Here is a 57671-nt window from a genome sequence, read left to right as displayed (position 1 = left end):
ATCGGTGCGCCGGTGCTGATCTTCCTGGTACGACGCAGACGCGGAGGTGGCGCATGATGGCTCCCTCCCGGCGTTTAGTCGCCTGCGTCTCCCTGCTGGTTATCGCCATTCTGCTGCTGGCAACGTTGAGCCTGCGCAGCGGCGCGGTGACGCTTGATTTCACTCAGGTGCTTAACGCCCTTCTCGGCAGCGCGCCGCGTAACATCACTCTGGTTGTCACCGAATGGCGACTGCCGCGCGTGGCGGTGGCCATTCTGGTGGGCGCGGCGCTCGGCGTCAGCGGTGCGATTTTCCAGTCGCTGATGCGCAACCCACTCGGCAGCCCGGACGTGATGGGCCTCAATACCGGGGCCTGGAGCGGCGTGCTGGTGGCGATGGTGCTGTTCGGGCAGCACCTGACGGCCATCACCTTTACGGCGATGGCGGGCGGCATTCTGACGTCCTTACTCATCTGGGCGCTGGCCTGGCGCAACGGCATCGACACTTTCCGGCTGATCATTATCGGTATCGGCATCCGTGCGATGCTGATGGCCTTCAATACCTGGCTGCTGCTGCAGGCCTCTCTGGAAACGGCGCTTTCCGCCGGGCTGTGGTACGCGGGCTCCCTCAACGGCCTGACGTGGGGCAAAACCTGGCCCGCGGCACCGCTGATTGTGCTGATGTTTATCGGCGCGCTGCTGCTGGTACGGCGCATGCGGCTGCTGGAGATGGGCGACGACAGCGCCTGCGCGCTGGGCGTGGGCGTTGAGCGCTCGCGCCTGATGCTGATGCTGGTCGCCGTACTGCTGACCGCCGCCTCCACCGCCATCGCCGGGCCGATATCGTTTATCGCCCTTGTCGCGCCGCATATCGCACGACGTCTAAGCGGGACGGCGCGCTGGGGATTAACTCAGGCGGCGCTGTGCGGCGCGCTGCTGCTGCTGGCCGCCGATCTCTGCGCCCAGCGGCTGTTTATGCCTTACCAGCTTCCAGTGGGCGTGGTGACCGTCAGCCTCGGCGGCATTTACCTTATCGTCTTGCTCGTTCAGGAGTCACGCAAGAAATGACAGATTCAACCACCCGCTTGCGCGGCGAAAATCTCACCCTCGGTTACGGCAAAAAAATTATTGCCCGTGATTTATCCGTCGCCATTCCGGACGGCCACTTCACGGCGATTATCGGCCCGAACGGCTGCGGAAAATCGACCCTGCTGCGCACACTGAGCCGCCTGATGACGCCGGTTGCGGGGAGCGTGCTTCTCGACGGCGAGCAGATCCAGCGCTTCGCCAGCAAAGAGGTGGCCAGGCGCATCGGGCTGCTGGCACAAAACGCTACCACGCCGGGGGACATCACGGTGCAGGAGTTGGTCTCGCGGGGGCGCTATCCGCACCAGCCGCTGTTTACCCGCTGGCGCAAGGAAGATGACGAGGCGGTGAACCGCGCGATGCGGGCGACGGGCATTACCGATCTCGCTCAGCAAAGCGTGGATACCCTTTCCGGCGGCCAGCGTCAGCGGGCGTGGATCGCGATGGTGCTGGCGCAGGAGACCTCCATCATGCTGCTGGACGAGCCGACGACCTGGCTGGATATCAGCCACCAGATTGACCTGCTGGAGCTGCTGAGCGAGCTGAACCGCACGCAGGGGTACACCCTTGCGGCGGTGCTGCACGATTTAAACCAGGCGTGCCGCTATGCCACGCACCTGATTGCCTTGCGAGACGGGGAGATTGTGGCCCAGGGCGCGCCGAAGGAAATTGTTACGCCGGAGCTGATCGCGCGGATCTACGGCCTGCGGTGCATGATAATCGACGATCCGGTAGCGGGAACGCCGCTGGTGTTGCCGTTAGGTCGACGGTAATTGCCGGGTGGCGGCTACGCTTACCCTGCCTACACTCGGCTCCCGTAGCCGCCACCCGGCGCTTTTGACGTTACCCCAAAATATTCTTCAACACCGGCCCTATCTTCTCAAACGCCTGCGGTGAAATGATATCCACGTGGGCGCAATCCTGGCTGTACACCTCAAGCTCCGACACCCACGGCGCCCACGCGGCCTGCGGATCCATGGTTCGCGTGCGCTCGGCGACAAACAGCGTCGCTTTGCCGTCAAAGCGCGCGCTGTGTGCCGTGGTGAGCAACCGCACCGCGTCGGCGTAGTTGCCTTCAATGGCGTTAAACAGCTCGCTGGAGCCCTGCCCCTGCTGGGCGGCGATAAACGCCTGACGTTCCCGCTCGATCTCTGCCAGCACCGCCGGGTCGAGGCCGTTAGCCTCTTTTTCCGCCCAGTTCTGGGTTTCCGGCGGCCAGGTATCCAGCAGGCCGAGGAACGACACCGCTTCACCCTGCTCGCGCAGGCGGGCCGCAATCCCCTGCGCCAGCGTGCCGCCGAGGGAATAACCGAACAGGTAATACGGCCCCTGCGGCTGCTGCTTACGTAACGTAAACAGGTGGCGCTCAATCACCCCATCCAGATCCGCACACTGCTGCATCGGCCCGTCCAGGCGCGGCGACTGGATGCCGACGATTGACCAGCGCGGGCTGAGGTAGCGCGCCAGCACGCTAAACTGCCAGGCGAAGCCGGATGCCGGATGGAAGCAGAACAGCGTCGGGCCGTCGCCCTCACGCAGCGGCAGAAGCGTTTCATACCCCAGGCGCTGCGCCTGCTCGTCGCTCATCTGCGAGTCCAGCAGGGCGCTAAGCTTGCTGACCGTCGAGGCGACCATAATCTGCCCCGGCGTGACCTTGCGGTTGAACGCACGGCTGAGCTGCGCCGCCAGACGCATAGCCAGCAGCGAGTGGCCGCCGAGGGCAAAGAAATCCGCCTCAATGTCGTTGATCTCGCAGCCCAGCAGCGCGGCAAACGCCTGCGCGACGGCGATTTCGGTTTCGCTTTCCGGGGCCCGTCCGGACGTTTTACCGGTCAGTTCCGGCAGCGGCAGCGCCTTGCGATCGAGCTTGCCGTTGGCGCTCAGCGGCAGCGCGCTGATTTGCAGCAGCACCACCGGCACCATATGCGGCGGCAGCTGGGTTTTGAGCGATTCCAGCAGCGCGTCGCGGTCCAGCGGTAAGCCGGATTCAGAAACCACGTACCCCACCAGCTGGCGGGCATCGCCGCCCGTTGCCGCCGCCTGGTTGAAGACGCAGGCGTGCGCCACGGCCTGGGCCACGTCAGGCAGCGAGAGCATCGCCCGGTCGATTTCACCCAGCTCGATGCGCTGGCCGCGAATTTTAAGCTGGTCGTCGCTGCGGCCCAGATATTCCACCGCGCCGTTATCCAGCCAGCGGGCAACGTCTCCGGTGCGGTACATCCGCTCGCCCGGCGCAAACGGGTCGGCGATAAAGCGGCTGGCGGTGAGATCCGGACGGCCAAGATACCCCTGCGCCAGCTGGATGCCGGTGAGGTAGAGATCGCCCGCCACGCCGAACGGTACCGGGCGCATCATCGCATCCAGAATGCGCAGCCCCGTATTCCACACCGGGAAGCCGATCGGCACGCTGTTGCCTTCCACCGCCGCCAGCTCAGGCCCAAACGCCGGATACCAGCTGACGTCTACTGCCGCTTCCGTCGGGCCATAAAGATTGTGCAGCGGCACGCGGGTCAGCTGTTCCCACTCGCGGCAAAGCGCCGTCGGCAGCGCTTCGCCGCTGCAGAACACTTGCTTCAGCGTTTTGCAGCAGGCGACGTTTTCCGGCGTCAGCGAGGCGACAAACGCCGCCAGCATCGACGGCACGAAGTGGGTAGTGGTCACGCCATAGTGGGCGAAGAAACTTTGCATCGCCTGCGGATCGCGGTGCGCGTCCGGCTCGGCCATCACCAGCTTCGCCCCGGCGATAAACGGCCACCAGAACTCCCACACCGACACGTCAAAGCTGCACGGCGTTTTCTGCGCCACTACGTCAAACGACGTCAGTGGATAATGATCCTGCATCCACTTCAGGCGGTTAACGATGGCGGTATGGCCGACCATGACCCCTTTTGGACGCCCGGTCGAGCCGGAGGTAAAGATGATGTACGCCGTCTGCTCCGGCTTCGCCAGCCGCAGCGGCTCAGCACCCGCGGCCGGTAATAGTGTGTTGTAACTAAACGTCTCGACGGAGAGATCGCTAAAGCGCGGAAGCTGTTCGTCAGTGGTAATGAGCAGGGACGGCTTCGCGTCCTCGAGCATCATCCGCAGGCGATCGTCCGGGTAGCCGGTGTCGAGCGGTAGCCACGCGGCGCCCGCCTCCACAATGCCGTGCAAGGCTAACGTCAGGAATACCGAGCGCGGCAGGGCCACCGCCACGCTGTCGCCCGGCTTCACGCCGCGCGCGCGCAGCAGGTTTGCCAGCGCGACGACCTGATCGCGCATCTGGCGATAACTGAGTTCAACGTGCGCATCCGCCAGCGCCGGGGCGTCCGGCGTTTTGCTCGCCTGTTCCGCCACCAGATCCGAGAGCGTGCTGGACGGCAGCGCCAGTCCGGTATCGTTGATGCGCGCGAGCTTAGCGTATTCCTGCTCTGAAACGGTTTCCACCTCGCTGCAGCGCAGGTCCGGATTGACCGCAAATTGCCTCAGCATCGCGTTCAGCCGCGCCACGTGACGCGTCAGCGTCGCCTCGTCGTAGCGCTGTTTATTGGCGAGGATCTCAATGCTCAACCCGCCCTGCTCGTCCGGGAACAGCGCCAGTTCCAGATCGTTCACCGGGCCGGTCGCCAGCGTGTGGGTGATGGCCTCCACGCCGTCGATATCCAGCTGGTAGTCGAACACTTTCACGTTCAGCACCGGGCCGAACAGCGCTTCATCGCCCGCCGCTTTCCCACTGTCGCGCACGATCTGCTCGGCGTCGTAGCGCTGGTGGCGGCGCATTTTTTTCAGCTGGTTCGCCAGGCGCAGCGCCAGCGAGGGCAGGCTCTCCTGCGGATCGATATTGACCGCCAGCGGCAGGACGTTAAGCACCGGCCCGGTCGCGGTCAGGGCTGCGGACCCCATCCTTCGCATAAAGATGAACCCGGCGGCGTATTCCAGCCGTCCGGTGAGGCGCCCCAGCCACAGCGCCACCAGCGCAAGCGCCAGGTCAGTGCGCTGTACCTTTTCTGCCGCCTGCGCAAGCTGGCTAAAAGCACGACCGTCGGCAGCGATTTTCAGGCGCAGGATATCCGTTGTCGCGGCACGACCCGGCAGCGGCGCGGAGGAGAGCGAGACCGGAGAAGGCAGCTGTTTGCGCTGTTCGGCCCAGAACGCGCCGTCGCGCGGGTACGCCTCGCTGTCGCGATAGCGCTGATACTCGTCCACCACCTCTGCGAATGGCGTAAAAGGTGATTCCGGCGTGGGGCCGCCCTTTTTCCACGCGGCATAAATCGCGGCGATCTGGCGGGTTATGGCCGGGAAGCTGAAGCCATCCACCACCAGATGGTGATAGCGCTGATACCAGTACCAGTGGTTGTCACCGACCTGAATCAGCTGGTGAAACGCCAGCGGCTGACCGCTGTCGACGCGCAGGTTCTGGTTAAGATCGGATTCCATCAGCGCCACGGCGGCGGCGTGAGAATCAACGCGAACAATGGACGGTTCCGGCAGAATGAAGGTCTCATCCACCCACTGCCACACCTCACCGTTTTCTTCTGCAAAACGCATGCGCAGGGTATCGGCCTGCAGCATGCCTTCCGCAATGGCTTTAACCAGCAGTGGCGCATCGATATTGCCTTTCAGCTCGGTGTAGTGTGCCACGCTCCAGGCGTTTGGCAGCGTGGACAGCTGTTCCGCCATCCAGATCCCCGGCTGGGCGGCGACGAGAGGAAGGCGGTTCATGCGTTCTCCCCCACAAAGTAAGACGGTTCAAGCGTCCGCCAGCGTTCCGCCAGCCACTGCTGGCACGCCTCCTGCGACTGTGCTTCGCACATCACGCGCCACCCTGCCGGCAGTTCGCACTGCTGCGGCCACAGGCTGTACTGCCCCTGGTCGTTTTGCAAAATGGCGAACTGTCCCTGCGGATTATCGAAAGGATTGCTGAATTCCATACAGACTCCGTTAGTGAATGAGCGGCTGCCAGAGGGTCATCAGCCCCTGCGTCAGCCCACCGCGCCAGCAAAGCGCATCGTGTCCGCCGTCAACCTGACGCCAGATAACCGGTTGGTGTGTGTGCAGTTCGGCGTAAATCGCCTGATTCGCGCGGAAGATGAGCGGCTCGTTGCGCCCGGCTTCAAGAATGATGCGTAGCCCGCGAGGAGATATTTCACCGGCTTTAAGTTGTTCGATTAACAGCCCGTCCTGCTGGCCGCCGCGGTGTGGCCACCAGTAAGAGCCGGACTGGCTAAGCACGCAGCCAAAACGCTGCGGCCAGTGGAGGCCAGCATAAAGCGACGCGAGACCGCCAAAGCTCTGGCCAGCCACCACCGTACGGTCGGCGCGGTCGCTAAACGGCACGCGTTTTTTAACAAGGGGGAGAAGTTCTTCCTGCACCGCCAGCCAGAAATCGGGATTGCACGGCAGCTCGCGGTTCCGATGCTCCATGTCGATAACATCGATTAAGACGTAGACCGCAGGCGGTAATTTGCGCTCGGCGGTGAGCGACGCCAGTGCAGGCCAGACCGGCATGCTTTCGGCCCAGAACTGCCCGTCGAGCAGCACCGCCAGCGGGCGTTCCGGGCTATGATCCCCGGTAGTGAAAATCCAGACGCGACGGCGATTTTTCAGGCGCGCGCTTTCCCACTCAATGCAGACTGGGGGCTGATACGGCGTATCGGGATGATTCCACCCCGGCTGAACGGGCGCGCCCGGCATCTCCAGCGCGGAGACGGCATGGCCGCGCCCGCCGCGCCAGCTCTGCGGATTCAGCGGGTCTGAAACCGCGTGCGGCAGCAGCTTGCGCCACCCTTCGCGCAGCGCCATGCGCTCCGGCTGCTCGCCTTCAAACACGACGCTGGCAAAATCGTTTTCATTCACGGAAGGGATAAAACAGTAGCTTCCGCGCCACTCGGGGCTGAACTCGCCCTGCCACTGCCAGACGTCGGTATCGGGAATGCGTTCGAGAGACTGCGGGCGGGTATTTTGGTGGTGATCGGTCACGCCGGTGATGTAGAGCCAGACGCGTTTGATCGGTGACGTTATTTGCGTTCCTGCCGGATCACGCCACCAGAACGTGACGCGATAGTTTCCCTTTTCCGGCTTCCATTCAGGCCCGTTTTTCGACTGCCACCACGCTTCACTTCCCGTTGTTAACGCCGTCACCCTTATAACCTCATGTTTAACAGTCTTTTTTGTTTCAGAGCAAATTTTATTGATAATATTATTGATAACTATTTGCATTTGCAATAGCGTAGTGCCCGCGCTGTGGGAAGCGCTCATAAAACAACCACAAAAGCAGGACGTACAATGAATAAGAAGATTCACTCTCTGGCCTTGCTGGTCAATTTAGGGATTTACGGCGCCGCGCTGCCCGCTCTGGCAGACGACAACACCGCCTCTGCGCAGCACGAAGACACGATGGTGATCACCGCCGCCGAGCAGAATCTGCAGGCACCGGGGGTATCGACCATCACCGCCGATGAGATACGTAAAAACCCGCCCGCGCGGGACGTGGCGGAAATCATCCGCACCATGCCGGGCGTTAACCTGACCGGTAACTCCACCAGCGGCCAGCGCGGGAATAACCGTCAGATTGATATCCGCGGCATGGGGCCAGAAAACACCCTGATCCTGATCGACGGCAAGCCGGTGACCAGCCGTAACTCTATCCGTCTGGGCTGGCGCGGCGAGCGTGATACGCGCGGCGATACCGGCTGGGTGCCGCCGGAGATGATCGAGCGCATCGAAGTGATCCGCGGTCCGGCCGCCGCGCGCTACGGCAACGGTGCGGCTGGCGGCGTGGTGAACATCATCACCAAAAAATTCGACGACCAGTGGCACGGCTCCTGGAACACCTACCTGAATGCGCCTGAGCACAAGGATGAAGGTTCCACCAAGCGCACCAACTTCAGCCTGAGCGGCCCGCTGGGCGGCGACTTCAGCTTCCGCATGTTCGGCAATCTGGACAAAACCCAGGCCGACGCGTGGGACATCAACCAGGGTCACCAGTCTGACCGTACCGGTGCCTACGCCGACACGCTGCCTGCTGGCCGCGAGGGTGTAGAAAATAAAGACATCAACGGCGTGGTGCGCTGGGACTTTGCGCCGATGCAGTCTCTGGAATTTGAGGCGGGCTACAGCCGCCAGAATAACCTCTACGCCGGTGATACCCAGAACACCAACAATGACAACAGCTCCAGCGGTCTGGTGAAAAAGAACTACGGCAAAGAGACCAACCGTATCTATCGCCAGAACTTCGCGGTGACCTGGAACGGCGGCTGGGATAACGGCATTACCACCAGCAACTGGGCGCAGTACGAGCACACCCGCAACTCCCGTCTGGGCGAAGGGCTGGCGGGCGGTCTGGAAGGCCTGTTCAACAGTAATAAATTCACCGACACCGATCTGGCCGACGTGATGCTGCACAGTGAAATCAACCTGCCGATTGATTTCCTCGTTAACCAGAACCTGACGCTCGGCACCGAGTGGAATCAGCAGCGCATGAAGGACTCAACCTCCTTCACCCAAACCCAGCAGGGCGGCACCATTCCGGGCATGAGCAATGACCGCAGCCCGTACACGTCGGCAGAGATTTTCTCTCTGTTCGCCGAAAACAACATGGAGCTGACCGACAGCACCATGCTGACCCCTGCCCTGCGCTTCGACCATCACACCATCGTCGGCAACAACTGGAGCCCGTCACTTAACCTGTCGCAGGGTCTGGGGGATGACTTCACGCTGAAGATGGGGATCGCCCGCGCCTATAAGGCGCCGAGCCTGTACCAGACCAACCCGAACTACCTGCTCTACAGCAAAGGCCAGGGCTGCTACGCCAGCTCCGACGGCGTGGGCTGTTACATGATGGGTAACGACGACCTGAAGGCCGAAACCAGCATCAACAAAGAGATTGGCCTGGAGTGGAAACACGACGGCTGGCTGGCGGGCGTCACCTGGTTCCGCAACGACTACCGCGACAAGATTGAAGCGGGCTACGCGCCGATTGGTCACACCTCTTCCGGTAAAGTGCAGACGGATATCTACCAGTGGGAAAACGTACCGAAGGCGGTGGTTGAAGGCCTGGAAGGCTCCCTGAACGTGCCGGTCAGCGACACGATTAACTGGACCAACAACATCACCTACATGCTGCAGAGCAAGAACAAGGAGACCGGCGACCGTCTGTCGATCATTCCGGAGTACACGCTGAACTCAACCCTGAGCTGGCAGGTGCATCAGGACGTGTCGCTCCAGTCGACCTTTACCTGGTACGGCAAGCAGCAGCCGAAGAAGTACAACTACAAAGGTCAGCCTGTCACCGGGTCTGAGAAAGACGAAGTCAGCCCGTACAGCATCGTTGGTCTGAGCGCAACCTGGGACATGACCAAAAACGTCAGCCTGACCGGCGGCGTGGATAACGTCTTCGACAAGCGCCAGTGGCGCGCGGGTAATGCCCAGACCACGGGCAACGCCACCACCGGTGCGTATATGTACGGCGCGGGGGCTTATACCTATAATGAGCCAGGCCGCACGTGGTATATGAGCGTGAATACGCGTTTCTGATAAAGGCAACAACGCCTCCCTCTCCCTGTGGGAGAGGGCTGGGGTGAGGACGAGGTGAAAGCAAAACGGCAACCCCGTTGCCGTTTTTAGTGTTTGCTCCCTCTCCCCGTGGGAGAGGGCTGGGGTGAGGACATCAGGCCGCACTATTTGCTGATAGAGGAAAAACCATGCACACAACCCACACCACGTTCATTCTCGCCGGCCACACCGTTCACCACGTCACCTTCGACCCAACCACCTTCACCGACGCCGATCTCCTCTGGCTCCCCCACCACGCCGAGCTTGCAAACGCCGGGCGCAAACGCAAAGCCGAGCATCTGGCAGGCCGCATCGCCGCCGCGCATGCCTTACCTGACCACACCGTGCCCGGCATCGGCCCCAGCGGTGAACCTCTCTGGGCTGACGGCGTTTCGGGGAGCATCACCCACTGCGGCACGCAGGCGATGGCAGTTGCCGTCCGTCATCCAGATGCGCTTGTGGGTATTGATTGCGAAGCCATTCTTCCTGACCGTGAAGCCCGAGAAATCCAGGACGGCATCATTGATGCACAGGAAGCGATGTGCCTGACACGCTCGGGCTACCCCTTTGCGCTGGCGTTGACGCTTGCATTCAGCGCCAAAGAGAGTTTGTTTAAAGCCCTGTTCCCTACGGCAAGGCGCTACATGGGATTCGATTGTGCACGGGTCACGGCGTTGAATCAGCAAACTATCGCGTTGACGCTCAGCCATCCGGCAGGCCGTTATCAGCAGGGAAAATGCTTTAGCCTCGCCTGGCAACGTGTTAATGGAGAGGTATATACCTTGATTGTCGTTCAGGAATAATGCTGCCCTGTTTATTGCTCCAGCCATTTAGTTTTAATTAATACCAGATGAATAATAACAAAACCATCCTCCCCTATAGCCACCAATCAAATAAGCGTACACCCACCGGGAAAAAATGTTAAGCCCCTCCCTACCATTTATAATAGCCACCAAAATTTTCCTTGAGCATTTAAAAGTATGCGAGCAGTTTTTTTCATAACAGAACTCAGCCATAAAACCTCGAGCCAGATCAAAAATGCCAAGATAAAAAAAACAATAAACACAAAATAAATCATTTCAATTTTATAATTTTAGGAACATTATGCTTTCGCTGTTTTACATTAACTCAATATCACTAAGGAAAGTATAATGCGTGAATTAAACCAAAATGAAATGAGCAGTGTCGCTGGTGGAATTGGTGCTGGTAACGGGAACGGTAATCACAGTGGTAACGGCAATGGTAACAGTGGTGGTAACGGTGGTACCTGTAACGGCGGCAATGGTGGTAATGGTGGCCGTGGGGGTAATGGCGGCAACGGCGGTAATGGCGGAAACTGTGGTGGTGGTAATAATGGCGGACGCCGTTAATCACCCTTAACAGCGAATACGACGGCTCACGATAGATTTTTATTGTGGGCCATCGTGAAGGATGTACTTATTTCATCAGGAGATGAAAATGCGAAAATTACTGAATTCTGAGATGCAGCTTATTTCCGGAGGATCACAATGTGACGGCGGTAATGGCGGCAATGGGGGCGCCGGTGGGAACGGAGGTCGTGGAGGAAACGGTGGCACGTGTGGGTCAGGCAATGGCGGCAACGGCGGCAATGGTGGACGTGGAGGTAACGGAGGAGATGGCGGTAACGGTGGCCCAGGCGGGAAAGGGGGCAAAGGCGGAAAAGGAGGTCCCGGAGGACATGACGGACGCAATGGAAAAGATGGCTGAATCTTTACCGGGTCAACATTACTGACTGAGAGCTAATGGCCAGGACAGTCAGTGAACGTTTTGGAACAGGTGGAATAACCAGGCGCCATTCAGCTAAAAATGATCGCCTGGAATCAGGCTAAATCTAAAGACTTGCTTTACAAAAGGAATAGCATGCGTGTATCGCCAACAAGCGGTTGAATACAAAAAAATGCGATGGCAGGGAAAGGCCTTATTACTACCTGGTATTCCAATTTGGCTTGTTGCCGGATTATCTGCTTTTTTTATTGTTGCCTTTATCGTTTTCATTTTGACATTCAGCTATACAAGAAGGATCACAGTGATGGGTGAGATATCCACGTATCCCCGCTCATCAAATGTGTATGCCAGTGTCCAGGGCGTTGTAGTTAAACAGTTTGTCACTGAAGGTCAACTGCTCAAAACAGGCGATGCTATCTACATGATAGATGTTAGTAAAAGCACGCGTAGCGGTGTTGTGAGTGATAACCAGCGAATGGATGTCGATAACCAACTTACACGTATTGCTCAAATCACGGATCTTCTTCAGGAGAATAAAAGAAACACTCTGGAAATGCTAAAAAAACAAAAAGAGCAATACAGTGCGGCCCTCAAAAGATCCTCAGACATTATCGCACAAGCCCAGGAAGGCATTCGCGTCATGAAAACGAACATGGAAAACTATCGGCATTATCAAGCGCGCGGACTTATCACGCAGGATCAGTTGATAAACCAGATAGCCTTATACTACGAGCGACAAAATAATATGCTTAATTTGTCTGCTCAAAGCGATCAGAACGCGTTGCAGGTGACCACTCTCGAAAGCCAGATTCAAACTCAGGCTGCCGAATTTGATAACCAGATCCACCAGATGGAGCTTCAGCGCTACGAGCTGCAAAAAGAGCGTCTAAATATTGATGCCGGGGGCGCAATTATCATACGGGCAATGTCTGACGGGCGGGTAGACTCCCTGAGCGTTACTGTTGGGCAGATGATCAAACCTGGCGACAGCCTCCTGCAAATTATCCCTCTGACTATCGATCATTTTTCTCTTGTCACATGGGTGCCTAATGATGCCGTCCCCTACCTTTCTCCTGGCGACCGGGTGAACATTCGCTATGAGGCGTTTCCGGCACAAAAATTTGGCATGTTTGGGGGCTCCATTTCGGTTATCTCGCGTTCCCCAGCCTCCCCTCAGGAGATGCAAACCTATCAGGGGGCACTTAAAGCAACCTCACCCGGGGCCGCCCCTTACTACAAAATTATTATCAGGCCTGACAGACAAAACATTGCCTATGCGGGCAAACGTCTGAGTTTAGGCAATGGTATGCAGGCTCAAAGCACCTTATTTCTGGAAAAAAGAAAAATCTACCAGTGGATGCTTTCACCCTTCTACGATATGAAAAATAGCGCCGGGGGTCCGGTAAATGAGTAAACGCTCTCTTAAAACCCTCATCGAACAGCTGGATCTCCAGTTGCGCTCCCGGGTTCCGCTGGTCCACCAGACGGAATCGTCAGAGTGCGGCCTGGCCTGCCTCGCGATGATCTGTAGCCACTATGGCAAACAGAGCAACCTCATCGCCCTGCGTCAACAATTTAACCTGTCGGCACGGGGCACCACGCTGGCAGGCATGACGCAAATTGCTGAACAGCTTGGACTCGCAACACGCTGTTTATCCCTCGATCTCAATGAACTCAGCGCGCTTAAGACTCCTTGCATCCTGCACTGGGATTTTAACCATTTTGTGGTACTCGTCAGCGTGAAGCAGAATCGAGCCATACTTCACGACCCCGCTCGGGGGAGAAGAAAAGTAGGTATGGAGGAGATGTCGAAATACTTCACCGGCATAGCGCTCGAAGTATGGCCCGGAAGTACATTTGCCGCACAGCCAACAAGCCATCAGTTCAGCCTAAGGTCCCTGGCCGCGAAGGTGCACGGCCTTAAGGGAATGTTAGGCAAAATATTTTTCTATTCGCTCATTATTGAAACCATCAACCTGCTTATACCGATAGGCACTCAACTCGCCCTGGATCATGCTATTCCCGCCGCAGATATGGGCTTGTTAACGGTGATTTGTATCGGCCTGTTTCTCTTTACTTTACTGCGCGTGGCGTTGAGTGCTTTACGTTCATGGTCCTCGCTGATAATGACGACGCTTATCAATGTGCAGTGGCAGTCCGGGCTTTTTACCCATCTCGTGCGGCTGCCTCTAAGCTATTTTGAGCGGCGCAAGCTGGGCGATATTCAGTCGCGCTTTGGATCACTGAACACGCTTCGGGAAACTTTTACCAGTAGCATCATTGGGGCACTTATCGATGGAACCATGATGATGGGTGTCATCGTGATGATGATACTTTATGGCGGCTGGCTGACTGGCGTAGTCATAGGCTTTACTGCGCTGTATGTTCTGACCAGACTAATGACCTACAGTACCTATCGCGAGCTATCGGAAGAAACCCTCATCAGAGATGCCCGCACCCGGTCCTATTTCATGGAAACGTTGTACGGTATCGCGACCGTAAAAATGCAGGGTTTGAGTGAGAGACGCGGCACTCACTGGTTAAATCTGGAAATTGACACGATCAATACAGAGATAAAAATCACCAAAATGGATCTGCTTTTTGGTGGGGTAAACGCTTTTATTATTGCCTGCGAACAAATAACAATGTTATGGCTGGGTTCAAAACTCATCATAGAAAACGCGATGACAATTGGGATGTTCATCGCTTTTGGCGTGTTCAGAGAACAATTTGCCGACAGAATCTGGTCACTGACAAATTTTCTGATGAAGTTGCGCATGATGCATCTTCATAACGAACGCGTATCCGATATTGCGCTTAACGTAAGAGAAATGAAAAAGCCTGACAGAGAAATCATAAATACCATGCAACCTGTTACTCTTGAAACCCATGCGCTGAGCTATCGCTATGACGAGCATTCCGCCGATGTTTTTCGCAATCTCTCATTCAAGGTTTCAGCAGGTGAAAGCGTGGCGATTACAGGACCGTCAGGAGCGGGGAAAACTACGCTTATGAGAGTACTTTGTGGCTTATTTGAACCACTTTCGGGCTCCGTCACAATCGACGGTTATGACATTCAACAGCTGGGTTTAAACAACTATCGTAAAATTATCGGCTGCGTTATGCAGGATGATAAGTTGTTCTCTGGATCAATCAGGGAAAATATTTGTGGCTTTGATGACAAAGGCGATAAGGAGTGGATGGAAGCCTGCGCCCGCGCCAGCTATATCCATGACGTGATTATAAAAATGCCTATGGGATACGAGACCCTAATTGGTGAACTCGGTGAAGGATTATCAGGTGGACAAAAACAGCGACTCTTTATTGCGCGCGCGCTATATCGCAAACCCGGAATATTATTTATGGATGAAGCGACCAGCGCGCTGGATGAAGAGAGTGAGAGCTATGTCAATGCAGCCATCAAAAAGTTAAACATCACACGCATTATCATCGCGCACAGAAAATCAACTATCGCATCCGCTGAACGTGTGATTCAACTAACGCCACTAACAGAACAACATGAGCCCAGCCAGAAATGAAACATTGCCTGATACCGAGAATAAAACCTATCAGCAAGCAGATAATTATTACGATCCTCGCATTTTTCGGCTGTCTCTTTTTCGCTCATGCTAACGAAAATCCCTATGAGGATGGCATGGATCCTTATCATTGGATGGAAACTCACCCCCAACAGACTGCTCGCTGGTTAAATCAACGCTCAAACCAGACGGTTAAGACACTCCACGCCCTTCCATGGAGAAACGCGCTGGCGAAAAGGTTAAGCGAGCTGGAGAATACGGCCCCCACTATTTCTGATATTTATGATGCGGGACAAAATCGTTTTTATCTACGCTCAGCGGTCGAACACCCATACCTGCGGCTGTTTGTAAGACAGAAGGGAAAACCGGAACGGGTGCTCATTGATCCGCCTGTTGGCTATGGGATTAATTTTTTTAGCCCTTCACATGATGGTCGCTATGTGGCTTTTGGGCTCTCAAGAAACGGGACTGAAAACACGAGAATTACCGTTATCCGGGTTGTGGATAATGTCGTATTAGATACGCATATCCCCGACGTTCGCTATCCCAGCGTTGTCTGGGCCGCGGATAATCAGTCCTTTTATTATAGTCTCAACACCATCACTCAGGATTCAGGACGACAAACCTGCGGCAAGGTCTACCTCCATCGTATAGGGCACGACAGAGACGTTATGACGTTTGACTGGCGCACGCTCCCTGAACTCGCACAAAAAGCCTGCGAAAACGTTAATCTGTACACCTCTCCTGATTCTGAATATCTGATTGTTAACATTTCAAAATCCATCAGTGGTTATGGAGGCTACCTTTTTGCCGCTAAAAAAGACGCGGATGACAACAGCACACTCATCTGGAACAAAATTGTTGATACCGATAAAAATGTTTCTGCCTTTGTTTATTCCGGGAAGTGGATTTATCTGGCGAGCTATAACGCCTCCTCAGGCTATGATATTTCACGCATCAATCTGGCGGCTCCTGCCTCCACCAAAGAACCCGTGATGAGCTGGTCGAACGGAGAGTTAACACAATTAAGCCTGAGTAGGGATTCACTTTATGTGGCTTATCATAACGCCGGAATCAGTAAATTCATGCGTATTCCGTTTGCTGATATCCGTAATCACCAGGCAATTCCGGTCCCTGCAGATGAAGACGTGAGTGCGATATTTGCCAGCAGCGATAGTCAGGACATTCTCTTTACCCGTCAGGGCTGGCTTAATCCCCCCGTCATTTATCATTATCAACCTGCGGATAACATTATCCAGAAAACAGAGTTAATACCGCCGTTAAGCCAGCCCATGACAGACTATGTGACGGAAGAAAAATGGGTCACTACAGCAGAGAATGTTCGCGTCCCACTGACTCTCATATACCGTAAAGGCATTGCGCGCGATGGTTCGGTCCCTACCTGGTTGACGGCTTATGGCGCGTACGGTGTGAGTACGTTTCCTTCATTCGATCTGACCCGTCTGCTCTGGCTGGAACAAGGCGGTATTCTCGCTATCGCGCATGTACGCGGAGGCGGTGAAATGGGCCCTGAATGGCACGAAGCAGGAAGAGCGGATAAGAAAGAAAATTCCATTACCGATTTTATCCGTTGCGCGGAATATCTTATCGACAGTCGCTACACCTCACCGTCAAAACTGGCAATCGGGGGTGAAAGCGCGGGGGGAATTATCGTGGGTATGGCGATGACCCGTCGCCCGGAACTGTTTTCCGCAGTGGCCATAGACGCCGGGATGCTGAATACCAGCCGACTGGATAACATTCCGATAGGCGTGATGAACTATGACGAACTGGGATCGCCGCTGACGCCGTCAGGCAGGCTAAACTTATTGAAAATAGATGCTTACCGGCATCTGGTACCTGAAAAACGTTATCCTCCCGTGCTGTTAACCGTGGGCCTGCATGACCAGCGCGTTTCTCCGTGGCAAACAGCAAAATTCGCCGCCCGTTTAGAGGAGATCGGCTCGCCGCGTAGCGTGCTGGTTCTGGCTTACCGTCAGGGAGGACACAGTGCAGCAACCTATGCCGAGGCCGATTCAAAATTAGTCGACACGGTAAGTTTCTTCATCTGGAAAACCGGTCTTCACGTTCAGGACAGGTGAAAGCGGCACCCGTTACGGGTGCCCTGTCATTCATACACGAAATAGATCAAACATCCGGAAACATCACGCTATTCCCCGGCGCTTCCCTGTGCAGATGGATAAAGTTCAGGTGCCGTTCATACTGGTCCAGAATATCCGTAATCACCTGCTCCTTGCTGTAGTCCATCAAATCATTCCCCTGACTTCCTTCCAGCAGGAAGGTCTCAAGCCGGTAGTAGGTCGACTTCCCGCTGCGCGCCCGGTAGGTAAAGCCGGGGACCGAGTACTGCTGCGGCCAGATCTGGTAGACAAAGTTCTGCTCGTCGCCCATGTGCACCAGCAGATCCAGGTGCCCCAGGGTCTCGCCCTCCTCCGGCGGCAGGTTTTTCAGCTCCACGTAGGCGCCACGCAGCTTCAGCTCCTGCGCCACCTCTTCCATCGCCGGGAAGCAGACCGTCTCCATCATCTGTTTGGTGTAGCGCGTGCCCGGGTAGTTCATCAGGCGCGACAGGCGTTTCTTCCAGCTCAGCCTGTCCTGCGCGCCCATCGGGCGCGGCGCGGTGTCGCGGCTGGCGCTGACACGGCGGTAATCTTCCACCTTGAGCGATTTATACAGCCCGGCCATCACGAAGAAGATAACGAAGCTGAACGGCAGCCCCATGATCACCGTGGTGTTCTGCAACGCCGAGATGCCGTTGGTCATCAGCATGCCGAGCGTCAGCAGCCCGATGGCGACGGACCAGAAGATGCGCAGCCAGTTCGGGGCATCGCTGTTGATGTCTTTGAGCTTCGAGGTGAAGTTGCCCAGCACCAGCGCGCCGGAATCCGCTGAGGTGACGTAAAACAGCAGGCCGGTAATGGTCGCTACGGAGGCGCTAAAGGTGAACGCCGGGTACTGCGCCAGCAGGCTGTAGAAGCCGCGCTCCGGGTGCGCCATCGCTTCCTGTGCAAAGGTTGCGTTGCCGTGGATGATCTCATGGAGCGCGCTGTTGCCGAACACCGACAGCCACAGCAGGGTAAAGGTGAACGGGATAATCAGCGTGCCCATCACAAACTGACGGATGGTGCGGCCACGTGAAATACGCGCCAGGAACAGGCCGACAAACGGCGACCACGCGACCCACCACGCCCAGAAGAAGAGCGTCCAGTTGTTCATCCACTCCACCGGGCGGTCGAAGGCGAAGCTGTTCAGCGTCATGCCCATAAAGCGGTTCACGTAGTCGCCCACGTTCAGCACTAAGGCATTGAGCAGGAACGAGGTGTCGCCCATAAACAGCACGAACAGGATCAGGCCCAGCGCCAGCGCCACGTTCAGCTCGGAGAGCACGCGGATGCCCTTGTCGACGCCCGACGTCACCGAAATGGTGGCGATAATGACGGAGAGCGCAATCAGCGCCGCTTTCGCCGCCATCGAATCCGGAATATCAAACAGCACGCTCAGGCCGTAGTTAAGCTGCACCACGCCAATCCCGAGCGTTGTCGCGATGCCGAAGATGGTGCCGATCACCGCCGCAATGTCGACGCTGTGGCCGATCGGACCGTTGATCTTTTTACCGAAAATCGGGTACAGCGCAGAGCGGATGGTGAGGGGCAAATTATAACGATAGCTAAAGTATCCCAGCGCCATCCCCATCAGGGCGTACATTGACCAGCCGGTCAGGCCGTAGTGGAACAGCGTCCAGACCATCGCCTGACGCGCGGCCTCCATTGTCTGCCCTGCCCCTTCCGGGGGCTGCATATACTGCGTGACCGGTTCGGCCACAGAGAAGAACATCAGGTCGATGCCGATGCCCGCGGCAAATAGCATCGCGGCCCAGCTCAGCAGGCTGAACTCGGGCTTGGACTGCTCGGGACCGAGCTTAACGGAGCCGAAGCGCGAGCAGGCAATGCAGACCACAAAGACGATATAGAGCGTCGCCGCCAGCAGGTAGTACCAGCCGAAGGTCTTTGACACCCAGTTCAGGGTGCGCCCAATCCACTCGGCAGAAAAATCGCGAAAGAAGATCGTTGTCAGGGAAAACAACAAAATCAGCCCGGCGGACGTATAAAAAACGACCGGGTTGATTTTGTCTTTTTCTCTGTCCTGTGAAAGGTCTGTCATCCAGTATCCTCACTGTTTTTGTAACTATTAAAATCCAAATCCGCAACAATTAAGACACATTTTATATTGAACGTCCAATCAAAAACCGCTTTAATGGTTAACCAACGCTGATGAATGGAGTGGCAAAAATGCCCAAAGTGGGGATGCAGCCGATCCGGCGCAGGCAGCTTATCGACGCCACGCTGGAAGCAATAAATGAAGTGGGAATGCACGACGCGACGATCGCGCAGATCGCCCGTCGGGCGGGCGTTTCCACGGGGATCATCAGTCACTATTTCAAAGACAAAAATGGTCTGCTGGAAGCGACCATGCGCGACATCACCGGCCAGCTGCGCGATGCGGTATTAAGCCGCCTGCACGCCCTGCCGAACGGCAGCGCGGAGCAGCGTCTGCAGGCGATTGTCGGCGGTAACTTTGATGAAACCCAGGTGAGCAGCGCCGCGATGAAGGCCTGGCTGGCCTTCTGGGCAAGCAGCATGCACCAGCCGATGCTCTACCGCCTGCAGCAGGTGAGCAGCCGCCGCCTGCTGTCGAACCTGGTGTACGAGTTCCGCCGCGAGCTTCCGCGCGAGCAGGCCCAGGAGGCGGGCTACGGGCTGGCGGCACTGATCGACGGGCTGTGGCTGCGCGCCGCGCTGAGCGGCAAGCCGCTGGATAAGACCCTGGCGCAGTCACTGACCAGCCACTTTATCAGCCAGCATTTACCGACCGAATAACCGAGGAGAATTTATGTCCCGAATGGCAGAACAGCAGCTTTATATCAATGGTGGTTATACATCGGCCACCAGCGGTCGCACCTTCGAGACCATAAACCCGGCCAACGGTGAAGTCCTGGCGACCGTTCAGGCCGCCGGGCGCGAAGATGTTGATCGCGCCGTAGAAAGCGCAACGCGCGGGCAAAAAGTCTGGGCGGCGATGACCGCCATGGAGCGCTCTCGCATCCTGCGTCGCGCCGTCGACATCCTGCGCGAGCGCAACGACGATCTGGCAAAGCTGGAAACCCTCGACACCGGTAAAGCGTATTCCGAAACCTCAACCGTGGATATCGTCACCGGTGCGGACGTGCTGGAGTACTACGCGGGTCTGATCCCGGCGCTGGAAGGCAGCCAGATCCCCTTGCGCGAGACCTCATTCGTCTATACCCGCCGCGAGCCGCTGGGCGTAGTAGCGGGCATCGGCGCGTGGAACTACCCGATCCAGATCGCCCTGTGGAAATCCGCCCCGGCGCTGGCGGCGGGCAACGCAGTGATCTTCAAGCCGAGCGAAGTGACGCCGCTTACCGCCCTGAAACTTGCCGAGATCTACACCGAAGCGGGCCTGCCGGACGGCGTGTTTAACGTCCTGCCGGGCGTGGGCGCGGAGACCGGCCAGTACCTGACCGAGCATCCGGGCATCGCCAAAGTCTCCTTTACCGGCGGCGTCGCCAGCGGCAAAAAGGTGATGGCGAACGCTGCGGCCTCCTCCCTGAAAGAGGTGACGATGGAGCTGGGCGGCAAATCGCCGCTGATTATTTTTGACGATGCGGATCTGGATCTCGCGGCGGACATCGCCATGATGGCCAACTTTTTCAGCTCCGGCCAGGTGTGCACCAACGGCACCCGTGTGTTTGTTCCGGCTAAGTTCAAAGCCGCGTTTGAGCAGAAAATCGTTGAGCGCGTGGGCCGCATCCGCGCGGGCGATCTGTTCGATGAAGCTACCAACTTTGGTCCGATGGTCAGCTTCCCGCACCGCGACAGCGTGATGCGCTACATCGCCAAAGGCAAAGAGGAAGGCGCGCGCGTGCTGTGCGGCGGCGACGTGCTGAAGGGCGAAGGCTTCGATAACGGCGCGTGGGTGGCCCCGACCGTGTTCACCGACTGCACTGACGAAATGACCATCGTGCGCGAAGAGATCTTCGGCCCGGTGATGTCCATCCTCACCTATGAGTCCATTGAGGAAGCGATTCGCCGCGCCAACGACACCGACTACGGGCTGGCGGCAGGCATCGTCACGGCCGACCTGAACCGCGCCCACGGCGCCATTCATCAGCTCGAGGCGGGCATCTGCTGGATCAACACCTGGGGTGAATCCGCTGCAGAGATGCCGGTCGGCGGCTACAAGCACTCCGGCATTGGCCGCGAGAATGGCGTGATGACGCTGCAGAGCTACACCCAGGTGAAGTCCATCCAGGTTGAGATGGGTAAATTCCAGTCCATATTTTAACCGGGAGGTTTATTTGCAATTTGACTACATCATTATCGGGGCCGGCTCTGCCGGCAACGTGCTGGCTACACGACTGACTGAAGATCCGAACACCACCGTCCTGCTGCTTGAAGCAGGCGGACCGGATTACCGCTTTGACTTCCGCACCCAGATGCCCGCCGCGCTGGCGTTCCCGCTGCAGGGCAAGCGCTACAACTGGGCGTACGAAACCGAACCAGAGCCGTACATGAACAACCGCCGCATGGAGTGCGGGCGCGGCAAAGGGCTGGGCGGCTCGTCGCTGATCAACGGCATGTGCTACATCCGCGGTAACGCGATGGACCTCGACAACTGGGCAAAAGAGCCGGGTCTGGAGCACTGGAGCTACCTCAACTGCCTGCCCTACTACCGCAAGGCAGAGACGCGCGACGTGGGGCCGAACGACTATCACGGCGGCGACGGTCCGGTGAGCGTCACCACTTCGAAACCGGGCGTGAACCCGCTGTTTGAGGCGATGGTGGAGGCGGGCGTGCAGGCGGGCTATCCGCGCACCGACGATCTCAACGGCTATCAGCAGGAAGGCTTCGGCCCGATGGACCGCACGGTCACGCCGCAGGGCCGACGCGCCAGCACCGCGCGCGGCTATCTGGATCAGGCGAAACCGCGCCCAAACCTGACCATCCGCACCCACGCCATGACCGATCGCATCCTCTTTGAGGGCAAGCGCGCGGTGGGCGTCGAGTGGCTGGAGGGTGAAAGCACCATCCCATCCAAAGCGACGGCAAAAAAAGAAGTGCTGCTGAGTGCCGGGGCGATTGCCTCCCCGCAGATCCTCCAGCGCTCCGGCGTGGGCAACGCTGACCTGCTGAAACAGTTCGATATCCCGCTGGTACACGATCTGCCCGGCGTGGGCGAAAACCTGCAGGATCACCTGGAGATGTACCTCCAGTACGAATGCAAAGAGCCGGTCTCCCTCTACCCTGCTCTGCAGTGGTGGAACCAGCCGAAGATTGGCGCCGAGTGGCTGTTTGGCGGCACCGGCGTGGGCGCGAGCAACCACTTCGAAGCGGGCGGGTTTATCCGCAGCCGCGAGGAGTTTGAGTGGCCGAACATTCAGTACCACTTCCTGCCGGTGGCGATTAACTACAACGGCTCGAACGCGGTGAAAGAACATGGCTTCCAGTGCCACGTCGGCTCCATGCGCTCCCCGAGCCGTGGACACGTGCGCATCCAGTCGCGCGATCCACACCAGCATCCGGCGATCCTGTTCAACTATATGTCCCACGAGCAGGACTGGCAGGAGTTCCGCGACGCGATCCGCATTACCCGCGAGATCATGCACCAGCCCGCTCTGGACAAGTACCGCGGCCGTGAAATCAGTCCGGGTATAGACTGCCAGACCGACGAGCAGTTGGACGAGTTCGTGCGCAACCACGCGGAAACCGCCTTCCACCCGTGCGGCACCTGCAAGATGGGTTACGACGAGATGGCGGTGGTCGACGGCGAAGGCCGCGTTCACGGGTTGGAAGGGCTGCGCGTGGTGGATGCGTCGATTATGCCGCAGATCATCACCGGCAACCTGAACGCCACCACCATTATGATCGGCGAGAAGATTGCCGACGCCATTCGTGGACGCGAGCCGCTGGCGAAGAGCACGGCGGCGTATTATGTGGCGAACGGGGCACCGGTGAGGCGCTGAGGATATTTCCCCTCACCCTGCCTCTCCCCATAGGCTGAGGGATCCCCAGTAATTTTAAGCAGCATCAATAACGTTGTTTAAGAACGACTGAAGCCTTTCAGCGATGCCCTGGTCCGGCTGTAAATCGCTGAGGCGTTTCCTGCAGGCCGGGGCGAGGCGCATGGATGCGCCGAGAGGGCGGGCTTTACAGGGACGTTACCTCCGCCCGTCCCCGATAAGCCGGAAGGAATAAGCCGAGGGCACCGCGTAGCGGCGATTTACCGCCGGGAGCCCGGGTCGCCAGGGTGGTGGCGACTGAGCCACCCTGGCACGTTCACAGGTTATGGGGTTACAGAGTAGCAAGGAACATAAAGTGAACGGAATGACCACAACAGCTGTATGTTCCCCTCACCCTAACCCTCTCCCCGGAGGGGCGAGGGGACTGTTCCGTGCTGGCATTACTTTGTGGGGCCCCCTCAGCTCCATAGGGGAGAGGGGATTAACCTCCCCCTTCAAAAATTTATTTTTATTTTCCTGCATCCAGTTTCCACCCTCCCCTCGTATATGCATATGTGAGCAACCCCTTTGCTCCCCAATCCGAGGAAAGATGATGAAAAAGCTAACCCGTGTTGCATTCGTAACCAGCGCTTTACTCTTCTGTGCAGGCGCATCAGCCGCCATGACGTCAGGCTCCGTGATGGTGGGCGGAGCGGAAATGTTCCCGAGCAAAAATATTGTTGAAAACGCCATAAACTCGAAAGATCACACCACGCTGGTAGCCGCCGTCAAAGCGGCAGGACTGGTGGACACGCTTCAGAGCAAAGGGCCGTTCACCGTGTTTGCGCCGACCAATGCGGCGTTTGCGAAATTGCCTGCCGGCACGGTCGAGAACCTGGTCAAACCCGAAAACAAAGCAACACTCACCAGCATCCTGACCTATCACGTGGTCGCCGGTAATTACGATATGAAAGCGCTGGAGCAGAAAATTAAACAGGGCGGCGGCCACGCGGAGCTGAAGACCGTTAACGGTCAGCCACTGTGGATCATGAGCAACGGCCCGCACAATATTCAGCTTAAGGACGGTAAAGGCAATGTGGCGAACATTAGCACCTATGACGTTCATCAAAAAAACGGCGTGATCGATGTGATTGATACCGTCCTGATGCCTAAGTAGTTGTCTATACTTCGGAAGTGTGACGTTGCCTTCCGGGAAAAACATGGATAACGCGCTGGCTGAACAGCAACTGAAATTAATGCAGGCGGTCGCAAACGGCGATCGCCGTGCATTTGAACAACTTTATCGACTCACGTCGCCACACCTGTTTGCCGTCGCGCTGCGCATGCTGCGTGACCGCGCGTGGGCAGAAGAGATCCTTCACGACTGTTTTATCACCGTCTGGAGTAAAGCCGAAACCTACAACGCAGCACTGAGCTCCCCGATGACCTGGCTTACGCACATTGTGCGCAACCGCTGTATTGACTGGCTGCGCAGCGGGCAAACCCGCGCTGCCGACCGCGAGACGGCGTATAACGACGCGATTCTGCCTTGCGAGAACGATGAGCAGAATAACTGGCACGACGATGTGCAGGCAGAACGGCTCAGGCAGTGTCTCGAACATTTGAGCAGCGAACAGCGCCAGAGCATTACGCTCGCCTACTATCAGGGAATGTCTCACAGCGACATTGCCGACTGGCTCCAGCAGCCTCTGGGCTCGGTGAAAAGCTGGATACGTCGGGCAATGGACCATCTTCGGGAGTGTGTCGGGCTATGAATGACGCAGAAAAACGTGACGACATGCTGGCAGCAGAGTATGCCCTCGGCACGCTGCGGGGAGGAGCGCGGCTTCAGTTCCAGAAAAGGGTCCTCCATGAACCCGCTCTGGCCGCCCGCGTGGCGTACTGGCAGGAGATGTTCAGCACGCTGGATAGTCATCTTGTGCCCGTCCCTCCACCCGAGACGGTGTGGAAGAGAATCGCCCTCGATCTGCCGCCCAAAAAGCCTTTACGCAAAAGTCGGCCTTATGTCGGCTGGATGGCTGCGGCCTCCCTCGCCGCCCTGTCGGTCGTTGCCTGGTATGCCATCCGTACCCCGGAACTCGCTCCGCTGATGGTACTCAACGATACCCAACAGCACGGACAGTGGGTCGTCAGCGCGGACGCCAGCCGTCAGCACCTGAGCATTGCCCCTCTTCGACCAACGGTCGTCGCGGCGCAACACAGCCTGCAGCTTTGGCTGATCCCAGGCGGGCAGGCGCCGGTATCCATGGGACTGCTGCATAACGACATCCCCACACGCGTCACCCTCAGGAACACAACGCTCCCTCCTGACGCCACGATTGCCATAAGCCTTGAACCAGAGGGCGGATCGCCCACTGGACTCCCCACAGGCCCGGTGCTTTACAGTGGCAAATTATAATCCTCAGGCCCTGTTCGCAGGGCCGCTATCGTGACCCGATTTCATTTATATACTATTCTCGGTTACCTATAAGAATTAAATATTAGGTCTGCAATTAATTTAATTATTAAAAAACGACATTGACAGACTCTTCCGTACTCCATTAAGTTTTAAACGAACATCATTTTATTCCCGATACACAATATATCCAAAACCGCGTTAATGAATTTGTCATTATTCATTAACGCTTCTCTGCCTTTTATTTTTTGCATCACTCAATAGCGAGATAAGATCATGAATAATAGTGCAAACAAGGTTGTTGTCATTACCGGTGCCAGCAGCGGTATTGGTCAGGCGATTGCCCTCCATTTAGCGAATAACGCGTTTTCGCTGGTGCTGGTGGCGCGCCGTCTGGACAGAATTAATGCCCTGGTGGATCAGATTATTCAGCAAGGCGGCAAGGCTATTGCCGTCAAGGCCGATGTCACCCGTCAGGAAGAGGTTCAGCACGCCATTGACGCTGCCGTTGCCGCCTACCAGCGCGTGGATGTGCTGATCAACAACGCGGGCTTTATGGCTATCGCCCCGCTTAGCGAGCTGAAAACCGACGAATGGGACAAGATGATTGATACCAATCTGAAAGGGGTACTGTACGGCATCGCTGCCGCTTTCCCGGTGTTCCAGCGTCAGGGCAGCGGGCATTTTATTAACGTTGCCTCCGTCGCGGGCATCAAGGTGCTGGCGCCTGGCGGCGTGGTGTACAGCGCCACGAAATTCGCCGTCCGCGCGCTGAGTGAAGGCTTACGTCAGGAGGCGGGTAAAACCCTCCGCACGACGCTTATTTCGCCCGGCGCCGTCGAGAGCGAACTGCAATTCGGCAGTTCTGACGAAGAGAGCAAAAAATTTCTCCATGAGTTTTATAAGCAGGCTATTCCGGCTGACGCGATTGCCCGCGCGGTTTTATTTTCCATAGAACAGCCTGGCGACGTTGATATTAATGAAATTGTTGTTCGTCCAACGCAGGAAGAATTTTAGCCTGGGTTAAATAATACTGAATGAGGTGTCAGTATGATTAAATCATTAACGTCCTTATCAGATCTCAATATGCGAACGGGTGCCGATATTCTCCTTGAAGTGCTGGAGAGTGAAGGCGTGGAATATATTTTTGGCAACCCCGGTACCACCGAGCTTCCGCTCATTGATGCCCTGCTTCGCCATGAAAATATTCATTATATTCTGGCGCTACAGGAGAGCACCGTGGTGGCAATTGCTGACGGCTATGCGAAAGCCTCAGGCAAGACCGGTTTTATCAATTTGCATACCGCCAGCGGTCTGGGGCACGGCATGGGGAATCTCATTAATTCGCGGATCATGAAAACCCCGCTGGTGGTCACCGTTGGACAGCAGGATACGCGGCACTACGTCCGCGATCCGCTGCTGTATGATGATATTGTTTCCATTGGCTCCCCGGTCATGAAATGGGCGCAGGAGGTCACCAGCGCCGACCAGCTCCCGGTGCTGGTGCGCCGCGCGTTTCACGCTGCCAGCTATCCTCCGGCTGGTCCGGTGCTGCTCTCTCTGCCAATGAACGTGATGGAAGAGCTGAGCGACGCCGGGATACAAACGGCCTCTAAAGTGAACTACCACACCGTGGCGGGCTCGCTGGACGAACTGGCCGAAGAACTGAGCCAGGTTACGCCCGGCAGGATCATGATTGTGGCGGGCGATGAGGTGCACTCCAGCGGCTCGACGCATGAGATTGTCGAGCTGGCGGAAGCGCTCAGCGCCCACGTCTACGGCTCCTCCTGGCCGCTGAATTTACCTTTTCCCACTCAGCACGCCCTCTGGCGGGGCAATATGCCCACCACCGCCAGCGAAATCGCCAGCATCATCAACGCCTACGATGCCGTATTCATCATCGGCGGCAGAAGCCTGATCACTATTTTGTACAGCGAGGGGGAGGCCATTCCGGCGACCTGCGCGGTGTATCAGCTCTCGGCGGATATGCACGAACTTGGCCGCACCTATGCCACTCGCCTTTCGGTGATGGGAGATATCAAATTGTCCCTGCACGAACTGTTGCCAAAGCTTAAGCAGCGCCTGATCGCCAGCAGGCTGGTCCACCAGCGGCTGCTGGTTGCGGCCCGCGATGAACGGGAGAAGGAGTGGCAGCAACAGGAGGAACGTCTGGCCGCCGAGCGGCTACGCCCGGCGATCTCCCCGATGGTCGCAGCCTGGGAAGTCATCCGATCCATTCCGGCGGGTACCACCATCGTTGATGAGGCGATAGCGACCGCCAGGCATGTCCGCCGGTTCATCTCTGACCAGCAGCACCAGCGCTACTACTTTATGCGCGGCGGCGGACTGGGCTGGGGGATGCCTGCCTCAGTAGGGCACTCGCTGGGACGCGGACGGGAGCCGGTGGTCTGCCTGATAGGTGACGGAGCCTCCCTGTACTCGCCGCAGGCGCTCTGGACGGCGGCACACGAAAATCTGCCGGTCACCTTTATCGTCATGAATAACAGGGAGTACAACATCCTGAAAAACTTTATGAAGAGCCAGGCTGACTACAGCTCAACGCGGCTGGGGCGTTTTATCGGGATGGACCTGGTGAACCCGCATATCGATTTTCAGTCGCTGGCCACCGCCATGGGCGTCCACTGCTGCCGGGTAACCGAAGCTGCCGATATCGCCGAAGCGGTAGCGCGCGGGCTACAGTCAGGAAAAACCAACCTGATTGAAATCGCGATTTCCGCGGATTAGCCGCGCGTTTACGCTGTACCCTACATAAAAAACTTATAACCGAAACGCCTCAAGACGCTTTATCTGACGCCCGTCGTCGTCAAAATTCTCCGCCGCCAGCCAGGCGCGCAGCTCCGCATCTCTTTGCGGCCATTCGCCGTCAATAATAGAAAGCATATCGCTGTCGCGGTTGCGCCCTTTGCGCACCAGCTTCTGGCGCAGACGCCCTTCCCAGACAAACCCCAGCCGCTCCGCCGCCCTGCGTGAGGCAACGTTCATCGAATCGCACTTCCACTCCAGCCGCCGGTAGCCGTGCTCAAACGCATTTTTCAGCAGCAGCCACACCGTTTCAGTGCCGATGCGGGAACCTTTCATTTTACGCGACCAGGTGACGTGTCCTATCTCCACCGACCCCAGCAGCCGCTCATTGGCCATATAGCTCACCAGCCCCACCGCCCGTTCGGTGCGTAAGTCAATGACGGCAAACGGCACTAGCTCATCATCCATGACCTTCGCCATGATCCAGTGCGCGGTGGCTTCCACGCTCGTGGGCTGCGTGCTGGCAAGCCACGTCCAGTCGCTGTCGTCGCCCAGCGCGTAGGCCTCATAGAGATCGGCCGCGTGGCGATCGGCGTCCAGCGGCTCCAGGCAGCAATACTGGCCGAACAGCGGCGTGCGGGTTAACGCGCGCGCGCCTTTCCAGTTGGGAACGATATCGTTAACGGTTTGACCATGTTGATTGATTTCGGGCACGGCGGTGACTCCCTGAAAGGTAAGGCATTTGTTATAGCAGGTTAAAAAGCGCGCGAAAAGCAGCGTGTTTTAATAGCCCGAGCGCATGCGATATTCCCGGAAGGCATAAGTAAAGCTGAATTTCGACTTTGTGGAATGTCACAGTCGCCCTAACGTAGCGGAGCATAAAACAATCACAATATATTCTTCTCAGGGATCGCTATGACAAAAAAACTGTTGCCGTTACTGGTGCTGGCTGCGCTCTCAGGCGCAGCCCACGCCGCTACTCCGCCCAACACGCTGGTGGTTGCCCAGGGGCTTGATGATATCGTGAGCCTCGACCCGGCAGAAGCCAACGAGCTCTCCAGCATCCAGACCGTGCCGAGCCTGTACCAGCGTCTGGTACAGCCGGACCGCGATAATCCGGAAAAAATCACGCCGATTCTGGCAGAAAGCTGGGAAGCGGACGCGGCAGCAAAAACCCTGACCATCAAGCTTAAACCCGATGCGAAATTCGCCTCCGGCAACCCGCTGCGCCCGGAAGACGTGATCTTCTCTTATACCCGCGCCGTGACGCTGAACAAATCCCCGGCCTTTATCCTCAACGTGCTGGGCTGGGAGGCGAGCAACATCGCCAGCCAGCTGAAAAAGGTGGACGATCATACCCTCCAGCTTCACTGGACGGCGGACGTCAGCCCGTCGGTGGCGCTGAATATTCTCTCCACGCCGATTGCCTCTATCGTCGATGAAAAAGAGGTCGCCGCGAACGTGAAGGATAATGACTTCGGTAACGCGTGGCTGAAAATGCACTCGGCTGGCAGCGGCGCATTCAAAATGCGCGTCTATCAGCCGCATCAGGCCATCGTGCTGGAAGCTAACGACTCCGCGCCCGGCGGCGCGCCGAAGCTCAAAAGCATCATCATTAAAAACGTCCCCGATCCGGCTTCACGCCGCCTGCTGATCCAGCAGGGGGATGCGGACGTGGCGCGCGATCTGGGTGCAGACCAGATTAGCGCCCTGGACGGCAAGCCGGGCGTGAAGGTGCTGAGCATTCCGTCCGCCGAGCAGAATTACCTGGTGTTTAACACCGGCAACAGCGCCAATCCGCTGCTGAATAACCCGGCCTTCTGGGAAGCGTCGCGCTGGCTGGTCGATTATGACGGCATCACGAAGAACCTGCTGAAAGGCCAGTATTTTGTTCATCAGAGCTTCCTGCCGGTCGGCCTGCCGGGCGCGCTGGAAGATAATCCGTTTAAATTTGACCCGGCAAAAGCGAAAGCCATTCTCGCCAAAGCGGGCATTAAGGACGCACACTTCACGCTGGACGTGGAGAACAAGCCGCCGTTTATCACCATCGCCCAGTCGATGCAGGCGAGCTTCGCTCAGGATGGCGTGAAGGTGGATCTGCTGCCTGCCGCCGGGAGCCAGGTCTATGCCCGCGTGCGCGCTAAGCAGCATCAGGCGGCGATCCGTCTGTGGATCCCGGACTACTTCGATGCGCACTCTAACGCCAGCGCCTTCGCGTGGAACGACGGGAAGTCCAGCACCGTGGCCGGCCTGAACGGCTGGAAAATCCCGGAACTGAACAAGGCCACGCTGGCGGCGGTTGCCGAACCGGATCCGGCGAAGCGTCTGGATCTGTACAAGAAAATGCAGGAACAGCTGCAGCAGAGCTCGCCGTACGTGTTCGTCGATCAGGGCAAAACCCAGATCGTGGTGCGCGATAACGTGAAGGGGTATCAGCAGGGGCTGAACGCGGATATGGTCTGGTACGATCGCGTCACGAAGTAGCCCTTGTTGCCGGGTGGCGCTGCGCTTACCCGGCCTGTGTTCTCTGTTTTTGTAGGCCGGGTAAGGCGAAGCCGCACCCGGCATGAAGAGATTTCCCATGCCACATCTTTCCACCCGCGTGCTTCAGGGTCTGCTGACCCTGCTGCTCACGCTCTTCGGGCTGCTGCTCGTCACGTTTGCGCTCTCGGCGTTTTCACCGGTCGATCGCGTGCTGCAGATCGTCGGGGATCACGCCAGCCAGTCGACGTACGATCAGGTTCGCCACCAGCTTGGGCTGGATCGTCCCCTGCCCGTGCAGTTCTGGCACTACCTGCAAAACCTTGCCCATGGTGATTTGGGCACCGCCAGCGCCACCGGGCAGCCGGTGCTGCAGGATCTGCTGCACGCCTTCCCCGCCACGCTGGAGCTGGCAACGCTGGCGCTAATTATCGGCACGGTACTCGGCGTGATTGCGGGTGTGCTGTGCGCCCGCTACGCCGGTTCGCCACTGGACTTAGCGATCAGAACGCTCACCCTGCTCGGCAACTCGGTGCCGATTTTCTGGCTTGGCCTGCTGATGCTGGCCCTGTTCTACGCCAGGCTGCAGTGGAGCGCAGGCCCCGGCAGGCTGGACGATATTTGGCAGTTCACCGTCGAGCCACGCACCGGCTTTGCGCTGATAGATACCTGGCTTTCCGGCGATCGCGAGGCATTCCGCAACGCCCTCAGCCACCTGGTGCTGCCGGTGTTGTTGCTGGCCTATTACTCGCTGGCAAGCATTACCCGCCTGACCCGCTCCGCCTGCCTCGGCGAAATGAACAAGGAGTACATCCTCCTTGCCCGCGCCAAGGGCGCCGGGGAGATGACCATTCTGCTGCGCCACGTGCTGCCAAACATTCGCAGTACCCTGCTGACGGTGATTGCCCTGGCCTACACCAGCATGCTGGAAGGTGCGGTATTAACAGAGACCGTGTTCTCGTGGCCGGGCATCGGACGCTATCTCACCACCGCCCTGTTCGCCGGAGACACCACCGCGGTCATGGGCGGCACGCTGCTGATTGGCGTCTGCTTTGTGCTGATCAATAACCTTACCGACCTGCTTGTGCGGGCGACCGATCCCAGGGTGCGCTGATGCCGTTTTATCTCTTCTTACGCCGCCTGCGCCGCTCCCCTGCCGCCGTTTGCGGACTGATTGCCATCGTGCTGCTGGTGTTTATTGCCCTGTTCGCCCCGTGGCTGGCACCGGTTGATCCGAACTGGCAGGACGCCGCCGCGCGCCTGCAGGCACCGACCGGCCAGCACTGGCTGGGCACCGACGGCTACGGGCGGGATCTGCTCTCGCGCCTGATTTACGGCACGCGTCCGGCGCTCGGGCTGGTGGCCCTGGTGACGGTTATTACCCTGCCCGCCGGGCTGCTGGTGGGCATTTTGTCCGGCTACTACGGCGGCTGGATGGAGCGTATCCTGATGCGCTTCACCGACGTGGTGATGTCAATGCCGCGCCTGATCCTCGCCTTCGCATTTGTCGCGATGCTCGGTCCGGGGCTGGTCAACGGCGCGCTGGCGCTGGCCTTAACCACCTGGCCTGCCTACGCGCGGCAGGCGCGGAGCGAGATTCAGCGTCTGCGCCACAGCGATTATCTGGCCGCCGCCGAGATGATGGGGATCCGCGGCCTGCGCCTGCTGGTCGGCCATATTCTACCCCTGTGCCTGCCCTCCGCGATTGTGCGGCTGGCGCTGGATCTGGCGGGGATTATTCTGGCAGCCGCCGGTCTCGGCTTCCTCGGCCTTGGCGCACGTCCGCCCATGGCCGAATGGGGGGCGATGATTGCGGACGGCATGCAGGTCATTTTCGACCAGTGGTGGATTGCCGCCATTCCGGGCGGAGCCATCCTGTTTGCCAGTCTGGCGTTTAACCTGTTAGGCGATGGCCTGCGCGACGTACTGGAGCCACAGCATGACTGAACACCGCGTCATCGTCGATGCGCTGAATATCGACTACCCTGCCGCACGCGTGGTCAACAACCTGAGCTTTACGCTTGGCAACGAGCGGCTGGCGCTGGTGGGGGAATCCGGCTCCGGCAAGTCCATGTCCGCCCGCGCCCTGATGGGTCTGGTGCGTAAACCCGGTATCGTGAGCGCCAACCGGCTTAACGTACTGGGCAACGACCTGCTGACCCTGAACGCCCGCCGCTGGCAGGCGCTGCGCGGCAACGGCATTGCGATGGTCCTGCAGGATCCGCGTTACGCCCTTAACCCCGTCAAAAGCGTCGTCGCCCAGCTTGATGAGGCGCTCACGCTGCATCAGCGCCTGCCGCGCCCGGAGCGTGCGGCGCGTATTCACGACATCCTCCGCGCCGTCGGGCTGAGCGAGAACGTGCTGTCACGCTACCCCGGTGAGCTTTCCGGGGGCATGGGCCAGCGGGTGATGATTGCGATTGCGCTGATCAACAACCCGCAGGTGCTGATTGCCGACGAACCGACCTCCGCGCTGGACGCGCGCCTGCGCAACCAGATCCTCGAGCTGCTGGTGCAGCAGTGCGAAGAACGCCAGATGGCGATGCTGTTAATCAGCCACGATCTGCCGCTGGTGGCGGAGCACTGCGACCGCGTGCTGGTGATGTATCAGGGCGAAAAGGTGGATGAGATGACAGCGAGCCAGCTCCCGCAGGCGACGCATCCGTACACGCGAACCCTGTGGACCTGTCGTCCAGACGCCCATACTTATGGACAGATGCTGCCGACGCTCGATCGTTCACAGCCGTGGAAGGAGGCCAGCGATGGCGCTCGTTGAGGTTAACCAGGTGCAGGTCACCTTCGGGGAAAAAACGGCGGTCTCTGCCGCCAGCTTTAGCATTGAGAGAGGCGAGACGTTCAGCCTGATTGGCGAATCCGGCTGCGGCAAATCGACCCTTCTGCGCGTGCTGGCTGGGCTGCAGCGCGAGTGGCGTGGCAGTATTGCACTGCTGGGAGAAACGTTAACGCCAGGGCGACGTTTTGAAGGCGAGCTTCGCCGCAACGTGCAGATGGTGTTTCAGGATCCGTGGGCGTCGCTGCATCCGAACCACACCATTGCGCGCACGCTGTCGGAGCCGTTAAGCATCCACGGCGAGACGCAGATCGCGGAAAAGGTGGCCAATGCGCTGCACGAGGTGGGGCTCTCCGCCGACGCGGGCAGGCGCTACCCGCACCAGCTTTCCGGCGGCCAGCGTCAGCGCGTTGCCATTGCCCGCGCGCTGCTGCTGCGCCCGCAGCTTCTGCTGCTGGATGAACCGACCTCGGCGCTGGATATGTCGGTACAGGCGGAAATCTTGAACCTGCTTAACCGCCTGAAGGCCGAGCATAAGATGACCTATCTGCTGGTCAGTCACGACGCGGATGTGATTGCCCATATGTCCGACCGGGCGGCCTTGATGGCGCACGGGAAGATCCAGAAGGTGTTTGACCGTGAGGCGATGTTACGGGGCGAGCACAGGATGGGTTAAGTGCGTGCGGCGGTGCCCGGTGGCGCGTTGATGGTTTTTCGTAGGCCGGGTAAGGCATCGCCGCCACCCGGCAAATAATTACTTCAGCAGCTTCACCGTGGCATCAATATCGATCTCATCTTCGGTGAAGATCAGCGTCGTGTTCTGGAAGGTGGTGATCGCCAGCTTCTTCACCGTGCGCATTTCGCCCGGCTTTTTATCAGATTTCGGCTTGATGCTGTTCATCAGCAGCCCCACCGACAGCACCGCATTTTCTTTGTCGATTTTGGTATCCGCGGGCTCTTCTTCGTTGAACACCACGAAGGATTTGATCGAGGTGAGCTTCACGCGCTCGCCTGCGATATAGAGATGTTTGCTTTCGGGGATAACCTTCACCGCGTAGGCGGAAAGGCCTTTGTTGTTGGTGGTTGGCTCGAAGGTCACCGCGGCATCTTTCTTAATCAGATCGGGGTTCGCGACCTTAATCACATGAAAATAGCGGTTGTCGCCGTTTTCATCTTTGATAAATCCAAAGCCTTTATCTTTAAACCACGTTGTGATTGTACCGTTCATCGCTGTTACCGCCTGTCAGATCGTAATGACTAAAGTTTTGCAGCGCGCAGTGTAATGCACAATGGCGGAGGAGACAAAAAAAAGCCCCTGCACGGGTGCAGGGGAAAACTCATGTCAGAGCTTATTAGAATTTAGTTGAACACCATCCCACCATCGATGAGCAGAGACTGGCCGGTCATGTAGTCGGAATCCGGTCCCGCCAGGTATGAAACGCAGGCAGCGACATCTTCCGGTTCGGACAGGCGGCCAAGCGTGATGCGTTTGGCAAAGGTTTCGGTCCCGTAGCCCAGCGGTTTACCCGCCGCCTCGGAGACCTGACGGTCGATCTCTGCCCACATCGGCGTTTTCACGATGCCCGGGCAGTAGGCGTTAACGGTGATCCCCAGCGGCGCAAGATCCCGTGCGGCGGTCTGGGTTAAGCCGCGCACCGCGAACTTACTGGAACTGTAGACGGCCAGCTCCGGGTTGCCGGTGTGGCCCGCCTGGGAGCAGGCGTTGATGATTTTGCCGCCGTGCCCCTCTTTGCGGAACGCGTCAATCGCGGCCTGGATCCCCCAGATCACCCCTTTCACGTTAATGTTGTAGACCTTGTCGACAATCTCCGGCGTGATGGACTCGATCGGCGTGGACGGCGCAACCCCGGCGTTGTTAACGATCACGTCGAAGCCACCCAGCGCGGTGCGGGCTTTCTCCACCGCCGCAAATACCTGCTCGCGGTCAGAGACGTCCACCTTCACGGCGACGGCGTTACCGCCGTTACGGATAATTTCATCGGCGACGGCTCTTGCCGTTTCCACGTTATAGTCGGCGATGGCGACGGCAAATCCATCCTTCACCAGGCGAAGCGCAATTGCTTTACCAATCCCCTGACCTGAGCCTGTTACGAGAGCAACTTTTTGCATTTCTCTGTCCTTATGTTGAGTCACAAAATCTGGCTGAGATGGAGCTGGCCCATCAGCAGCGGGTTATCGCTGTAGTCAACGGGAATGGCCACCACGGCCGGGCCATCCACATCCATTGCCGCACGCAGCGTGGGTTCGAGCGCGTCGGCGCTCTCCACGGCAAAGCCTTTCGCGCCAAAGGCGTCGGCATAGACTTTGAAATCGACCGGGCCGAACTCGACGCCGGAAAGACGCTGGTATTTTTTCTCTTCCTGAATGGCAACCATGTTGTAGCCGTTATCCACCCAGATGATGTGCAGCACGTTAGCGTTGAGGCGCACCGCGGTTTCCAGCTCCATGCTCGACTGCAGGAAGCCGCCATCACCGGAGACCGACACCACCTTGCGGCTCGGGTTGACCAGCCACGCGCCAATGGCCCACGGCAGCGCGACGCCCATGGTCTGCTGACCGTTGGAGATCATCACCTGACGCGCCCGGAAGCTGTAGAGGTAGCGGGCGATCCAGATGTGGAAGCTGCCCATATCCACGGTGAGCGTCACGTCGTTATTGACGATGTCCTGCATGGCCCGCACGATGCGCAGCGGATGCAGGGCAAACTGATTAAGCGAGGCGCCGCGACGATCGAGCAGATCGCGCTGATGCTGGCGGTCGACCAGAATTTCGGAGGCCCGCTGGCTTAGCTCAAGCTTATGGTCGATACGGTTAGCGAGCTGATTCAGGGTTTCGGCGATGTCCCCCACCAGCTCCAGATCCGGCACGTAGTTACGTTCTTCATAGGCTGGCAGCACATCAATGTGCACCAGCGTGGCGTCGCCGCTGTTCCACATGGACGGCTCGTACTCCACCGGGCTGTAGCCGATGCAGATAATCAGATCCGCCAGATGGAGCAGCCGGTCACCCGCCTGGTTATTGAACAGACCGACGCGTCCGGCGAAGCGGGTGAAGTGCTCCTGGTTCACCGCCCCGGCGGCCTGATAGGTGCTGGTGACCGGAATACGGCTTTTCTCCAGCAGCTTGCGCAGCGCGGCGCTGTTGGCGGGCTGGCTCGCCATCAGCCCCAGCAGGATGACCGGGTTTTTGGCCTTTTCGATAAGCTTCGCCACGTCGTTGATGGCGGATTCCGGTGCCGGCCCCATCAGCGCGGGACCGCTGGCGGGTAAAATCGCCCCCGTGGCGGGCTGATCGACAATATCCTGCGGCAGGCTGACGAAGGCGCCCCCCGGCCTGCCGTGCTCGGCGGCGCGAAACGCGTTGGAAACCACCTCAGCAATCGCGTCCGGCGCACTCACCTCCACGGCGTATTTGGTGACCGGGCTGAACATGGCGACGGTGTCCATGCTCTGGTGCACCAGCTTGGCTTTATCCGCCCGCTTCACTGCCCCGCCCAGCGCCACCACCGGGTCGCCTTCGCTGTTGGCGGTGGCAATGCCGGTGATCAGGTTGGAACAGCCGGGCCCGGAGGTCACCAGCGCCACCCCGGCCTTGCCGGTCAGACGCCCTACCGCCGCCGCCATAAACGCCGCGTTGGCTTCGTGACGCACCGGAATGATCTCGATAGAGGAGTCCAGCAGGGAGTCAAAGACTTTGTCGATTTTCGCCCCCGGGATCCCGAACACCTGCTTCACGCCCTGCGCTTCCAGCTGGCCGACAACCAAATCGGCGCCGTGCGCCCACTGACGTGACTGTTTCTCACTGTTCACGGTAGTTCTCCTGTTAGTTTTCGACGGCACGGATCGCCGCATCCAGATTGCTGGGGTGAAGGTTGGCCTGTAAAAACGCGCTGTCGGCGGGCAGGTCGATCATCAACTTGTGAATTTCACCGAAGGTGAGCACGCCGCTCTCCAGCTGGTAGTCGAGCAGATGCCCCCCGCCCTGACGGTCGTCGGTAATGAAATGTTCGTGGTAGCCCGCCACGTTGATGCCCTGCATATGCTGCGGCGTGCGGAACCCGACCAGCACCCCTTCACGCTGGTTAAAGCGGAACACCGGCTGGTCGTCCAGCACGTCGGTCATCGCGCGATACGGCGGCTTCTGGCGCGGTACCGTTCGGGTGTGGGCATGGCGGAAGTTGCCGTCAATGCGCAACGCGCAGAACAGGTTATCGGAGGGGATCTGCTGGTCGATCGCATCGTGGATCTGCTGACGGCTGACCGGCGCATTGAAGGTGATACGGTACTGCGGCTGGAACCAGGTCATCACCGCAAACGGCGTTTTTTGCTCCGGCTTCGCGGCCCGGGCGCTGCCGTCGGCGCGCAGCTGGTACACCTGGCTGCTGAAGGCGATCATTTCGCCGTCCAGCTCGTTGAAGGTGCCCAGACCAAAGTCACCGTGTGCCAGCAGATCGGCGATGGTGGTCTCTCCTTCATACACGCCGCTTAGCAGGGCGCTCATTAGCGATGTCTGATAGATCACGCTGTCAGGATGCTGGGCAGAGAACCCGCGCAGGGTCTCGCACAGACTGGCTTCACAGTCGCAGGCAGATGAATGCACCATCATGCTCGTCCTCTTCAACTTTATTTAGAAAGGTTAAATAAATGTTGACCCGATTCAGCAGAGAGTTCCAATATAGAAACCATGCTGGTTTGAGACGTTTTAGATATGGAACTTCGTTATCTGCGGTATTTTGTCGCGGTAGCACGCGAGCGACACTTCACCAGGGCGGCCGAAGCGCTGGGTATTTCGCAGCCTCCTCTGAGTCAGCAGATCAAACGGCTCGAAGAGGAAGTGGGCACGCCGCTGTTCAGGCGCCTGACGCGGGGCGTGGAGCTGACCGAAGCGGGCGAAGCCTTCTATGAGGACGCCTGCAAGATCCTGGCGCTGAGCGATGCCGCGCTGGAGAAAGCCCGCGGCATCGCGCGCGGGCTGAACGGCAACCTGTCGATTGGCATCACCAGCTCCGACGCTTTTCATCCAAAAATCTTTACCCTGATTCGCCAGTTTCAGGTGCAGAACATGGCGGTGCAGGTTCATCAGGTGGAAGCCAATATGTCGTCGCTGACGACGATGCTGGCAGAGGGCGAACTGGATATAGCCTTCGTGCGCCTACCGTGCGAGAGCAGCAAGGCGTTCGAGTTAAAAATCCTCGACCGGGAGCCGATGGTGGTGGCGCTGCATCGCGATCATCCGCTGGCGGCGTGCGATTCGCTGGCGTTGGAGCAGCTTCGGGATACGCCGGTGGTGCTGTTCCCGCAGGAGGTCGCGCCGGGCCTGTACGACCGGGTTCACGGCTGCTGCGAGCGGGCCGGGATTGACGTGCAGCACGCGCTGCAGTCGTCGCAGCTTTCCTCCTCCCTGAGCATGGTTTCCGCAGGCGGCGGGTTCGCGCTGGTGCCGAAATCCATGGCGGCTATATCTCCGCCGAATGTCACCTATCACACGCTGAGTTCACCGGAGCTTTATACCGACATCGCGCTCTGCTGGCGCCGTTTTGAACGCTCGCGGACGGTGAAGCGGTTTTTGACGATGCTGAGCGAGGGGTGACGGCCGTGCTGCTGTGCCCGGCGGCGCTGCGCTTGCGCGGGCCTACGGTTCGTGTCGCTTTTCTTTTGTAGGCCGGGTAAGGCGTAGCCGCCACCCGGCAATACAAGTCTCCGGTGTTAACTCCAGATATCGTTCTCTGCTATGGCTTAAGAGGACAATTCTGGCGTTCAGGATGGTTTCGCACGTCTGATACCCCTGTTCAGTTCCCCGTTGACTTATTTACGCTGTGTTTTCATCATCCGTTTCCGGGACAACGCGAGTCCGTTCAGTCTGCGAAGATCGAACGTCACTTGACAACAGCAGCGCTAACCTTAAACAGCGGGACTATTTGCTATGAATCCAAGGGAAAATATTGTCAGTACATTCAGTGAGTTGTCTGCGGAATTACAGCGTGCTGCCGAGTTCTCGCTACAGAATACCAATCAACTGGTCGTGCTATCGATGCGTGCCTTCGCCAGTGAAGCCGGTGTAAAACCCGCTACGCTGCTGCGGCTAGCGCAACGATTAGGCTACAACGGCTGGGGTGAACTCAAGGACGCATTCATCGATGAACTCGGGCTGCGCAATGATACATATGTATCCAAAGCCGAGAAGCTGATCGCCAAAGGCACTCAGCCGCAGCTGTATGAAGAGGTGTTTCAGGCGCATCAGGCCAATTTGGCTTTCACACAGCATGAAAACCATCAGGCCATGGAGCAAGCTGTAACGCTGCTGGACGCGGCTGAGAATGTCTATATTTGCGGCTTCCGGGCCAGCTTTCCTATCGCCTGGTCGCTGTTTTATGTCTATCGACTGTTCAATCGGCAGGCGTCGTTAATTGATGGTCTGGCGAGCAATATCGAGGTGTTCACCCGCGAATTAACAGCACAAGATTGCCTGTTACTCACCAGTTTTGCCCCCTATTCCCGTGAGTCGCTCGATGTCCTGCGCGCGGCCCAGCAGGCAGGCGCGACGATCGTTGCCATCACGGATTCTCCCGTCTCGCCATTAGCCCAGGCTGCCGATTGCACGCTGCTGTTCTCTATCGACAGCCCGTCGTTTTTCCCTTCCGTGGTGTCCGGCATGGGGCTGGCCGAGTGTTTACTGGCGATGCTGGTCGCGCGCCATGGTCGAGATGCAGTGAATAAAATCGAAAATGCTGAACGCTATCTTATTAACTCTGGTGCCTATGTGGTGCCCGGGAAACCCTGAAAAATAATTCATTTGCATCCGGCATAAGAAAACAGAATACATTTGAATCAAAATGAAATTGACGTGATACAAATGAATCCTGCATGATGCGCTTCATTAGCACAGCGCATTCAGGAGCAGGACCAGCATGACCCATATCATTCACCGCAGTCTACGCAGCACGCCCGCCGTGGCGGTACGCGCCCAGGGGGCGTACATTTTTGATGCACAGGGAAAACAGTATCTGGATGCCTGCGGTGGCGCCGCCGTTTCCTGTTTAGGCCACGCGCATCCTGACGTGCTGGCTGCGATGCATCGCCAGATCGATCAACTGGCCTATGACCACACCAGTTTTTTTACCAGCGACACCGTTGAGCAGCTTGCTGAACAGCTGACGCGCACGGCGCCTGGCGATCTTAACTATGCCTATTTCGTTTCGGGCGGTTCGGAAGCGGTCGAAACCGCGCTCAAGCTGGCGCGCCAGTATTTTGTTGAGATCGGCCAACCGTCGCGCACCAAATTTATCGCCCGTAAGCAGAGCTATCATGGCAATACCCTTGGGGCGCTCGCGGTGGGAGGCAACGAATGGCGCCGCCGCCAGTTTGCTCCCTTACTGATCGACGTGATCCGCGTTTCGGCCTGCAATGAGTATCGCGACCGCCGCGCTGACGAAACCCAGCAGCAATACACCACGCGTCTGCTCAACGAGCTGGAGCACGCCATTATTGAGGCCGGTCCCGACACCATTATTGGTTTCTGCGCAGAAACCGTGGTGGGGGCCACCACCGGCGCCACCCCGCCTACCCCGGGCTATCTAAAAGGTGTACGCAACCTGTGTGATAAATACGGCATCCTCTACATCGCGGATGAAGTCATGTGTGGCATGGGACGCACCGGCACATTACATGCGTTCGAACAGGATGATGTGGTGCCGGATTTGGTGACCATCGCGAAGGGGCTGGGGGGCGGCTATCAGCCGATTGGCGCAGTATTAGCGAGCGAGAAGATTGTCTCAGCCCTGCAGGCCGGTAGCGGTCTGTTCCAGCACGGGCACACCTACATTTGCCACGCGACCGCCGCGTCCGCAGCCCTGGCCGTGCAGCAGGTGATTGCGCGCGATAATTTGCTGCAGGCGGTCAGGCAACAGGGGGCTTACCTTCACAGCGCATTGCGTGAAGTGCTGGGGGAATTACCGCACGTCGGTGATACGCGTGGACGCGGCTTGTTTGCGGGCGTTGAGCTGGTACGCGATAAAGAGAGCAAAACCCCCTTCGATCCTGCCCTGAAGCTGCATGCAGCCATCAAAGCAAACTGTATGTCACGTGGGCTGATGGTCTATCCAATGGGTGGAACTATTGACGGGCAGTATGGCGACCATATCCTGATCGCACCACCGTTTATTGTCACGCCTGGCCAGCTCGACTTTGTGGTAGACACGCTGAACACCGTGATTCGCGAAGAGACCAGCAAATTATGATCAATCGTTTACCGCCGCTGGCGGAGCATGAGTGGGACGACCAGCAGCGCGCGTTGGCCGAAGAGATAATCAACGGGCCCCGCGGTGCGCTGCTGCCACCTTTCGAGCCGCTGCTGCGCAGCCCAGAGCTTATGGCGCATGCACAACGCATGGGGGAATACCTGCGTTATCGCAGCGCGCTGGGGCAGCGCCTGTCTGAACTGGCGATTTTGATGACCGCGCGGCACTGGTCGCAGCCTGTGGAGTGGGCGATTCATGCGCCGATAGCGCGTGAAAAGGGTATTTCTGCCGCGGCGGTGCAGGCGATTAATGAAAAGCGTCTCCCAGAGGATCTGCAACCGGATGAATGGGCGGTCTATCACTTTTGCAAGGAGTTGCAGGAGCAGCAGAAGGTCAGCGATGCCACCTGGCAGCACGCTATCGCGCTGTGGGGCGAGAAAGGCGTGGTTGACCTGATCGGCATCAATGGCTATTACAGTTTTCTCTCAATGGTAATGAACGGCGCGCAGACGCCGGTACCCGACACCCGGGATGAGATTATTCCCGCATAAGCTTTCGCTTTAAATTTGGCGCATGAAAGTGCGCCCTGCATATCAACATTTTATTTCCCCACCCCGCAGATGTATTTCGCCGGGTGACATTCATGCACGCTACTTCACTGACGCCGAGGGTTATCATGTCTGGATTATTAACTAAATTAAAAGTTACGTTAGCGCTGGTCGCTTGCTCCGCCAGTTTTGTGGCACAAGCGCAGGATAAATTAACGGTTGGCGTTGATACCGCCTTTGTCCCCTTTGAATTTAAACAAGGCGATAAATACGTCGGCTTTGATATTGATTTGTGGAATGCCATCGCAAAAAAAATGGATGTCAGCTACGAATTACGCCCAATGGACTTCGGGGGACTGATTCCGGGTTTGCAATCACGTAATCTGGATGTCGCCATGGCGGGCATTACGATAACCGATGCGCGTAAACAGGTCGTCGATTTCAGCGACGGTTATTATGATGCTGATTTATTAATGGCGGTGAAAAGCAGCGATAATACCATTACTAAATTCAGCGATTTGGCTGGAAAGAAAGTGGGATTAAAGCAGGGAACGGCGGCGGCGAGCTTTATGAAAAGCAAATATAAGGCGAACTATGTTGAATTCCCAAATATCGACAACGCCTATCTTGATTTGCAGGCAGGTAACCTTGATGCCGTGGTGCATGATTCCCCCAATGTGCTCTATTACGTAAAAACGGCGGGTGATGGCAAAGTGAAATCGACCGGCGAGACTGACAGCATTCTGCCGCAGCACTACGGTTTTGCGATGCAGAAGAACAGCAGCCTGACGCCGAAGGTCAACGCTGCACTGCAGGCGTTACGTGCGGACGGAACTTACAACAAGATTTACGTGAAGTGGTTTGCTAAACAGCCAAAATAATCCCGCCAGGTCGGAGCGATCCGACCTCGTTGCATCTTAACGGGTAACATATGAATTTCGACAGTAAATATATTTGGGAGTCCCTGCCGCTGCTGTTGCAAGGACTACAGCTGACGCTGATTATTTCATTATCAGGTTTATTGGGTGGTTTTGTTATTGGCCTGCTGGCGGGAACCTGCCGGGCGCTCGGAGGGAAAATATCAAAAACAGTCTCGTTAGTTTTTGTCGAGTTAATCCGCGGAACGCCTATTATGGTGCAAGTGATGTTTATTTACTTCGCACTCCCCATGGTGTTACCGATTCATATTGACCCGGTAACGGCGGCCATTACGACCATTGTGATTAACTCGGGTGCTTATATTGCAGAAATCACCCGAGGGGCGATCCTCTCGATTAATAAAGGTTTTAGAGAGGCCAGCCTGGCAATGGGATTATCCCAGCGTAGCACGCTATGGCATGTCATTATGCCGCTGGCATTACGCCGTATGATCCCTGCGTTGGGTAATCAGTGGATTATCAGTATTAAAGACACCTCGCTGTTTATTGTGATTGGTGTGGCGGAATTGACTCGTCAGGGGCAAGAAATTATTGCCGGTAATTTCCGCGCGCTGGAAGTCTGGACCGCAGTGGCAATGATCTACCTGCTGGTGACGCTGTGCCTGAGTTTCCTGCTGAAGCAACTGGAGAAGAGGATCCATATTTTATGAGCATGGTTGAATTTAGCGCAGTGTCGAAAAATTTCGGCGCCACTCAGGTACTGCACGACATCAATTTAAAAATTGATGCTGGCGAAGTCGTGGTGATCATCGGCCCTTCCGGTTCGGGCAAATCGACGCTGCTGCGCTGCATTAACAAGCTGGAGGAAATTTCCTCCGGCACGCTGCTGGTAGCGGGAATGCATATTACCGATCCTCACGCTAACGAATGTGATATCCGCCGTGAAGCCGGGATGGTGTTTCAGCAGTTCCATCTGTTCCCCCATCTGACGGCGCTGGAGAATGTGATGTTTGGTCCGGTTCGCGTACGCAAACAGAGCAAAGCCGCCGCGCGGGAACAGGCGCTGGCGCTGCTGGACCGCGTTGGCTTACGCGAACGCGCCAGTCACTACCCATCAGAGCTCTCTGGCGGTCAGCAGCAACGCGTGGCCATCGCCAGAGCCCTGGCGGTGAAACCGAAAATGATGCTGTTCGATGAGCCGACCTCAGCGCTGGACCCCGAATTACGGCATGAGGTGCTGAAAGTCATGCGCTCGCTGGCCGAAGAAGGCATGACCATGGTGATTGTGACCCATGAAATCGGCTTCGCCCGCGATGTGGCATCCCGGCTCATCTTTATTGATGGCGGTACCATTGCCGAAGATGGTCCACCTGATATGCTGCTGAATAGCAGTCGCAATCCCCGCCTGAAAGAATTTTTGCAACACGTATCCTGAACAGAAGTGAATGATAACACTATGAAAAAAATCGACATTCGTGGTTCCGCTTTTGCAGTAGGTCAGGCGCTTGGCGCGTTCGGCCGCGAGGCCTGGCATGCAAAACTGACGCAAACGGCGTTGTGGCAAACCGTTACCGCCATGAAAGACGCAGAACAGACCCGGAGCATGCGTTCGCGGGTCCAGTCTCAGTATCCCCTGATCTGGCAGGAGCTGGAGGGATTGGCCGAGGGCCTCGATGCACCGTTTGATGAGGTGTTTGCCTGGAACTGCCGCGGCGATCTGGTGCGCTCAACCTCTGATGGCTGCACCACGGTAGCGGGAAGCACCGCGGAGGGAGAGCTGATTATCGCGCATAATGAAGACGGTTTCCCGCAGCTTCGCAATGACTGTGCCATCGTCAGCATCACCCCGGATGACGGCCTGGCGTTCACCAGTTTCGCTTATCCGGGATCGATTTGCGGACACACCTTCGCCGTAAACGAAAAGGGCGTGGTGAATACGGTGAATAACATACGCGCTTTGCACCGTCCGGACGGCATGCCGCGCCAGATACTTGCCCGCGCTGCGCTGAATGCCGCCAGCCTTGATGAAGCTATCACTATACTGACCTCATCACCACGCGCCGGAGCCTTTCATCATACGCTGGGACAAATGGGAGACAGCCGGCTGTTTAGCGTGGAGGCGACAGGAACAGGCTGTTCCGTCACGCCGCTGCGGGACGTTTTCGCCCATGCTAATCACCTTATCCACCCTCAGCTTGATGCGGTTGAGCAGGTGATCACGGACAGCTCCCGGTCACGCCAGCAGCGGCTAAACGCCTGGCTGGATACGCAATCTCACCTTGATGGTGCAGCGGCTCTGGGTATTCTTTCAGACCAGCATGATCCCGCGCTCCCGATTTATCGTCTCTCGCCACACGACCCGGATGAAGAGAACACGCTGGCCACGGCCATTTTTACCCTGAGTACGTCGCAGATAAAATGGCAGATATTCACACTCGATCGGCAAAAACCCGTTTTACAGCAGGAATGCCCGGCGGCGCTGCGCTAGCGCGGGCCTACAGGGCTGTGATTTTTGTAGGCCGGGTCAGGCGTAGCCGCCACCCGGCAATGCCCTTCTGGAAGCCGCCTCGCAAACCTGCAAGCAACCTTATGTAATTCAGGGGCATCCCCTTTCCTTCCTTTTTTCACCGCCGTAAAGTGCCTGCGTTGCGGCACATCCGTAACCGGGCGTAGGAACCCGTTAGCATAACATGACATTTTTTGGACAAAGAGGATGCTAAATGGCGACTACCCCTGAATTTTCCTACGCGCTTTCTGAGGAAAGCGCTGTTCATCAGCTCATCACCCACCCCATTTCCGATTCTGCGGATCTCTTCGAACTGGCCGATGCCTGCGCCGCTTACGTAAGCGTACTAGTGGAAACTGACGATGCGGTGACGTTTGCCGCGCTTTGTAAGCAATTACTGGCTGCGCTCAAACGACTGCGCGAGTGCTGTGACTCGGAACTTCCGCCGTATCTGGTTGAACAGCTTATTGCGGGGGAAAAGATTGCTTCCTGCGTGCCGGACTGCTGGCAAGAGACGACGTTGCAGGTGGATTATGCCGTAGCGTTAACGCTGGCGGTGATGGGCGGGACGCTCCCTATAAACGTGGCGAAAGAACTGACCGGACTGCTGCATGATATGGTCTGGCTACTGGCGGAGTTTGTGAAGGAGCCTTATATCGCAGCGCACTGAGATGGGTGATGTAAGGCCGGAGTTCTGCGGGGTAAAAAGCAGGACTTTGGCCTTACTAAAAGAATAGCGTTGTTTGTTGAATGTCCGTTAGGAACGAGGAGCGGAAGTTCGCAATTTTTCTCGTTGTCGATGAAGTTTTAACGAGCCAGTATATCGGCCAAATGATAGCTAGTCGGGATGCATAATGAGTAGCTATTGAATGTCTTCTGGTTAGGCCTGACAAAATCCTAAGGGGAAAGTATCAACCTTTCGTCTTTCTGATTACTTAATGAAAGAGGGTTTTAGGCATCTTTTTATGATAATTTCTGGCAAACTCTTTTTTTGTTTATATAAAAACTATAATATTGCATTCAACTCACCCAAAGGGAGTATTTAACATGGCAATAAATCAAAAAGACATCAAATTGTTGTGGGGGCGTTCCGGAAATCGATGTGCAATTTGTAAGACAGAGTTAACACAGGATAAGAACTCCGTTAATTCCGCATTTACATTGGGGGAACAGGCACATATTGTTGGAGAGAAGGAAGATGCGGCCCGAGGAAAATCGCATTTAACTCTGGATGAAAGAAATAGTTATCACAACCTTATTCTCCTTTGCCCAAATCATCATACGGAAATTGATAGAAATGTAGAAGATTGGCCAGTCGAAAAACTCTATAACGTTAAGTCGACACATGAGTTATGGGTTTCAGAGACTCTTAGTAGAGTTGAAGATAAATTTTTTCTAGCTAAGCAACTTTCAGTAACTTCAATAATTGACTCCGCAGTAAAATATTGTCGTTTAGAAAACTGGCAGAATTGGACTAGCTTTGCATTAGCACCAGAACCGACATGGCCTAAAAATTTACCCGATGATATATTTGAATTTCGGCAAAAAGTCATTTCTGCTATATGGCCCGAAGAATTTGATGAACTACGGAGAGCCACTGAAACATTTTCCATAACACTTAACATAGCCGCTCAAATTTTCATGAGACATTCTTATCTTTATGAAGACACTTACTATCCAGAAAAATTTTATAAAACTGGTGGCTGGAATGATAATTATGAAGAAGACGTTGAAATATATAAGCAATGGATTCAAGAATGTCATGATTGGTTAGTGGAAGCTACAAAATCAGCTAATTGGTTTGCTGATGTTGTTCGTAGAGATATTAATCCCATGTTCTTTGCAGAAAAAGGTCGATTCTTAACAATGGAGGGAGATTTCCTAGGTTTTAAGAGTAAATTACATGTTTATACCAAAGAACAAAGAGATTCACTGCCTGACTCACTTGATCTCTAGTTTTAATTTATTATCAGTTTCATACGAAGTGATGATGCCTACTACTGGCTCAGAGCGGAAAGGCTGGGATATGTCAGGTCTGCTTTGAGCGAGGTGCGGAACTTGGCAATTATTTTCATAGCTGATAAAGGTATTACTAAAATTACATATGTATTAATCAACGGGGAGCAGGCCAGAGGTGAAGAACAGTAAAAATATGTAAAACCCTTATTTTTCTTAGTGGAAAGATGAAAGCATAGGGTCCAAAATACGGAGAGATATATGAACGTATCAATGCCTTGGAGTTTAGCTGGACGCCTTTTAAAGTGGATATGGGGCAAAATTACTCGGTTATGGTTACTAAAGACCTATCAAAAATCTCATGAGTACAAAGCTAGTCGCCTTCGGTTAGGAGCGCGTTGGGAACCACTTGGTGAGCACCTAGAGTACTCGTTGCGGCTTTCTAGTCCTGCCGATCATGAAACGGTAAAATCCTGTATAGCGTTTCGGGCAAAAGAAATTCTAGTAGAGAATGTTAAGCTTTACTTTGAAGCGTCTGGACACGGTATTCGTTACCAGCAAAGAATTGAGTTGGTAAATTTGGACCAATCTGTCCTGATTGTTTACTTAGATCAAATTCCTCGGCAGGAGCTTGTGGAGGCTTCTGAGCGCGGTATATTCTTTTCAATTACCGAAACGCAGTTCCTTCAATGCATCATTACGTTAGCCGGGGGTCAACAACAGCAACCCTTTGATTCAATAAGGTCCCACCTAACATATAACTGGTTGCTTAATGACAAATGGGTACGACGTTGGGGAGAGTTATGGAACTGTAATGCTATTGAGCATGCGAAAACCGAAATGAAGTCTTACTGGCGTTGGCGATTGGGAGAATTTAAACATTTTTCCCTATACTGTGCTGGGCTCGGGCCTTATCCCTGGAATGGAATATTACGCAAAATCCTGTGCAAGCTTTTGATCAACAACCATATTATTACAGTACAGTTCTGGCTGGCGGTACATTCTGGGCGGTATGTTCTTGGAGATGGAAAACTGAAGCTTAATCAGCGACGAATTAGAAAAGTAAAGTCCAGCAAAGCTTCGAACCTTTGAACTGAGTTGCGTTGTTCATTCCAAATCCTAGGCGCTGGGGGACTGACAAAGATATTACCGTTGATCTGCTCCCCTTAAACGAATGCAGCATGATGTTAGGAACTTCCGCTTCTGGCACAATGCGGACTCATCTTTCACACACTTCCATAAGATATTGTTAGTAAAACTAGCCTCCACCAGACTCCTTTTCAGCAAACAATTTCTGAATACGCTACGCAAATCAATCAAATTTCCCTGGTCGAGCGATACCTCCCCCTTTAATCTCAAGCCACCCCAACTTAACGTGCTCGAACGCTCTACATGAGCATAATTATCAAGAACATGTAGGAGCTTCATTTCCCCCGCAGTTTCCACATTGTCAACTCACCAATCACCACCTATAATGTTTCCATCCTGGAAACAATGGGCATGGATGCACGTAGTCTCAAGAGCGCCTTTCGATACGGCGACCAGACATTTTCCCAATCAAGCACTCGCCCTGGACGATCTTTACCGGGTACTAAAGAAGGAACACTACTCGTCACCAGGCGACATGCGAAAGCGCTTTCCCAGCCTAGACCGGATGAAATACCGGGAAAAATGATGGGTCATCGATGTGGGCGCGGACATTTAAGAGTAATGTTTTTTCCTGATTTTGAGCGGGGAAAGATCTTCATCAAACACATCAGCACGCAGAGTATGACAAGCTCACGGACTACCACCGGGGAACGAAAGAATGAATTATGCAGCAGCCATCAAAGCGGCAAACGAGCTGACTAACGAGCTTCCCTTCCTGGGCTCAAGCCCGTCGCGACAAGATTACGAGGATGCTCTGGCGATGGTGGAACATCTTATTGAGCACGACCCCTATAGCCCGCTGGTAGAGATGCTTACCGCGAAAATCGATAAATACGAAAACGAGTCTCCGGAGTTTGCAGAATTTAACGCGCGTGTTGCCCGCATTCCGTCAGGCGTTGCGTTATTACGAACGTTGATGGATCAGTACCAACTCACTCAGAGCGATTTCGAGAATGAGATTGGTAAGAAGTCTCTGGTGAGTCGGATCCTTAATGGACAGCGCACATTGACCCTGGATCATATGCGGGCGCTGGCGAAGCGTTTCGGTTTGCCTGTGAGTGCGTTTGTGGGGAAGTGATCGTAAGCAGACTCTATGCACACATTCTGCGATAAAGAGTGGTTCACATAAAAGAACAAAGGAATGCTGATGAAAACGATAGAAGAACTACGAAACGAGCTTCTAAAAATAGGTGAGCAACTTGGGGGAGGCACAAGACCAAATCATTACTTCTTTATCCCTGACCAACCTGATGGGGTTGCAACTCCCTATCTGGAAATTCATGGGAAAGAATATCATTTTATCATCAGTGAAAGGGGTCTTGAAATACAGCGAAAAGTAACGCTCAGTGACGATGAAATTCTTTATTGGTTTGTGGAGAGTGCCGTGGCGGGGCTGGCCTCAACCTATGCAGCAAAACATTCATCTGAACGGGAATTCAGAGAGGTTTATTTCAGAAAGGAATACAGTTCAATGCTCTCAATCAAGCCCGAATGGGCAACAAGAAAGCGCAAAGAAATCACTCAGCTTCTCCATTCGCAAAGAAGCGAACATCGTTAACCCAACCGGCTCGTTACATTTACTGCCCTATCCCCCTCTCTTTTCCTGGTGATTGCCTGCAGCACGCCATCTGATACTCTGGCTGCACTCAAGGAATGACAAGGAAGAGAAATGCTGAATCCTGGATTCGTAACCCGCAAAGCACTTGCTCAGTGGCAGGATGTCCCCGTTTTTTTACCTCAGTTCCAGTTTCATGAAAAACACCGAACGGTCATTCATACTGCGCACCCTGAACATATTCTGCCGTTGATTGCCAACTTTGACGTCCGGCAAGATGCTGTGATTCGTCGGTTGATGGCTTTGCGGCAATTACCGCAAAAACTTCTGCGCGATCAGCAGGCTGGCTCAATTAGCAACTTTGGTCTGCACAGTTTCACCCTTTTGAAAGATTCAGCATCGGAGCTTTGCTATGGCTTAAGAGGGCAATTCTGGCGTGCAGATTTCGGTCTGGAAAACGTGCCGGATGCCAGCGCGTTTCAGACGCCTACCGTGCCGGGCAGCGCGACACTGTTGCTGCGCTACCAGGTAAAGGAACTGGCGCCAGGCCAGCATGAACTCAGTACGGAAACGTTCGTCTTTTGCCCGGACAGAAGCACCCGGCTCAGGATGGCGGCTTACTGGCTGGTAATACGGGCGGGCAGCGGCTGGATCCGCAGGAGAACGCTGAAAGCGGTTAGGATGAATATCGAGAAGCTGGACTGAAGTGCAACAGAGAACTTTATGGTGTTCAGTGTTAGCACTTTACTTTAAATATTCGTTTCCGGTCGGGAACTGTCGGAAAGAAATGTTTGAAGAACCGTTATTAGCAAAGAGCGGTCCCTGGTAGGGACTTAGAATGAATATCTGTGCTGCGGGAATCTCCCCTTAACGCAAATTTACTCAAAAAAGTTAGCTGCACAGCATACTTATTTATCAGTCAGTTGCGTTTGTAATAGACTTCGTTTAATCTATTGTAAATCATTAAATACTTCAAAGGTCCATATATGGAATGGGGATGCATAAAGTGTGGGGTCGAAATACCTCAGGACAGAGAGTTTTGCGACAGTTGCGAAGATAAAAACTTCAGGAAAATTGGAGGCTTTCTTTTTCTCCCTCTTATAGGATTAGTGGTTACTGCTGCTTCCTATCTTTTTGCAATGACAGATGCGTTTAAATTTACGATAGAAAATTATTCGCACCTGAATGCAAATGCAAAAATTTTCTTCATAGCTTCACTGGTTATTTATATTGGCGAATTTCTTTTTACAGTCACCGTTCTTTCATTTTTCCTAAGAAAGAAGAAATCGCTACCAAAGCTTTATATTTTGTTTTTAATATCAATCGTGACGACAATGTCATTTAATACCTATTTGCTTTACATATTAATTCCTGGCGCTGAAATTGGCTATAATGAACTTGTACCTATTTTTAGAAACGTGATTTCGGCTTTAATTTGGATTCCCTATTTCATAACCTCTGTTCGTGTAAAAAGAACGTTTATCCGATAAAAAACACGAGTGGCTTCATCATTTTGATGACAGAAGATGCATGGCTATACTAATGCACATACAGTCATCAACACTGAGCGGACGCTATCACCGTCCGCTCATTATACGGAAAGGGCAGAAAAGTGGGTAAGGTCCGCACTGAGTTAAGAACGGACACTCTTGTATAAAGCATGGCGTCGGATTACAGTGAGAGCATTGATTGATAAGTGAGTAAAATCAGAACAGTAGCCAATGAAACAAAAACTTCGCAAACGTAACCAGGACTGGATATCAAGGCAATTACAACGTGCGCGCAAAGAGAAAATGCCGTTAAGTTTCTTTATTAATTTTCCTTCAATACGAGCAACTGCGTGTAATGGTCAGCGCCTTAAACGGCGTGGTCGTCTCAAGCCTGACTGGAGTCGCGCATTGTTTCATCCGGGGTGGGGAGAAGTGCCGATTATTGGACCGCAAGGCTCAGTGTATTGGTTTGAGGGGTTTGATAAGGAACAATTACCTGGAGAATTGATGCCGCTATGGGAAGATGTTTGATTGTATTGACTTTGAATTAATAACTTTCAGTGTAACGCTTAGACAGTGAGAAGTAGAGGCCAATTCTACGCAAAGACTAACGTATTCCTGTTAGCCATTAAACGATTTTATCTGGTTAAAGATAATCTACATAGCTGACCGAATCTGCGTATCCCCAAATTCTATAACCGGTTGATACCTCGATTCCAGGGAGATGAATAGCGCGAAGAATAGTACCTACCATGGTATGTTGTTCAACTGAGTTTGTCATAATATCAAGATACTTGATATCCAAATAGCCACCTTCACAGAAATGGTAAAACCACTCGCCATCAACTGCAGATTCATAGCCATTGAGAAAAGTCATTTTCCATAAGGGAGGAGATTCCATGCTAACCATTGCCATGCGGATCTCATTCCATTTTGTATTATTCATGCAGCTATAAAGCATCTGAACCTCCCGGGCTCTGCTCCCGACAGATCAACACGCTACCAGGATAACAACGTAAAATTATGGCACAAAGCTGAAATGCATATTCACTTATCTTCCCCCCTCTCTATCGCCCCACCGCCACTCTCGGGTACGAATCCGTGAATGCGTTTATCACCATGTTCAGAAAAGTGATGGGCAGCACGCCCGCCCATTACTTTGCCGAACGGAAAAACAATAACCGTTAACCCGGCCCCTCGCTCCCCGCCGCCAGCAGCGGCACCACCACGTCGCTGATGGGCACCGCAATGCCGTGTTTACGGCCGTAGCGCTGGATCACGCCGTTGCGGATATCCCACTCCATCGGGCGATCCGCCTGACGGTCAGCGAGAATCGACGTACCCAAATCCACTGGCGCGCGCTGGAAGTTCGCCAGAATCTCTTGCGCCACGTCATCGGCCAGCTTCGCCCCTTCGGCGCGGGCGACAGTAAGCCCCTCGCGCAGGTAGGCCAGCGCAAGCTCGCTGATATCCTCGCGCCTGAACATCCCGGCACGGCGGTTGGCCAGCACCATCAGCCCGGCGACCGCGTTTTGCAGCAGCTTGCGCCAGGCGACGGTAGGGAAATCAGCCGAGAGTTCAACTTCACAGCGCGTACCGCGAAGCGCCTCGACCACCCGCTGCGCCTGAGGCACGTCCGGCAGCGTCAGGCGCGGCTTCGCCCGTAGCCAGACGGAGGCATCCGGCTCGCGCTGCGCCGGGAACCAGACCACCGACGGCAGCACAGTCGCGCCACTGACCAAAGGCTCAAGCTGAGCCTTCTGCTCTACGCCATTTTGCAGGGCACAGACCACCGTATTTTCATCGCACAGCGCGCGCAGCCACCCGGCGCTGTCGGCGTTTTGCGTCGTTTTCACCGCGATAAACACGAGGTCGACGGGGCGCGTGATGACCGCCGGATCGGTTAATACCGGACCGGGCACCACCGTTTCCCCTTCATCGTGACGCAGGCGTAATTCCGGATGCGCGGTGCGTCCGCAGAGTAGCGGCGTGCGGCCAGCGTCATGCAGTACCGCGGCAACGGTGGTGCCAATCGCACCGGGACCAATCAGCGCAATGGTTGGATAGTCAGACATGAGTCACTCCCCTTTTGCTAAGCCTGCTATCAGTTATACCACCCTGAGACGAGCGCGCCACACCCGTTGTCTATACTCAACATTCACAGACAACGGAGTGCGCCATGCCTTTACCCGATTTTAAATCCTCTGAACCGTTCACCCTTGGCATCGAGCTCGAACTGCAGGTGGTTAACCCGCCGGGGTACGATCTCAGCCAGGACTCCTCCGCGCTTATCGCCGCCGTCAAAGACGACATCAAAGGCGGTGAAGTCAAACACGACATCACCGAAAGCATGCTTGAAATCGCCACCGGCGTGTGTCAGACCATCGATCAGGCGGCGGCGCAGTTCTCGGTGATGCAGCAGAGCATCCTGCGCGCGGCGGCGGAGCAGCACATTCAGATCTGCGGCGGCGGGACGCACCCGTTCCAGAAGTGGCAGCGCCAGGAGGTGTGCGACGACGAGCGCTATAACGTCACGCTGGAGCGCTTTGGCTATCTGATTTTGCAGGCGACGGTGTTCGGTCAGCACGTTCACGTCGGCTGCCGGACCGGGGATGACGCCATTTACCTCCTGCACGGCCTGTCGCGCTTTGTACCGCACTTTATTGCCCTGGCGGCCGCCTCGCCGTACATGCAGGGCACCGACACAAAGTTCTCCTCGTCGCGGCTCAATATCTTCTCCGGGTTCCCGGATAACGGACAGATGCCGTGGGTCAATAGCTGGCAGGAGTTTGAAGGGCTGTTCCGCCGCCTGAGCGCCACCAGCATGATCGACAGCATCAAAGATCTGCACTGGGATATTCGCCCCAGCCCGCATTTTGGCACCGTTGAGGTGCGGGTGATGGATACGCCGCTGACGCTCGGCCACGCGATTAACATCGCCGGGCTGATTCAGGCCACGTCACACTGGCTGCTGACCACGCGACCGTATAAGCATCAGGAACGGGATTTTCTGCTCTACCGTTTTAACCGTTTTCAGGCGTGTCGCTACGGACTGGAGGGGATCCTGACGGATGTGCATACCGGCGAGCAACGAACCGTGGCGGAGGACATCGCCTGGCTGCTGGAGCAGGTGGCGCCGTCGGCCGATAAGCTCGGTGCCACAAGCGCAATCAATGAAATTGCCCTGCTGTTAAAGCAGGGCAAGAGCGAGGCGCAGCGCATGCGCGACTTTATCGCCGACGGCGGCTCGCTGATTTCTCTGGTCCAGAAGCACTGCGAGCTGTGGGCGACGAGTCCGTAAGGCCGTGGCCCCACTCCCGCAGGCGCTGGAACAGCACGAACAGCGCGGGGATGAACAGAATCCCCACCACGGTCGCTACCAGCATGCCGCTGAAGACCGTGGTGCCGATGATGCGGCGGCTCTGGGCGCCTGCGCCGGTCGCCAGCATCATCGGCAGAACGCCGATAATGAACGACACAGCGGTCATCATCACCGCGCGGAAGCGGCGCGAGGCCCCTTCTCGCGCGGCATCGACAATCGCCATTCCGTCCATACGCCGCGCGCGGGCGAACTCGACGATAAGAATCGCGTTCTTGGCCGCTAACGCGATCAGCAATACCAGACCAATCTGCACGTACACGTCGTTGGCGTATCCGGCCATCCACAGCCAGACCAGCGCCCCGCCAATGGCAAACAGCACCGAGAGCATCACGCTTGCCGGGAGCGTCCAGCTCTCGTACTGGGCGACGAGGAACAGCCACGCCATCACCACCGCCGCCAGCACGATCCAGATCGCCTGATTGCCGGTCTGCTGCTCCTGGTACGACATACCGCTCCAGGCGTAGTCGTAGCCGGCCGGCAGGCTTGCCGCCAGGATCTCGCCCATCGCCGCCATCGCGGTGCTGCTGCTCACCCCAGCCGCTGCCGAGCCGCTCACCGACACGGACGGGAACTGGTTGTACTGCTGCAGGAACGGCGCGCCGACGGTTGGCGTGATGGTGACGAGGTTGCTCAGGCGCACCCGCTCGCCGCTGTTGCTGCGCACGAACAGCTCGCTGATCTGCTCTGCGCGCTCGCGCCACTGCATCTCGTTCTGCATCACCACGTGGTAGACGCGGTTGTTGATGCTGAAATCCCCGGCGCGCGTGCCGCCAAAGGCGGTTTGCAGGCTGCTGAAGATGCGCGACACCGGCACGTCAAGACGGGCGGCGCGCTCGCGGTCAACGGTCAGCGTCAGCTGCGGCACGTTGCTGCTCCAGGTGGTGAACACACGGCTCAGCTGCGGGTGCTGGTTGGCTTTCGCCAGCACCTCACGGGTGACGCGCTCCAGCTCCGCCGGGCTCTGCCCCGCCTGGGCCTGGATGCGCAGGTCAAAGCCGGAGGCGTTGCCCAGCCCCGGCAGCGTCGGCGGCGCGAAGGTCATGATGGTCGCTTCCGGCAGGGCCAGCAGCTGGCGCTGCAGGGTGCCCATCACCTCCTCCAGCGGCGGACGCGCGCTCCAGTCCTTCAGCATGATGGAGATAAACCCGCCGTTGGAGGCGCTGGTGCCGTTGAGGATGTTAAATCCGGAGACCTGAATGACGTCCTCCACCGCCGGATTTTGGGCGATCAGCTCCCGCGCGGTGGTCATCACCGCTTCGGTGCGCTCCAGCGAAGCCGCTTCCGGCAACTGAACGCTGGCGAAGAAGTAGCCCTGGTCCTCCTGCGGCAGGAAGCCTTTTGGCATCGACATAAAGCTGAACAGCACGACTGCCGCCGCGCCTGCGGTGGCCAGCAGCGCCAGCCACGGACGCAGGTTTAAGACATGCACGAGGCGGGTGTAGAAACCGCGCGTGGCATCCAGCCCGCGGTTGAAGGCGCGATAAATGGCCGCCGGTTTCTCCGGACGCGGACGCAGCAACATCGCGCACAGCGCGGGCGTCAGGGTCAGCGCCACCAGGCTTGAGAGCGTCACGGCGGTGGAGAGCGTCACCGCGAACTGGCGGTAGAGTTCGCCGACAATCCCCGGCAGCAGCGCCACCGGCACAAATACCGCCAGCAGCACCAGCGTCGTCGCGATCACCGGCCCGGCAATCTGGCGCAGCGCCAGCGCGGTTGCCGCCGTGCGGCTCTGTCCTTCCGCCATCAGCGTTTCGACGCTCTCCACCACCACGATGGCGTCATCCACCACCATGGTCAGCGCCAGAATAATGGCAAACAGGCTGAGCGTGTTGGCGGAGTAGCCGAGCGTGTAGAGCACCGCAAAGGTGCCCACCAGCGACACCGGGATGGCGAGGGCGACAATCAGCGTCGCGCGCCAGCTCTGCAGGAACAGGGAAACGACCACCACTACCGCCAGCATCGTCAGCGCCAGCGAGACGCCGATCTCTTTAATGGTGGCGGCCACAAAAGAGGTGGTGTCGAATTTCACCTCATAAACCAGGTCGTCCGGGAAGCGCGTTGAGAGGCGTTCCAGCTCCGCGCGTACCGCATCGGCCACGCGCAGGGCGTTGGCGGACGGCGTCGGGTAGATGCCCAAATAGGCGGAGTCGTGGCCGTTCAGCTGCGCGCCGGAGCTGTAGCTGCGCGAGCCGAGCTCGATGGTGGCGATCTCCTTCAGGCGCACCAGCTGGCCCATCTCCCCGGCGCGGATGATGATGTCGGCAAACTCTTCGGCCTGGCTTAAGCGCCCCAGCCCGTTGATGGTCAGGGTCTGCTGCTGGCCGTTAAACACCGGCGGCGTGCCCACCTGACCCGCCGCGCCCTGTACGTTCTGCTCACGCAGCGCCTGCGCCACGTCATCGGTGGTGACGTTCAGGGCGTTCATGCGGTCCGGGCGCAGCCAGATGCGCATGCTGTAGTCGCGCGCGCCGAACATCTGCACCTGCCCTACGCCGGGCAGACGCGACAGCGCCTCGCGCACCTGGGTGCTGGCGTAATTGCTGACGAACAACGGCGTGTGGGTGTTGTTCGGTGAGTAAA

52 protein-coding genes and 2 pseudogenes (2 of these 54 only partly in view) are annotated in these 57671 nt (G+C 56.5%); 42 read left to right on the top strand and 12 right to left on the bottom strand.

The features are described 5' to 3' along the window. The 3 genes in view from fepD to fepC are tightly spaced (each overlapping or abutting the next) and all read left to right on the top strand, a layout consistent with a single transcriptional unit that may run on beyond the window. Nucleotides 1-57 carry the final stretch of a Fe(3+)-siderophore ABC transporter permease gene (gene fepD, locus KGP25_RS06235; RefSeq protein ID WP_196345967.1) on the top strand. The gene continues 948 nt to the left of window position 1, outside the view, so only the last 57 of its 1005 coding nucleotides appear in the window; its start codon lies beyond the left edge, outside the window; its stop codon occupies nt 55-57. Then, nucleotides 54-1046: an iron-enterobactin ABC transporter permease gene (fepG, locus tag KGP25_RS06230; RefSeq protein WP_223540129.1), complete on the top strand. Its 993-nt coding sequence runs from the start codon at nt 54-56 to the stop codon at nt 1044-1046. The genes fepD and fepG overlap by 4 nt, the downstream gene beginning before the upstream one ends. After that, complete coding sequence (gene fepC, locus KGP25_RS06225) at nt 1043-1837, top strand: iron-enterobactin ABC transporter ATP-binding protein (protein WP_223540128.1); 795 nt, start codon at nt 1043-1045, stop codon at nt 1835-1837. The genes fepG and fepC overlap by 4 nt, the downstream gene beginning before the upstream one ends. Before the next feature lie 70 nt (nt 1838-1907). Here fepC and entF read toward each other — a convergent pair whose 3' ends face one another. Genes entF through fes form a run of 3 tightly spaced genes read right to left on the bottom strand, consistent with a single transcriptional unit; the run spans nt 1908 to nt 7184 of the window. Further along, the gene (gene entF, locus KGP25_RS06220) at nt 1908-5765 is read right to left on the bottom strand and encodes an enterobactin non-ribosomal peptide synthetase EntF (RefSeq protein WP_223540127.1); all 3858 of its coding nucleotides are present in this window, start codon (nt 5763-5765) and stop codon (nt 1908-1910) included. Then, complete coding sequence (locus KGP25_RS06215) at nt 5762-5974, bottom strand: MbtH family NRPS accessory protein (protein ID WP_223540126.1); 213 nt, start codon at nt 5972-5974, stop codon at nt 5762-5764. The genes entF and KGP25_RS06215 overlap by 4 nt, the downstream gene beginning before the upstream one ends. Nucleotides 5975-5984: 10 nt before the next feature. Continuing rightward, nucleotides 5985-7184 carry an enterochelin esterase gene (gene fes, locus KGP25_RS06210; protein ID WP_223540125.1) on the bottom strand — a complete coding sequence of 400 codons (1200 nt, stop codon included), beginning with the start codon at nt 7182-7184 and terminating at the stop codon, nt 5985-5987. Nucleotides 7185-7328: 144 nt separating this feature from the next. Between fes and KGP25_RS06205 the strand changes: the two genes are divergently transcribed. The 7 genes from KGP25_RS06205 (at nt 7329) to KGP25_RS06175 (ending at nt 16983) form a co-directional block, all read left to right on the top strand. Next, nucleotides 7329-9578, top strand: a complete 2250-nt coding sequence (locus KGP25_RS06205; protein WP_196345963.1) for a TonB-dependent siderophore receptor — start codon at nt 7329-7331, stop codon at nt 9576-9578. Nucleotides 9579-9745: 167 nt separating this feature from the next. After that, nucleotides 9746-10399 (top strand): enterobactin synthase subunit EntD, encoded by a 654-nt coding sequence (gene entD / locus KGP25_RS06200; protein ID WP_223540124.1) that lies wholly within the window; start codon nt 9746-9748, stop codon nt 10397-10399. A gap of 348 nt (nt 10400-10747) precedes the next feature. After that, nucleotides 10748-10966 (top strand): hypothetical protein, encoded by a 219-nt coding sequence (locus KGP25_RS06195; protein WP_045909632.1) that lies wholly within the window; start codon nt 10748-10750, stop codon nt 10964-10966. A 140-nt stretch (nt 10967-11106) separates the two neighbouring features. Then, a complete protein-coding gene (locus tag KGP25_RS06190) occupies nt 11107-11349 on the top strand; it encodes a hypothetical protein (protein WP_052714374.1) in 243 nt (80 codons plus the stop codon). A 132-nt stretch (nt 11350-11481) separates the two neighbouring features. After that, entirely contained in the window at nt 11482-12756 is a 1275-nt protein-coding gene (locus KGP25_RS06185; RefSeq protein WP_167212087.1) for an HlyD family secretion protein, read from the top strand. Next, nucleotides 12749-14881 carry a peptidase domain-containing ABC transporter gene (locus KGP25_RS06180; protein WP_045909634.1) on the top strand — a complete coding sequence of 711 codons (2133 nt, stop codon included), beginning with the start codon at nt 12749-12751 and terminating at the stop codon, nt 14879-14881. Before KGP25_RS06185 ends, KGP25_RS06180 begins: the two co-directional genes overlap by 8 nt. After that, a complete protein-coding gene (locus tag KGP25_RS06175) occupies nt 14878-16983 on the top strand; it encodes a prolyl oligopeptidase family serine peptidase (RefSeq protein WP_223540123.1) in 2106 nt (701 codons plus the stop codon). Before KGP25_RS06180 ends, KGP25_RS06175 begins: the two co-directional genes overlap by 4 nt. Before the next feature lie 46 nt (nt 16984-17029). On the opposite strand, the gene betT is transcribed toward KGP25_RS06175, so the two are convergent. Continuing rightward, nucleotides 17030-19063: a choline BCCT transporter BetT gene (gene betT / locus KGP25_RS06170; RefSeq protein ID WP_024906970.1), complete on the bottom strand. Its 2034-nt coding sequence runs from the start codon at nt 19061-19063 to the stop codon at nt 17030-17032. 128 nt (nt 19064-19191) lie between these two features. Between betT and betI the strand changes: the two genes are divergently transcribed. The 8 genes from betI (at nt 19192) to KGP25_RS06130 (ending at nt 28080) form a co-directional block, all read left to right on the top strand. Next, entirely contained in the window at nt 19192-19779 is a 588-nt protein-coding gene (gene betI, locus KGP25_RS06165; RefSeq protein ID WP_023343550.1) for a transcriptional regulator BetI, read from the top strand. Between the two features lie 13 nt (nt 19780-19792). Next, a complete protein-coding gene (gene betB / locus KGP25_RS06160) occupies nt 19793-21265 on the top strand; it encodes a betaine-aldehyde dehydrogenase (RefSeq protein ID WP_223540122.1) in 1473 nt (490 codons plus the stop codon). Between the two features lie 13 nt (nt 21266-21278). Continuing rightward, entirely contained in the window at nt 21279-22943 is a 1665-nt protein-coding gene (gene betA / locus KGP25_RS06155; protein WP_223540121.1) for a choline dehydrogenase, read from the top strand. Between the two features lie 589 nt (nt 22944-23532). After that, a complete protein-coding gene (locus KGP25_RS06150) occupies nt 23533-24096 on the top strand; it encodes a fasciclin domain-containing protein (RefSeq protein ID WP_024906966.1) in 564 nt (187 codons plus the stop codon). Nucleotides 24097-24139: 43 nt separating this feature from the next. Then, nucleotides 24140-24694, top strand: a complete 555-nt coding sequence (locus KGP25_RS06145) for a sigma-70 family RNA polymerase sigma factor (protein ID WP_032649640.1) — start codon at nt 24140-24142, stop codon at nt 24692-24694. Continuing rightward, a complete protein-coding gene (locus tag KGP25_RS06140) occupies nt 24691-25338 on the top strand; it encodes an anti-sigma factor (protein ID WP_069719628.1) in 648 nt (215 codons plus the stop codon). Before KGP25_RS06145 ends, KGP25_RS06140 begins: the two co-directional genes overlap by 4 nt. Before the next feature lie 273 nt (nt 25339-25611). Next, nucleotides 25612-26352: an SDR family oxidoreductase gene (locus KGP25_RS06135; RefSeq protein ID WP_223540120.1), complete on the top strand. Its 741-nt coding sequence runs from the start codon at nt 25612-25614 to the stop codon at nt 26350-26352. 33 nt (nt 26353-26385) lie between these two features. Further along, complete coding sequence (locus KGP25_RS06130) at nt 26386-28080, top strand: thiamine pyrophosphate-binding protein (protein WP_223540119.1); 1695 nt, start codon at nt 26386-26388, stop codon at nt 28078-28080. A 33-nt stretch (nt 28081-28113) separates the two neighbouring features. On the opposite strand, the gene KGP25_RS06125 is transcribed toward KGP25_RS06130, so the two are convergent. Continuing rightward, nucleotides 28114-28812 (bottom strand): GNAT family protein, encoded by a 699-nt coding sequence (locus KGP25_RS06125; RefSeq protein WP_223540118.1) that lies wholly within the window; start codon nt 28810-28812, stop codon nt 28114-28116. A 201-nt stretch (nt 28813-29013) separates the two neighbouring features. Here KGP25_RS06125 and KGP25_RS06120 point away from each other — a divergent pair, with 201 nt between their 5' ends. The 5 genes from KGP25_RS06120 to KGP25_RS06100 all read left to right on the top strand — a co-directional run bounded on the left by KGP25_RS06120 (nt 29014) and on the right by KGP25_RS06100 (nt 34046). Beyond that, nucleotides 29014-30582 carry an ABC transporter substrate-binding protein gene (locus tag KGP25_RS06120; RefSeq protein WP_223540117.1) on the top strand — a complete coding sequence of 523 codons (1569 nt, stop codon included), beginning with the start codon at nt 29014-29016 and terminating at the stop codon, nt 30580-30582. A 97-nt stretch (nt 30583-30679) separates the two neighbouring features. Further along, entirely contained in the window at nt 30680-31693 is a 1014-nt protein-coding gene (locus tag KGP25_RS06115; RefSeq protein ID WP_048026918.1) for an ABC transporter permease, read from the top strand. Next, nucleotides 31693-32526 (top strand): ABC transporter permease, encoded by an 834-nt coding sequence (locus KGP25_RS06110; protein WP_063621074.1) that lies wholly within the window; start codon nt 31693-31695, stop codon nt 32524-32526. Before KGP25_RS06115 ends, KGP25_RS06110 begins: the two co-directional genes overlap by 1 nt. After that, complete coding sequence (locus KGP25_RS06105) at nt 32519-33355, top strand: ABC transporter ATP-binding protein (RefSeq protein ID WP_223540116.1); 837 nt, start codon at nt 32519-32521, stop codon at nt 33353-33355. Before KGP25_RS06110 ends, KGP25_RS06105 begins: the two co-directional genes overlap by 8 nt. Beyond that, nucleotides 33342-34046 (top strand): ABC transporter ATP-binding protein, encoded by a 705-nt coding sequence (locus KGP25_RS06100; RefSeq protein WP_223540115.1) that lies wholly within the window; start codon nt 33342-33344, stop codon nt 34044-34046. Before KGP25_RS06105 ends, KGP25_RS06100 begins: the two co-directional genes overlap by 14 nt. Nucleotides 34047-34124: 78 nt before the next feature. On the opposite strand, the gene KGP25_RS06095 is transcribed toward KGP25_RS06100, so the two are convergent. The 4 genes from KGP25_RS06095 to budA all read right to left on the bottom strand — a co-directional run bounded on the left by KGP25_RS06095 (nt 34125) and on the right by budA (nt 37993). Further along, nucleotides 34125-34598, bottom strand: coding sequence for a cold shock domain-containing protein (locus KGP25_RS06095; RefSeq protein ID WP_045909648.1), 474 nt, complete (start codon nt 34596-34598; stop codon nt 34125-34127). A 131-nt stretch (nt 34599-34729) separates the two neighbouring features. Next, nucleotides 34730-35500, bottom strand: coding sequence for a (S)-acetoin forming diacetyl reductase (locus KGP25_RS06090; protein ID WP_023334821.1), 771 nt, complete (start codon nt 35498-35500; stop codon nt 34730-34732). A 20-nt stretch (nt 35501-35520) separates the two neighbouring features. After that, nucleotides 35521-37200: an acetolactate synthase AlsS gene (gene alsS / locus KGP25_RS06085; RefSeq protein WP_024906953.1), complete on the bottom strand. Its 1680-nt coding sequence runs from the start codon at nt 37198-37200 to the stop codon at nt 35521-35523. A 13-nt stretch (nt 37201-37213) separates the two neighbouring features. Beyond that, nucleotides 37214-37993, bottom strand: a complete 780-nt coding sequence (gene budA, locus KGP25_RS06080) for an acetolactate decarboxylase (protein WP_086374961.1) — start codon at nt 37991-37993, stop codon at nt 37214-37216. Nucleotides 37994-38098: 105 nt separating this feature from the next. On the opposite strand from budA, the gene KGP25_RS06075 reads away from it, so the two are divergent. The 17 genes and pseudogenes from KGP25_RS06075 (at nt 38099) to KGP25_RS05995 (ending at nt 52240) form a co-directional block, all read left to right on the top strand. Further along, nucleotides 38099-38980, top strand: a complete 882-nt coding sequence (locus KGP25_RS06075; protein ID WP_045909651.1) for a LysR family transcriptional regulator — start codon at nt 38099-38101, stop codon at nt 38978-38980. 333 nt (nt 38981-39313) lie between these two features. Further along, nucleotides 39314-40171 (top strand): MurR/RpiR family transcriptional regulator, encoded by an 858-nt coding sequence (locus KGP25_RS06070; RefSeq protein WP_045909652.1) that lies wholly within the window; start codon nt 39314-39316, stop codon nt 40169-40171. A 127-nt stretch (nt 40172-40298) separates the two neighbouring features. Continuing rightward, on the top strand, nt 40299-41627 hold the full coding sequence (locus KGP25_RS06065) for an aspartate aminotransferase family protein (protein WP_223540114.1): 1329 nt from the start codon (nt 40299-40301) through the stop codon (nt 41625-41627). After that, nucleotides 41624-42178, top strand: a complete 555-nt coding sequence (locus KGP25_RS06060; RefSeq protein WP_175557789.1) for a carboxymuconolactone decarboxylase family protein — start codon at nt 41624-41626, stop codon at nt 42176-42178. Before KGP25_RS06065 ends, KGP25_RS06060 begins: the two co-directional genes overlap by 4 nt. 125 nt (nt 42179-42303) lie before the next feature. Beyond that, entirely contained in the window at nt 42304-43056 is a 753-nt protein-coding gene (gene glnH / locus KGP25_RS06055) for a glutamine ABC transporter substrate-binding protein GlnH (RefSeq protein ID WP_223540113.1), read from the top strand. 50 nt (nt 43057-43106) lie between these two features. After that, a complete protein-coding gene (glnP, locus tag KGP25_RS06050) occupies nt 43107-43763 on the top strand; it encodes a glutamine ABC transporter permease GlnP (RefSeq protein WP_024906945.1) in 657 nt (218 codons plus the stop codon). 2 nt (nt 43764-43765) lie between these two features. After that, a complete protein-coding gene (gene glnQ, locus KGP25_RS06045) occupies nt 43766-44488 on the top strand; it encodes a glutamine ABC transporter ATP-binding protein GlnQ (protein WP_024906944.1) in 723 nt (240 codons plus the stop codon). A 21-nt stretch (nt 44489-44509) separates the two neighbouring features. Then, nucleotides 44510-45541, top strand: a complete 1032-nt coding sequence (locus tag KGP25_RS06040) for a C45 family peptidase (protein WP_223540112.1) — start codon at nt 44510-44512, stop codon at nt 45539-45541. Nucleotides 45542-45773: 232 nt separating this feature from the next. Further along, on the top strand, nt 45774-46229 hold the full coding sequence (locus tag KGP25_RS06035; RefSeq protein WP_223540111.1) for a hypothetical protein: 456 nt from the start codon (nt 45774-45776) through the stop codon (nt 46227-46229). Nucleotides 46230-46606: 377 nt separating this feature from the next. Next, the gene (locus tag KGP25_RS06030) at nt 46607-47515 is read left to right on the top strand and encodes an HNH endonuclease signature motif containing protein (protein ID WP_223540110.1); all 909 of its coding nucleotides are present in this window, start codon (nt 46607-46609) and stop codon (nt 47513-47515) included. Between the two features lie 261 nt (nt 47516-47776). Beyond that, nucleotides 47777-48607, top strand: coding sequence for a hypothetical protein (locus KGP25_RS06025; RefSeq protein WP_223540109.1), 831 nt, complete (start codon nt 47777-47779; stop codon nt 48605-48607). A gap of 412 nt (nt 48608-49019) precedes the next feature. Continuing rightward, nucleotides 49020-49326 (top strand): annotated as a pseudogene (locus tag KGP25_RS06020) (type II toxin-antitoxin system HigB family toxin). Then, nucleotides 49323-49742 (top strand): helix-turn-helix domain-containing protein, encoded by a 420-nt coding sequence (locus tag KGP25_RS06015; RefSeq protein WP_223540108.1) that lies wholly within the window; start codon nt 49323-49325, stop codon nt 49740-49742. The pseudogene KGP25_RS06020 and the gene KGP25_RS06015 overlap by 4 nt, the downstream one beginning before the upstream one ends. A gap of 69 nt (nt 49743-49811) precedes the next feature. Beyond that, a complete protein-coding gene (locus tag KGP25_RS06010; RefSeq protein ID WP_223540107.1) occupies nt 49812-50222 on the top strand; it encodes an Imm63 family immunity protein in 411 nt (136 codons plus the stop codon). Nucleotides 50223-50333: 111 nt separating this feature from the next. Further along, nucleotides 50334-50924: a hypothetical protein gene (locus KGP25_RS06005; RefSeq protein ID WP_045909660.1), complete on the top strand. Its 591-nt coding sequence runs from the start codon at nt 50334-50336 to the stop codon at nt 50922-50924. Nucleotides 50925-51205: 281 nt separating this feature from the next. Next, nucleotides 51206-51709: a DUF2569 domain-containing protein gene (locus tag KGP25_RS06000; protein ID WP_045909661.1), complete on the top strand. Its 504-nt coding sequence runs from the start codon at nt 51206-51208 to the stop codon at nt 51707-51709. A gap of 231 nt (nt 51710-51940) precedes the next feature. Beyond that, nucleotides 51941-52240 carry a hypothetical protein gene (locus KGP25_RS05995; RefSeq protein WP_126534563.1) on the top strand — a complete coding sequence of 100 codons (300 nt, stop codon included), beginning with the start codon at nt 51941-51943 and terminating at the stop codon, nt 52238-52240. A gap of 115 nt (nt 52241-52355) precedes the next feature. On the opposite strand, the gene KGP25_RS05990 is transcribed toward KGP25_RS05995, so the two are convergent. Next, nucleotides 52356-52625 (bottom strand): DUF6678 family protein, encoded by a 270-nt coding sequence (locus KGP25_RS05990; protein WP_223540106.1) that lies wholly within the window; start codon nt 52623-52625, stop codon nt 52356-52358. A gap of 164 nt (nt 52626-52789) precedes the next feature. On the opposite strand from KGP25_RS05990, the pseudogene KGP25_RS05985 reads away from it, so the two are divergent. After that, a pseudogene (locus KGP25_RS05985) lies at nt 52790-52897 on the top strand (AraC family transcriptional regulator); the annotation flags it as partial. Here KGP25_RS05985 and KGP25_RS05980 read toward each other — a convergent pair. Continuing rightward, a complete protein-coding gene (locus KGP25_RS05980; RefSeq protein ID WP_126534562.1) occupies nt 52894-53784 on the bottom strand; it encodes an oxidoreductase in 891 nt (296 codons plus the stop codon). The pseudogene KGP25_RS05985 and the gene KGP25_RS05980 sit on opposite strands and share 4 nt — an antisense overlap. Nucleotides 53785-53888: 104 nt before the next feature. On the opposite strand from KGP25_RS05980, the gene KGP25_RS05975 reads away from it, so the two are divergent. Beyond that, nucleotides 53889-55010: a YbdK family carboxylate-amine ligase gene (locus KGP25_RS05975; RefSeq protein ID WP_048226000.1), complete on the top strand. Its 1122-nt coding sequence runs from the start codon at nt 53889-53891 to the stop codon at nt 55008-55010. Here the strand turns inward: KGP25_RS05975 and KGP25_RS05970 are convergent. Next, nucleotides 54940-57671, bottom strand: the 3' portion of a protein-coding gene (locus tag KGP25_RS05970) for an efflux RND transporter permease subunit (RefSeq protein WP_223540105.1). 424 nt of this gene lie beyond the right edge of the window; only the last 2732 of its 3156 coding nucleotides appear in the window; the start codon falls outside the window, past its right edge; it ends in the stop codon at nt 54940-54942. The two genes, KGP25_RS05975 and KGP25_RS05970, sit on opposite strands and share 71 nt — an antisense overlap.

It is taken from the genome of Enterobacter sp. JBIWA003 (assembly GCF_019968825.1).
Taxonomy (GTDB): domain Bacteria; phylum Pseudomonadota; class Gammaproteobacteria; order Enterobacterales; family Enterobacteriaceae; genus Enterobacter; species Enterobacter quasiroggenkampii.
The sequence above is the reverse complement of the archived record's forward strand: the minus strand, read 5'-3'. Positions and strand labels throughout refer to the sequence as shown.

Excerpts from the sequence above, each read along its gene's own strand:
- fepG (WP_223540129.1), top strand. The coding sequence starts at position 54 with ATGATGGCTCCCTCCCGGCGTTTAGTCGCCTGCGTCTCCCTGCTGGTT.
- fepC (WP_223540128.1), top strand. The coding sequence starts at position 1,043 with ATGACAGATTCAACCACCCGCTTGCGCGGCGAAAATCTCACCCTCGGT.
- entF (WP_223540127.1), bottom strand. The coding sequence starts at position 5,765 with ATGAACCGCCTTCCTCTCGTCGCCGCCCAGCCGGGGATCTGGATGGCG.
- KGP25_RS06215 (WP_223540126.1), bottom strand. The coding sequence starts at position 5,974 with ATGGAATTCAGCAATCCTTTCGATAATCCGCAGGGACAGTTCGCCATT.
- KGP25_RS06205 (WP_196345963.1), top strand. The coding sequence starts at position 7,329 with ATGAATAAGAAGATTCACTCTCTGGCCTTGCTGGTCAATTTAGGGATT.
- entD (WP_223540124.1), top strand. The coding sequence starts at position 9,746 with ATGCACACAACCCACACCACGTTCATTCTCGCCGGCCACACCGTTCAC.
- KGP25_RS06195 (WP_045909632.1), top strand. The coding sequence starts at position 10,748 with ATGCGTGAATTAAACCAAAATGAAATGAGCAGTGTCGCTGGTGGAATT.
- KGP25_RS06180 (WP_045909634.1), top strand. The coding sequence starts at position 12,749 with ATGAGTAAACGCTCTCTTAAAACCCTCATCGAACAGCTGGATCTCCAG.
- KGP25_RS06175 (WP_223540123.1), top strand. The coding sequence starts at position 14,878 with ATGAAACATTGCCTGATACCGAGAATAAAACCTATCAGCAAGCAGATA.
- betT (WP_024906970.1), bottom strand. The coding sequence starts at position 19,063 with ATGACAGACCTTTCACAGGACAGAGAAAAAGACAAAATCAACCCGGTC.
- betI (WP_023343550.1), top strand. The coding sequence starts at position 19,192 with ATGCCCAAAGTGGGGATGCAGCCGATCCGGCGCAGGCAGCTTATCGAC.
- betB (WP_223540122.1), top strand. The coding sequence starts at position 19,793 with ATGTCCCGAATGGCAGAACAGCAGCTTTATATCAATGGTGGTTATACA.
- KGP25_RS06150 (WP_024906966.1), top strand. The coding sequence starts at position 23,533 with ATGAAAAAGCTAACCCGTGTTGCATTCGTAACCAGCGCTTTACTCTTC.
- KGP25_RS06145 (WP_032649640.1), top strand. The coding sequence starts at position 24,140 with ATGGATAACGCGCTGGCTGAACAGCAACTGAAATTAATGCAGGCGGTC.
- KGP25_RS06140 (WP_069719628.1), top strand. The coding sequence starts at position 24,691 with ATGAATGACGCAGAAAAACGTGACGACATGCTGGCAGCAGAGTATGCC.
- KGP25_RS06135 (WP_223540120.1), top strand. The coding sequence starts at position 25,612 with ATGAATAATAGTGCAAACAAGGTTGTTGTCATTACCGGTGCCAGCAGC.
- KGP25_RS06130 (WP_223540119.1), top strand. The coding sequence starts at position 26,386 with ATGATTAAATCATTAACGTCCTTATCAGATCTCAATATGCGAACGGGT.
- KGP25_RS06120 (WP_223540117.1), top strand. The coding sequence starts at position 29,014 with ATGACAAAAAAACTGTTGCCGTTACTGGTGCTGGCTGCGCTCTCAGGC.
- KGP25_RS06115 (WP_048026918.1), top strand. The coding sequence starts at position 30,680 with ATGCCACATCTTTCCACCCGCGTGCTTCAGGGTCTGCTGACCCTGCTG.
- KGP25_RS06110 (WP_063621074.1), top strand. The coding sequence starts at position 31,693 with ATGCCGTTTTATCTCTTCTTACGCCGCCTGCGCCGCTCCCCTGCCGCC.
- KGP25_RS06105 (WP_223540116.1), top strand. The coding sequence starts at position 32,519 with ATGACTGAACACCGCGTCATCGTCGATGCGCTGAATATCGACTACCCT.
- KGP25_RS06100 (WP_223540115.1), top strand. The coding sequence starts at position 33,342 with ATGGCGCTCGTTGAGGTTAACCAGGTGCAGGTCACCTTCGGGGAAAAA.
- KGP25_RS06095 (WP_045909648.1), bottom strand. The coding sequence starts at position 34,598 with ATGAACGGTACAATCACAACGTGGTTTAAAGATAAAGGCTTTGGATTT.
- KGP25_RS06090 (WP_023334821.1), bottom strand. The coding sequence starts at position 35,500 with ATGCAAAAAGTTGCTCTCGTAACAGGCTCAGGTCAGGGGATTGGTAAA.
- budA (WP_086374961.1), bottom strand. The coding sequence starts at position 37,993 with ATGGTGCATTCATCTGCCTGCGACTGTGAAGCCAGTCTGTGCGAGACC.
- KGP25_RS06075 (WP_045909651.1), top strand. The coding sequence starts at position 38,099 with ATGGAACTTCGTTATCTGCGGTATTTTGTCGCGGTAGCACGCGAGCGA.
- KGP25_RS06070 (WP_045909652.1), top strand. The coding sequence starts at position 39,314 with ATGAATCCAAGGGAAAATATTGTCAGTACATTCAGTGAGTTGTCTGCG.
- KGP25_RS06065 (WP_223540114.1), top strand. The coding sequence starts at position 40,299 with ATGACCCATATCATTCACCGCAGTCTACGCAGCACGCCCGCCGTGGCG.
- KGP25_RS06060 (WP_175557789.1), top strand. The coding sequence starts at position 41,624 with ATGATCAATCGTTTACCGCCGCTGGCGGAGCATGAGTGGGACGACCAG.
- glnH (WP_223540113.1), top strand. The coding sequence starts at position 42,304 with ATGTCTGGATTATTAACTAAATTAAAAGTTACGTTAGCGCTGGTCGCT.
- glnP (WP_024906945.1), top strand. The coding sequence starts at position 43,107 with ATGAATTTCGACAGTAAATATATTTGGGAGTCCCTGCCGCTGCTGTTG.
- glnQ (WP_024906944.1), top strand. The coding sequence starts at position 43,766 with ATGGTTGAATTTAGCGCAGTGTCGAAAAATTTCGGCGCCACTCAGGTA.
- KGP25_RS06040 (WP_223540112.1), top strand. The coding sequence starts at position 44,510 with ATGAAAAAAATCGACATTCGTGGTTCCGCTTTTGCAGTAGGTCAGGCG.
- KGP25_RS06035 (WP_223540111.1), top strand. The coding sequence starts at position 45,774 with ATGGCGACTACCCCTGAATTTTCCTACGCGCTTTCTGAGGAAAGCGCT.
- KGP25_RS06030 (WP_223540110.1), top strand. The coding sequence starts at position 46,607 with ATGGCAATAAATCAAAAAGACATCAAATTGTTGTGGGGGCGTTCCGGA.
- KGP25_RS06025 (WP_223540109.1), top strand. The coding sequence starts at position 47,777 with ATGAACGTATCAATGCCTTGGAGTTTAGCTGGACGCCTTTTAAAGTGG.
- KGP25_RS06015 (WP_223540108.1), top strand. The coding sequence starts at position 49,323 with ATGAATTATGCAGCAGCCATCAAAGCGGCAAACGAGCTGACTAACGAG.
- KGP25_RS06010 (WP_223540107.1), top strand. The coding sequence starts at position 49,812 with ATGAAAACGATAGAAGAACTACGAAACGAGCTTCTAAAAATAGGTGAG.
- KGP25_RS06005 (WP_045909660.1), top strand. The coding sequence starts at position 50,334 with ATGCTGAATCCTGGATTCGTAACCCGCAAAGCACTTGCTCAGTGGCAG.
- KGP25_RS06000 (WP_045909661.1), top strand. The coding sequence starts at position 51,206 with ATGGAATGGGGATGCATAAAGTGTGGGGTCGAAATACCTCAGGACAGA.
- KGP25_RS05995 (WP_126534563.1), top strand. The coding sequence starts at position 51,941 with ATGAAACAAAAACTTCGCAAACGTAACCAGGACTGGATATCAAGGCAA.
- KGP25_RS05990 (WP_223540106.1), bottom strand. The coding sequence starts at position 52,625 with ATGGCAATGGTTAGCATGGAATCTCCTCCCTTATGGAAAATGACTTTT.
- KGP25_RS05980 (WP_126534562.1), bottom strand. The coding sequence starts at position 53,784 with ATGTCTGACTATCCAACCATTGCGCTGATTGGTCCCGGTGCGATTGGC.
- KGP25_RS05975 (WP_048226000.1), top strand. The coding sequence starts at position 53,889 with ATGCCTTTACCCGATTTTAAATCCTCTGAACCGTTCACCCTTGGCATC.